This window comes from Actinoplanes sp. L3-i22, assembly GCF_019704555.1.
Classification (GTDB): Bacteria; Actinomycetota; Actinomycetes; order Mycobacteriales; family Micromonosporaceae; genus Actinoplanes.
On the sequence record NZ_AP024745.1, the window covers coordinates 5,776,380 to 5,831,645 of the forward strand.

Below are 55,266 nucleotides of genomic sequence, written 5' to 3' on the forward strand. Positions count from 1 at the left end.
TACGACGTGGATGCCCTGGTCAAGCTCCTGCACGAGGACGCGGTCCAGTCGATGCCGCCGATCGCCGCGTGGCTGCGTGGCGCGGTCGAGATCGGCCGGTTCTTCACCGGGCCGGGCGCCGAGTGCCGCGACTCCCGGCTGGTCCCGATCACCGGGAACGGGATGCCCGGGCACGCGCACTACCGGCGCGCCGGGGACCGCTGGACGGCCTGGTCGATCCAGTTGCTCGAGATCCGCGGCGACCGGATCGCCGGGCTGCACAACTTCCTCGACACGCGACTTTTCGCGACTTTCGGGCTGCCGACCGTCTACTCCGCGCCCGCGCGCACGGGAACGGGCCATCTTCCGGGCCGAGGCCGGTGACCAGGACGGGTTCGGGTTTCGGGCGCTGAAGGCCTGGACCGGGGAAACCGAACCGCCGGATCGGACCGCGAGTGAGGGCGGCAGCGGCGCCTACCGCGGCACGCTGACGCTGGAATTCGACGCTCAACGCGAGGCGGACGGGGCCGGCTGCTCGCGGGCGTGTTCGACGGCGGCGACGGTCGCCGCGTCGACCGCGCCGGTCGGCTCGACGCCCAGGGAGCTCTGGAACGCCTTCAGGGCCGCGGTCAGCTCGTCGGTCCAGGCGCCGTCGACCGGGCCGGACCAGAAACCGGCCAGCTTCAGGGTCTGCTGCACGGCCGCGGTGGACGCGATCGCCGCACCGCCCTTGGCCTGCAGGTCGGCCCGCAGCGCCGCGTCCGTGGCCTTGTCCACGGTTCCGGTCTGCGAAAGACCATGCGCTTTTTGTACGGCCTGAACCGCGGCCACCGTAGACGGCCCGTACACCCCGTCGACCTCGTTCTCGTAGTATCCGGCCTCAGCGAGGGACTTCTGCACCGCCAGGGTGTAGTCACGTGCCTGCCGGTGCTGGTCCTCGCTCACACAGCCGGCGTCGGCCAGCAGCCGCAGCCACGACATCTCCAGGGCGACGGCGGCCGCGTTGAACCGCTCCGAGGCCTGCCGCAGCGGCGTCTGATCGGTGACACCCTGCTGGGCGGCCGCGAAGTCGGCGTCGGCCTGCTTCACCCGGCTCACCGTGGTGGCCGGGACCAGAGGACTCGCCGACGTCGTCACCGACGGCGACACGGATGCTTTGACCTGGGCGGCGGCCAGCTCCTTCTCGGCCTCGGCGAGTGCCTCCCGCGCCGACGTGATGCCGTCCGCGGCGGCCAGCACGTCGTCGCGCGGGCCGGCCAGTTCCGCGCCGGCCGCCTTCACGTCACCCACCGTCGGCGCGGTCGCGGTGATCAGATCGCCGTAGCGGTCCAGTGCGGTGACATAGGACGCGCCGCTACCGCAGAACGCCTGCACCTGGGCGGCCAGGTCGGCCTGCGCCTCGGCGACCGCCTCCTGCTTCTTGGTCAGCCGTTGCTCGCCGCAGCCGGCCACCACGAGCGCCACCACGATCAGCGGCACGAACCGCCGGATCCGCATCTCAGCGGCGCCGGCGCAGCACGATGATGCCCGCGACGACCAGCAGGATCGGCAGGAACAGTCCCCACAGCAGCCATCCGTTCATGCCTCGCACCGTCCCAAGAATCCGGCCGGGGCAGATCCTCCCCACCGGGTGAGATCGCGGAGCCGACGAGCGCCGGGTCGAGGTGGCCCGGGTCCTGATCGTCACGCGTCCAGGCTCGGGCCACCTCGGCGGCCCGCTTTCGGTGGGTGCTCGCCGGGCGCGCGACTATGTCCGTACGCCAATCTGAATTTGATCTTCTGTTTGGTTCTTCGCCCGGACGGCGACTTTTCGCGACTTTCGGGCTGCCGACCGTCTACTCCGCGCCCGCCCGTTCGTCACAGGGGTATGACGACGAACCAGAATCTTCCGGAGATCGTGTCCCGCGACGAGTGGAACACCGCCCGCAAAGCCCTGCTGACCAGTGAGAAGGAGGCGCTCCGGGCCAAGGACGCACTGAACACCCGGCGCCGGCAATTGCCGATGGTGCGGGTCGACAAGGGGTACGTCTTCGACGGGCCGGACGGCCCGCGGACCCTGCTCGACCTGTTCGACGGCCGGCGGCAGCTGATCGTGCAGCACTTCATGTTCTCCCCGGACTGGGCGGACGGCTGTGGCAGCTGCACGGCGTCGATCGACGAGCTCAACGACGGGCTGCTGCGGCATCTCGGGGCGCGCGAGACGTCGTACGCGATCGTCGGCCGCGCCCCGATCGCCAAGCTGGAGAAGTACCGGGCGAAGCGCGGCTGGTCGATCCCGCTGTACTCGTCGTTCGGCAGCGACTTCAACTACGACTTCCACGTCACGATCGACGAGTCGGTGGCGCCGGTCGAGTTCAACTACCGCGGCCCGGACGAACTGCGCGCCGCGGGCATGGAGTGGCTGCTGGACACCGCGAGCCAGCCGATGGAGCAGCCGGGGATGAGCTGCTTCCTGCGGGTGGGCGACGAGGTCTTCCACACGTATTCGACGTTCGCCCGGGGCACCGAGCAGAGCGGCGGCTCGTACGGCCTGCTGGACATGACGGCGCTGGGCCGCCAGGAGGACTGGGAGGAGCCGAAGGGCCGCTCGGACGTCGCCCGCGGCGCCGTCCCCAGCTTCGACTGACCTCCGCCCGTACGGGATGAATTGGCCCTTTGGTGGGAAGTTTCCCAGTGTTAACGCGCCGGTCGGCGGCAAAACTTGATCGGTTCCAGATTAGGGGTCTAAGGTCTTCCGGGTGACGTCCGACTTCGAGGCACAGCTGCGGGCGGTCTCGTTGCGGGTGACACGGCCACGAGTGGCGGTGCTCACCGCGCTGCGGGACCACCCGCACGTCGACACCGACACGGTGATCGCGCTGGTGCGCGCCGATCAACCGATGGTCTCCCACCAGGCGGTTTACGATGTGCTGCGTGCGCTCACCGACACCGGTCTGGTGCGACGCATCCAGCCCGCCGGCGCGACCGCCCGGTACGAGATGCGGGTGCGGGACAACCATCACCATGTCGTGTGCCGTTCCTGCGGCGCGATCGCCGACGTCGACTGTGCGGTCGGACATGCCCCCTGTCTCACCGCCGCGGACGATCACGGGTTCGTGATCGACGAGGCGGAGGTCGTCTATTGGGGCACCTGCCCCGAGTGCCTGACCCGTTCGGAAGGAACCAGATGAGCGACATCAACGACCCGAAGGCCGGCGGCTGTCCGGTCGCCCATGACTCGGCGACCGCCTCCGGCAGCGAGAGCGAGAACCCGGCGATTCCCGCGCCGAGCGTGAAGTCCGATCCGCGGCAGCGGACCAACCGCGACTGGTGGCCGAACAGCCTCGACCTCACGGTGCTGCACTCCCACTCGGCCAAGGGCAACCCCCTCGGTCCGGACTTCGACTACGCCAAGGAGTTCGCCAAGCTCGACGTCGAAGCCCTCAAGGCGGACATCGTCTCGGTCCTGACCACCTCCCAGGACTGGTGGCCGGCCGACTTCGGCCACTACGGCGGTCTGATGATCCGCCTCAGCTGGCACGCCGCCGGCACGTACCGTCTGCAGGACGGCCGTGGCGGCGCGGGTGACGGCGGGCAGCGGTTCGCCCCGCTCAACAGCTGGCCGGACAACGCGAACCTGGACAAAGCGCGCCGCCTGCTCTGGCCGGTCAAGGCCAAGTACGGGCAGCGGGTCTCCTGGGCCGACCTGCTGGTGCTGGCCGGCAACGTCGCCCTGGAGTCGATGGGCTTCAAAACGTTCGGCTTCGGCTTCGGCCGCGTCGACACCTGGGAGCCCGAGGAGATCCCGTGGGGCACCGAGGACACCTGGCTGGCCGGCCGGTACGCGACCGAGAGCACGATGTCCGAGGGCGTCGGCGCCACCGAGATGGGCCTGATCTACGTCAACCCGGAGGGCCCGGGCGGCAACGCGAACCCGGCCGCCGCGGCGCACTTCATCCGTGAGACGTTCGCCCGGATGGCGATGAACGACGAGGAGACCGTCGCCCTCATCGCCGGTGGCCACACGTTCGGCAAGACGCACGGCGCCGGTGTCGCCGACGGCCACGTCGGCCCCGAGCCGGAGGGCGCGCCGATCGAGGCGCAGGGCCTCGGCTGGCTGAGCACCCATGCCTCGGGCAGCGGCAAGGACGCGATCACCTCCGGCCTCGAGGTCACCTGGACCGACAAGCCGACCGAGTGGAGCAACCGCTTCTTCGAGATCCTCTTCGGCTACGAGTGGGAGCTGACCACCAGCCCCGGCGGCGCCAAGCAGTGGGTCGCGAAGACCACCGACGAGATCATTCCGGACGCGTACGACTCGTCGAAGAAGCACCGTCCGACGATGCTGACCACCGACCTGTCGCTGCGCGTCGACCCGGCGTACGAGGCGATCTCCCGCCGCTTCCTGGCCAACCCGGACGAGTTCGCGCTGGCGTTCGCCAAGGCCTGGTACAAGCTGCTGCACCGCGACATGGGCCCGGTCGTGCGCTTCCTCGGCCCGTGGGTCCCCGAGGCCCAGCTGTGGCAGGACCCGGTCCCGGCCGCCGAGGGCGCCCTGGTCGGCGACGCGGACGTGGCCGCGCTCAAGGCCAAGGTCCTCGACTCCGGCCTGAGCGTCAGCGAGCTGACCGCGCTCGCCTGGGCGTCCGCCGCCACGTTCCGGTCCACCGACAAGCGCGGTGGCGCTAACGGCGCCCGGATCCGCCTGGAGCCGCAGCGCAGCTGGGAGGTCAACCAGCCGATCCTGCCCGCCCTCGCCAAGATCGAGAGTATCCAGCAGGAGTTCAACGCGGCCGGCGGCGCGCAGATCTCGGTCGCCGACCTGATCGTCCTGGCCGGCACCGCCGCCGTCGAGAAGGCCGCGAAGGACGCCGGGGTCGAGGTGTCCGTGCCGTTCCACCCGGGCCGCACCGACGCCACCCAGGAGCAGACCGACGTCGAGGCGTTCGCGTTCCTGGAGCCGCGCGCCGACGGTTTCCGCAACTACCTGCGCCCCGGCGAGAAGATCCAGCCGGAGATCCTGCTGGTCGACCGGGCCTACCAGCTGGGCCTGACCGCGCCGCAGCTGACCGCCCTGCTCGGCGGCCTGCGCAGCCTCGGCGCGAACTTCGGCGGCAGCGCCCACGGCGTGCTGACCGACAAGGTCGGCGTGCTCACCAACGACTTCTTCGCCAACCTGCTGTCCCCGGGCACCAAGTGGAAGGCGTCGGAGAAGGAGGAGCACGTCTACGAGATCCAGGACGCGGCCACCGGCGACGTCAAGTGGACCGCGACCGCGGTCGACCTGATCGTCGGCTCGAACTCGCAGCTGCGCGCCCTCGCCGAGGTCTACGCCAGCTCGGACGCCAAGGAGAAGTTCGTCAAGGACTTCGCCGCCGCGTGGGTCAAGGTCATGGACAACGACCGCTTCGACCTGGTCTGAGTTCGCGGTGAAAGAGCCCGGCCGATCGCGGCCGGGCTCTTTCCGTTCAGGTGTCGAGCTTCGTCCGCTCAGGCGTCGAGCGACAGGAGCACGCCCGCGACGGTGAAGAGGAGGCCGAGCCCGGTGGCCCAGCCGCCGGAGTAGGCCGCCGCCGCCGGAAGGGTGGCTGTCGTCGGCTGGAACTGCAGCACCTCCCGGATCTTCCGTGTGGGTGCCGGGAACCGGATGGTCAGATGGGCCAGGAGCAGCAGGGCCGCCGCGCTCGCGACGGCGAACAGGCTGAGCACGACGATGTGTCCGGTGTGGTCGAAACTGCTGTCGTATCCGTTGTTGAACGCTCCGGGGCTGAAGACCGGCAACACCGGAAGTCCGATGACGAATCCGGAGATCAGCAGCCAGGTCCGCGCGGCGATCGGCTTGCGGGTGGTCACCACCTTGCCGAGGACCAGCAGCCCGAGACCGGCGCCCGTCGCGACCAGGTTGCGGGGGATCGGCTCCGGAATCAGCATCGCCGCCGCCTGGCCGAGCAGGAAACCACCGATGAACAGGTACGTCGCGATGGGGCGTGGCATGTCCTCGGCCGGCTCCCGGGCGATCACCGCCAGCCAGCCGAGCAGCACCGGTCCGAGTATGAGGGCGGGGAGAGCGAGAACCGAGGCCACGCCCAGCAGGACGAGACCACCGGCGGCCGGGTCGAGCACGAGCAGCCAGGTGAGGAAGGCGGCCAGTCCCAGCCCCACGAGCACGGTCCGGTTGCTCGGACCGGGTGCTCGGGCCGGTGACGGCGCGACCACCGAGGGACCGCGGGTGGGCAGCGGCCCGGCGCCGACGTTCGTGGACGCGTTGCGGCGGATCGAGCGCAGCCACGCCAGGGCCTCCGCCCGCGCCTCCGGATCCGCCGCGAAGATCGGGGCGACCACGTCCTCCGGCACCCCGATCTCGGCCGCCAGCACCTTCGCCGGCTCGTCTTCGGGCTGGCGCCCGGTCAGCAGGAACACGGCCAGGCAGCCAAAGGCGTACCGATCCGAGGCCAGGCTGTACCGGCCCTCCGCGATCACCTCGGGGGCGATGTACCCGCTGGTGCCCATCGGCACCGGCGCCGCGTGGGCCCGCAGGCGCGACAGCCCGAAATCGATCAGAACCGCCTGGCCATCGCCGTTGATCATCACGTTCGCGGGGGAGAGGTCACCGTGGATCACCTGGCGCCGTGACGGGGTGGCCCGGCCGCTGTGCAGGTGGTCCAGGATCTCGGCGATCTGGGTCAGCGTGCGGAACGCCTCCTTGCTCCCGGTCGGCTGCCAGTCGTGCAGATCGTCGCCGTCGATCCAGTTCATCACCAGGTAGAGCGTTTCGCCGGCCGGATCCGGCCGGTCGCCCGGGTGCGGCGCGGCGCCGACGAAGGCGGCGTGCACGCCGATCACCCCGGGATGCCGGATGTGCCGCAACAGGTCGGCCTGCTCGAGCCAGCGGTCCTTCCACTCGACGACGCCCTGTTCCGGTCGCAACATCTTGATGGCGACGTACTCGTGTCCGTCGTCGATCAGGTGGTCGGCCTTCCAGACGGTGGCCTCGCCGCCTCCGCCGACCTGGTGCAGCAGCCGGTACTTGTCCGGTGCGTCGACCGGTCCGACGTAGAGCCCGCCGCCGGCCATCAGAACCGCTCCCGGATTCGCGCGCCGAGCATCCGCGCCTGCTGGACCTGGTCGCCGCTGAGCGGGCTGCGGTGCGCGGCCGCGTTCGCCAGCCGGTTCAGGCGGCGGGCGTCGTCCCGGCACTCGGCGCTCGCCCAGCCGACGGTGCACGCGTCGTGCCCGAGCAGGGCCAGGCAGAGCCGGTAGTCGCGCAGCGTGGCCCGGCGGTCCCGGCGGACCGCCTCCGGCCATTCTTCCCCGTACGTCTCGACGAGCCGGGCCTGCAGGTGCGGGCCGACATGCCGGGCGGTCGCCTCGGCGATCCGCACCACCTCGTCATGCAGCGGGTGCGTGGTGGTGGAGAAGACCGTCGGGCCGACCAGGTCGGACGGCACCCGGGTGGTGCGCCGGACCGGATCCGCCGAGCCGGCCGGCAGCGGCCGCAGGTCGGCGGCGGTGACCCGGCCCAGGGCGATCAGCCACTCGACGACCAGCCGGCGCGGATCGGTCTCGGCGAGCTCGGGCAGCACCCCCGCGCGGCCGAGAACCCGCCGGAGCCGGCCGATCTCGTCGACGACCTTGGACTCGGGCAGCCCGAGCGCGACGGCGGCGTCCCGGTACGGCCGGGGTCGCGGCTCGTACGACGCCCAGTCCCGCAGATAGCCCGCACCGAGCGCCGCCACGATCGTTCGCCGCTCGTCGGTGAGCGGCGGCACCGCGCCCGGCCAGGCCGGCGCCGCTCCGGCAGCCGCGGTCAGGCGCAGCTCCAGCGTGTGCACAGTGTCCTCACCGAGGACGTGCACGGTCATCGCCTCGCCGGTCAGCGGCCACGCGACCGGCTCGGCGGGCGGGATCGTCGGCGGCAGCGGCCGGACCGCCCCCTCGCCGTCGAGCAGGTGCAGCGTCTGTTTGCGGCTGAGGTTCAGCAGCCGCCACGAGCCGTGCGGGCCGGGGCCGAACTCGCCGGCCCGCCGGCTCAGCACCAGGTCATCAGGATCCAGGCAGATCTCGCACGCCTCGTCGCGCCCGAAGGTCGCGGTCTGCTGTCGCCGCAATGTGGTCTCTCTCCCCAGGTACGAGACCGTCAGAGCGCTCACCCATGACCCTTCCCACGATGGAATCCCAGCGTGCGTACTCGGTCGCGCGCCGTCAACGCACGATCGGCTCCAATGTGGTTGCTGTCCCGCTGAGGGTGACAACCGTCCGCGGCGCGGGACGGGCGGATCGGCCGTTTGCCCGGCGAGCCGGAGCCGGGTCGGCCAGGCTGGTAGGCGTGACCGAGCTGCTCGTCGTGATCGTGACCGCCCTGGCCGTGATCGCCGCCGCGACCCTGGTCGGGCCGCGGCTGGGGATCGCCTCGCCGCTCGTGCTCGTGGCGATCGGGGTCGGCGCGAGCTTCCTGCCGGTGTTCGGGTCGGCGCACATCGAGCCCGAGTGGGTCCTCGAGGGCGTCCTGCCGCCGCTGCTGTACTCGTCGGCGGTGGCGATGCCGTCGATGAACTTCCGCCGCGAGTTCGGCGCGATCGGCGGCCTGTCGGTGCTGCTCGTGGTGGCCAGCGCGCTGGTGCTCGGGGCGTTCTTCATGCTGGTCGTGCCGGGGATCGGGTTCGCCTGGGGCGTCGCGCTGGGGGCGATCGTCAGCCCGACCGACGCGGTGGCCACCTCGATCATCAAGCAGATGGCGGTGTCCAAGCGGGTGGTCGCGCTGCTCGACGGCGAGAGCCTGCTCAACGACGCGTCCGCGCTGGTGATGCTGCGGACCGCGATCGTGGCGACGGCGGCGACGTTCTCGTTCTGGGGCGCGGCCGGCACGTTCGGGTACTCGGTCGTGGTCGCGATGGTCATCGGCTGGGCGGTGGGCCGGTTCAACCTGATGATCCGGCGGTCGGTGACGGACGCGACGGTCAACACCGTCATCTCGTTCACCGTGCCGTTCGTCGCCGCCGTGCCGGCCACCCTGCTCCACGCGTCCGGGCTGGTCGCGGCGGTGGTCGCGGGCATCGTCACGGGCCGCCGGGCGCCGCGGGTGCTGTCCGCGCGCAACCGCCTGTCCGACTCGCAGAACTGGCGCACGGTCGAGCTGGTCCTGGAGGGCGCGGTGTTCCTGACCATGGGCGTGCAGGTCAAGTCGGTCGTGACGCACGTGCGCGACGACCACGGCGGGCTCGGCACGGCCGTGCTGATCGCGGCCGGCGCCCTGCTCCTGACCGTCCTGGTCCGGGCCGCGTACGTCGGCCCGCTGCTCGGGGTCCTCGCCTGGCGGTCCCGGATCAGCCTCAGCCATCACCCCCGGATCCTGGAGTTCCGGGAGAAGCTGAGCACCCCGGAGGGCAAGCGGGAGACGCTCGACCGGATGAGCACCCGCGGGCACCAGGTGTCCGAGACCGACCTGGAACGGTTCCACTTGCGGGTGGTGCGCGGGATCGCCACCACCGAGTACTTCCTGCGGGAGCCGCTCGGGCCGCGCGAGGGTGCGGTGGTGGTGTGGGCCGGGATGCGCGGCGCGGTGACCGTCGCCGCGGCGCAGACCCTGCCGGAGGACACCCCGCAGCGGTCGGTGCTGGTGCTGATCGCGTTCGCGGTGGCGACGATGTCGCTGCTGGTGCAGGGCGGCACGATCGGGCCGCTGCTGCGCCTGCTCACGCCGAAGGCCGGCGAGGACGAGTCCGGCGGCGAGCGGACCAGGATCTTCGAGCTGATGCGCGCCGCGACCGAGGCGATCCCGGCGCCGCCGAAGCCCGCCGGCGTCCCGACGCCACAGGACCGGATCGTGGTGCGGGACCACCGGCTCGCCGTCCTCGCGGCGCAACGGTCGGCGCTGCTCGACGCCCGGGACAACGGCACGTTCGACGCGGAGGTGCTGGAGAAGGCGCTCGCCGACCTGGACGCGTCACAGATTGCCATCGAGATGCGCGGATAGATTTCCGTACGCCTCGCGACTGAGCCGGATCAGATCGTCCAGCTGCGCCGGGGGATCGTCGCGCCACCAGGCCAGCCAGACCGGGATGGCCGGGGCCTGGCGCAGCACCCGGTAGGCGACGCCGGGCCGCGGGTTCTGGTTCGCGGTCGCCTCCGAGGTGACCCCGACGGCCTGGTTCGCGGCGATCAGCGTCAGCCACTCGTCGACGCCGGTGGTGCGCCGGACCGCCGCCGGGCGCGGCCCCGGATCCCACAGGTCGAGCGTGGTCGTGCCGGTCCGCGCGTCGATCGCGACGGTGTAGCGGGACAGGTCGCCGATCCGCAGCGAGCGCCGCCGGGCGAGCGGGTTCTCGGTGGAGACGACCGCGTAGCGGGCCTCGGTCCCGATCCGCGCCGACGCGAACCGGGGATCGTCCATCGGCTTGCGGATCACCGCGACGTCGGCGGCGCCCTCACTCAGGCCGGCCGTCACGCTGTTGGTCTGCACGAACACCAGCGGAATCGCGGGCTGGACGCCGGCCCAGGCCCGCTGCAGCCGCCGGGTGTGCTTGCCCAGCGCGGCCCACGCGTAGCCGATCCGCAGCTCGGTGCGCGACTGCTCGGCGATCCGGTGCAGGTGGGCGATCTCGTCGAGCACGCGCCGGGCGCCGGCCAGCACCTGGGCGCCGGTTCCGGTGAGGCTCACGTGGCGGGTGGTGCGCTGCAGGAGACGTACGCCGAGAATTTCTTCGCAGGCCGCGACCGAGCGGGAAACCGCGGCCTGGGAGGTGTTCATCTCGGTCGCCGCGTCGGTGAACGTGCCCGCGTCGACGACCGCGACCAGCGCCCGCAGGTGACGCAACTGCAGATCCATACGCCCAGCGTATAAGTCCGGTGCGGCGGTTATTTCCCTCGGCACCCTCCGGCGCGGTCTGATTCCGGACATGACGGTGCGAGAGCTCAAGGGCGGGCTGGCGACCATGATGGCCGGCGCCGCCAGCAACCAGATCGGCGCGGCCGTCGGGGCGCACGCGTTCGGCGTGATCGGCCCGGCCGGGGTGGTCGCGGTCCGGCAGGTCGTCGCGGCCGCGGTGCTGCTGCCGGTGGCCCGCCCGCCGCTGCACCGGTTCCGCTGGCCGCAGTGGTGGCCGACGATCCTTCTCGGTCTGGTCTTCGCGGTGATGAACCTGAGCCTGTACACCGCGGTGGATCGGGTCGGGCTCGGGCTCGCGGTCACCCTGGAGTTCCTCGGGCCGCTCGGGGTGGCCCTGGCCGGCTCGCGGACCAGGAAAGACCTGCTCTGCGCGGTGGGCGCCGGGATCGGCGTCTACGTGCTGGTGATGCCGCACGGTGACAGCGACTGGTTCGGGATCGGCTCGGGCGTGCTCGCCGGGGGCTGCTGGGCCGCGTACATCCTGCTCAACCGCCTGCTCGGGCAGCGCCTGCCGGGCCTGCAGGCGCCCGCCGCGGCCACCACCGTCTCGGTGCTGCTGTACCTGCCGGTTCTCGTCTGGCTGATCACTTCCGGACGGATGACCGGTGGGGCGTTGCTGTTCGCGGTCGGCGCCGGGGTGTTCAGCTCGGTCATCCCGTACGCCGCGGATCTGATCGCTCTTCGACGGGTCCCGGCCCGGTACTTCGGCGTCGTGATGAGCATCCACCCGGTCTTCGCCGCGCTGGCCGGCCTGGTCCTGCTCGGCGAGGCGCTGCGCGCGCACGAGTGGCTCGGCATCCTGATCGTCGTCGCCGTCAACGTCCTGGGCGCCACGAACCGGGCGCCGGGCAAACCCCGATCAAACCCATCGATCAAACCCGCAGCGCTTTCCCGTACGGCATGAGTCCCGCTACGTTTGCTCCGGTAGAACGCTCTTAACCGGTTGAGCATGGGGGCCCGCGATGGAGAGCATCACGAAGAACCGGCAGAGCCTGACGGTGCTGCGCGCGATGGTCGAGCGGGCCTACGGCGCGGGCGAGGTGCCCGACGGCGACGACTGGTGTGCCGAACTCGGCCACGGATGGTTCAACGTGGCGTACCGGATGACGCTGAGATCGGGCCGTGCCGTGGTCCTCAAGATCGCGCCGCCGCCGGATGTCGAGGTGATGACGTATGAGCAGGGTGCGATGGCGACCGAGCTGGCCGCGCTGCACCTGATCCGGTCGCGGACCGGGGTGCCGGTGCCGGACGTCGACTTCGCCGATCAGAGCCACGAGCTGTGCGACGCGGACTGGTTCTTCATGGCCTACATTGACGGTGACAACCTCGGCCTGCTCCGCGATCAGCATTCGCCGGCCGAGCGGGCGGAGTTCAACGAGGCGCTCGGCGCGCTGAACCGCGAGCTCAACAGCGTCGTCGGCCCGCACTTCGGCCCGCTCGCCGGGCCGGGCTTCCCGACCTGGCGGGCCGCGTTCACCACCATGATCGAGGGCGTGCTGCGCGACGGCGAACGCCGCTCGGTCGACCTGGGCCGGCCGTACGCTGCGGTCCGCGCGGTCATCGACGCGCACGCGGGGTCGCTCGACGAGGTGACCGAGCCGCGGTTCGTCGAGTGGGACATGTGGGACAACAACGTCATGGTCCGCGACGGGAAGATCGCCGCGATCATCGACCACGAGCGGGCCTTCTACGGCGACCCGCTGATCGAGGCCGGATTCACCGGCAGCGAGGTGCCCGCCTACGGCGACTCGTCCGCATTCATCCGCGGCTACGGCCACGGCCCGTCCACCCCGGACGAACACACCCGCCGCCGCCTGTACTGCCTCTACCTGGTCCTGATCATGACCATCGAAACCGCCTACCGAAACTTCCCCGGCACGGAAAACTACGACTGGGCCCGCACCCGCCTCGACGAAACAATGTCCCTGTTCAGCCACCCCTGACACACCCCGCGCGCCTTCGCGCCCCGCGCGCCTTCGCGCCCCGCGCGCCTTCGCGCCCCGCGCGCCTTCGCGCCCCGCGCGCCTTCGCGCCCCGCGCGCCTTCGCGCCCCGCGCGCCTTCGCGCCCCGCGCGCCTTCGCGCCCCGCGCGCCTTCGCGCCCCGCGCGCCTTCGCGCCCCGCGCGCCTTCGCGCCCCGCGCGCCTTCGCGCCCCGCGCGCCTTCGCGCCCCGCGCGCTGTCCGCGCTGCTGTGCGGTCCGGGCGTTTTGGTCTGGTGGGGACGGCCGGGATTGGCTGCGCCTGTGGGGTGTGCTGATCACGTACCGGTAGGTTGCGGGTTGTGATCGTTGCTCGTTCGCTTTTGCTGTTTGTGCTCGCCGCGCTGGCCGAGATCGGCGGTGCCTGGCTGATCTGGCAGGGCTGGCGGGAGAACCGTGGGCTGTGGTGGATCGCCGCCGGCGTGGTGGCCCTGGGCGCCTACGGCTTCGTGGCGACGCTGCAACCGGACGCGAATTTCGGGCGGATCCTGGCCGCCTACGGCGGGGTCTTCGTGGCCGGCTCCCTCGCCTGGGGCATGGTCGTCGACAAGTTTCGCCCGGACCGGTGGGACCTCATCGGCGCCGCGATCTGCCTGGTCGGCGTCACCGTGATCATGTACGCCCCGCGCGCCACCTCCTGATCAGCTCACCTCCCGCCGCTGCCGCCGTTCAGGGTTCCGCCCGCTTGGCCTCCCGACAGGGATGTCCGGCGCGGCGCCTGTTGTGGGTTCCTCCCGTCTGACCTGCTCACCCCTTGGCTGAGATGGTGGGCGGTGTGGGTCTTTTGATCGGCTCACCTCCCGGCCGGGACGGCCGGAGTGGCGGCGGCGGGCTGTTCCGTTTATCTCCCGGCCGGGACGGCCGCAGTGGCGGCGGCGGGCTGTTCCGTTGCGTGACCGGTGTCGCCGGCCAGCTTGGCGATCAGGGGGAGCAGGACCGGCCACTGGACCACGCGCATCGCGAGGGCGTTCAGCTGGATGCCCAGGCGGCCGCGCGGCGCGATCATGCTCACCCGGCCGGGGAGCAGCTTCTGAGCGGCGGTCACCCGCGGGCGCATGGCCTGCTCGAAGTCGGCGAGCGCGGCGGCCCGGGACCGATCGTCGGTGAGGACCGACCCGTCGCCGAGCGTCTCGGCCAGCACGGCCGCGCCGCGCAGGCCCAGCGCGGTGCCGAGGCCACTCAGCGGGCTCGCACACCAGGCGGCGTCACCGAGCAGCACCACCCGGCCGTCGGACCACGCCGGCATGTGGATCTGGTCGTAGGTGTCGAGGGCGAAGTCCGGCGCGGAGCGAGCGGCGTCGAGGAACTCGCGGGTGCGCCAGCCGACCCCGGCGAACTCCTGGTCGAGCAGGGCGAACCGCGCCGCACGATCGCCGCGCGGCGGGAGCTCGTCGGCCGCGAAGGTCAGGCCGACCTCCTGCTCGCCGGGGTGACCGGGCCGGGCCGAGACCGAGCGGCGGCCCGGCGCGTTGTGCACCAGCGCCCACCCGTCCAGCGACGGGGTGGCCGGCCCCTCGGCCAGGGTGAACCAGGCGTGCGCGAGGCCGAGCGGACGCCGGAACCGCTCCTCCGGCCCGAACCGCAGTGCCCGCACGTGCGAGTGGGCACCGTCCGCCCCGACCACCAGGTCGAACGTCGCGACGTCGCCGGAGCGGAACCGCACCGAGACACCCGCCGCCGTGTCGCGCAGCTCGTCGACGGTGTCGCCGAACCGGTGCCGGACCCCGGCGTCGGCGGCGGCCTCGTGCAGCAGCCGGGCCAGGTCGGTGCGGAGCAACTCCTCCTTCGAGATGAACCCCTGGCCGCCGAACGCCTCGACGGGCATCGCCGCGAGGCGCCGCTCCCGCTCGTCGATCCAGGCGATGCCGCGCTGCGGGACGAGGACGCCGAGGGTGGCGTCGAGCAGGCCGAGCCGCTCGATCACCTCCCGGGAGTCACCGCGCAGGTCGACCGTCTGGCCGCCGGTGCGCAGGGCGGGCGCGATCTCGACGACGGTGACCGACCAGCCGGCCCGGCCGAGCAGAACGGCGAGCGTGTCACCGGCGATGCCGGCTCCGGTGATGAGGACCTCGGGCATGACGACTCCTAGCTCGCTAAGGCCAAGCTCACTAACGCAATGAAACTTGCATGAGGAACCGTACATCTAATGCAGTTGAAGTTGCAATAGGATGTGGGGCATGCCTGAACACTCCGGCGGCGCCCGGCCCGGCGGGCGCACCGCCCGCACCCGCGAAGTCGTTCATCAAGCCGCCCGTGACCTGCTCGCCGACCCGGGGACCGAGGTCACGATGGCGGCGATCGCGGCCCGGTCGGGGGTGCATCCGACGACGCTCTACCGGCGGTGGGGGTCGGTGGAGTCGATCGTGCTCGACCTCGCGGTGGAGCGGGTCAACGAGGAGTCGCCGGTGCCCGCCACCGGCGACCTGCGCGCCGACCTCACGGCCTACGTGCACCGCCTGCTCACCGGGCTGCAGCTGCACGGCACGAGCGTGCTGCTGCAGGCCCTCATCGGGGCGGCCGCGCAGGCTCGTGAGGTCGCCGACGTCGCGGACATCGTGGAGCCACGCATCCTTCAGTTCGCGGCGATGCTCGAGGCGGCCGGCGTCACCCGGATCGACGGTCTGCGGCTGGTCGAGCTGGTGCTCGCCCCGGCCTACCTGTGGGCCCAACTCGGCATGCCGCTGGATCCCGACGAGAGCACCGAGCGGATCGTCGACACGGTGATGTCGGTGGTGCGCGGGCCCGCCTGATTTTTCCGGCGAGCGTGTCAACAATCGACGGCAGTGGAGGCGTTTCTCAGGCGTGACGTTCGAAGAGTTCGTATCCAGCCGCCTCGGCAACCTGGTGCGGTACGCGACCGTGGTCACCTGGGATCCGCACTTGGCCGAGGACATCACGCAGAACGTCCTGGTCCGGGCGCAGGCCCGCTGGGCGCGGATCAGCCGGATGGACGCGCCGGAGCTCTACCTGAAGCGCATGGTGGTCAACGAGTTCCTGTCCTGGCGGCGGCGCCGGTCCGCGCAGTCGATCCCGGTCACCGCGGAGACCCTGGACGGGTTCCTGCCGGCCGCGCCCGACCGGAACGCGGAACACGACGACCGGGACGCGATGCTGCGGCTGATCGCCGCCCTGCCGCCCCGGCAGCGAGCGGTGATCGCGTTGCGCTTCTACGAGGATCTGGGTGTCGAGCAGATCGCCGAGATGCTCGGCTGTCGAGCGGTCACTGTTCGTACCCATCTGATGCGCGCGCTGGCGAACCTTCAGAGTGCCTTGCCGCCCGCGCTCGTGAGCACCGGGGAGCAGTCGTGACCAGGAACATCGAGGATCTCATCCGGAGCGCGCAGGAGCTCCAGGCCGATCGGGCGGTCTCCACCGACCGGATCCGCGCGGCCCTGCCGAGTCGAGTCGATTCGGTACGCCGTCGTCGCCGGTTCAGCATGCTCGGCGCGACGGTCGCCACCGCGGTCGTCGCGGCGGCCGTGACCATACCGGCCGTGGCACTGCGCGGCGCGGGCCCGGCACCCACCACGCCCCCCGTGGCCAGCACCCCGTCACCCGCCGTGAACGGTCAGGTCGCGTTGCCCGAGCAGGCCCCGCTGGCATACCGGCCGGCCTGGGTCCCGGCCGGGTTCGCCGAACGCATCCGGCAGAACGACGTCGTCGAGCCCGGCGACGACCTCGGCCCGACCCTGGTCCGGGTCTGGAAGAAGCAGGTCGGCGCCGGTGATCCGTGGAGCGGCGCCGCCATCGAGCTCTACGTGCGCACCGCGACCGCCGACCCGGCGCGGGCCATGGACACCAGCGGCCAGCAGGTCGACGTCAACGGCGCCCGCGGCTACTACTCCGCGTCCCACGGTGACGGGAAGTCCTCAGTGAGCTGGTCACCCGGTGGGCACACCGCCCTGATGGTCACCACCAGCCACGTCGAGGTCAGCCGGGCGGACCTGCTGCGGATCGCCCGTTCGGTGCGGCCCGACCCGGCGGACAGCACGATCCCGGTCCGGCTGCGCTGGCTGCCCACCGGCTTCACGGCGATCGACGCCACGGTCAGCGGTCCGTCGGTGGCCCGGTGGCGGGCCGAGATCAGCGCCGTCCGGCGTGCGGTGGTGACCGATCCGGCGAAGATCGGTAAGGACAAGCGCGGCGCGGCTCCGTCGCAGGGCGTGGTGATGGACACCGGCACGGTGTCGGTCGTGGTCGGCAGCTCCACCGACGCTCCGCCCGGCGGCGTGACCCTCACCGTCGGCGATCGCCCGGCCCGGCACCCGGTCCTCGCCGAAGCCACCAATCAGGGCCTGATTTACCTGGTGGTCGACCTCGGCCAAGGCCGCCTGATGACGCTGATCGGCCAGGGCGACGGTCTCACCCTCAACGACTTGACGAAGATCGCCTCCCGGGCCGAGATCGTCCCGGCCGCCGCGGAGTGGCTGGGATCCTGAGCGGGGACACGGTTCTTTCGGCCATTTCGATGGCCGAAAGAACCGTCGGCGTGGATGTCCACGTCGGATAGGTTTTCGGCCATGGAACAACAGTGGGTGGGCCCGGCGATCGCCTTTCTCGGCGCGCTCACCGGCGCCCTGCTCGCCGGTCTCACCGCCGCGTGGGTCAACCGGGCAAAGATGAATGCCGACGTCCAGGCTCGGTGGGACGCCGCACTCCTCGACCGCAGCAGCGAGATGGTCGAGGCGGCGCGCAGCCTCCGGCACCACGCCGAGCGGTTCCGGGGGAGCGGCGATCAGGAGGCCACCGGCCGGGCGATCGACGCGGCCCACTCCAAGCTGCGGGTCTGCACCGAGCAGCTGCGCCTGGTCGGCACCCGCCGGGTCCAGCTCGCGGCCCGTGAGGTGGTGCTGCACGCGTGGTCGGTCCGCGCGTCCGGCGTCGACGGCACCGATCCCCGTGCGGCGGATTTCGGCCGGCCGCCGATCGAGCGGTTCAACGACGCGCTGCAGGAGTTCTACCGGTCGGTCCGGGCGCAGCTGCGGGCGCCGGACGCCGAGGACGTCATCCACGACGACGAGATTCATCTGGCATCGGGATCCCGGCCATGACGGGAATCGGGAAGCGGCAGGCTGACGACGTGGACGTCGAGGAGATAACCGCCGAGACGGTACGACCGGTGGCCCGTGCCGTGCTCGGCCAGCGCTGGACCGACCTGGCCTTCCTGCACTGGGCCGTCGAGCCGGAGCGGGTCGCGCCGCTGCTGCCGGCCGGCACGGTCCCGGACACGATCGACGGCGTCACCTATGCCGGGGTGATCGGCTTCCGGATGGAGCGGTTCGGCTTCCTGGGCGGGCCGGGGGTGCCGTACCTGGGCACGTTCTGCGAGACGAACGTGCGGCTCTACAGCGTCGACGCCCAGGGCCGGCGCGCCGTGGTGTTCCGGTCTCTGGAGGCCGAGCGGCTGATCCCGGTGCTTGCCGCCCGGGTGAGCCTGCAGTTGCCGTACATGTGGGCCAGGATGCGCCTGACCCGGCAGGGCGACGAGCTGTCCTACGTCTCGCGGCGCCGCTGGCCGGGCCCGCGGACCGCCACCAACCGCATGCGGATCCGGGTCGGTGACCCGATCGCCGAGCCGACCCCGCTGGAGCACTTTCTGACCGCGCGCTGGGGCCTGCACACCCGGGCCTGGGGCCGCACCCGCCACCTGGCCAACGACCATCCGCGCTGGCCCCTGCACCGGGCCGACCTGCTCGATCTCGACGACTCGCTGCTGGCGGCGGCCGGCCTGCCCGGCATCGGCACGCCGCCAGACAGCGTCCTCTACTCACCGGGGGTTCCGGTGATCTTCGGCCCGTTTCACAACTCCATAAGGGAAACCGCGTAGCCCCGATAGATGCCCGGGATGCGGGTCGTGACCACGGCGTTCATCTGGATCGCCTCGTAGGCGACCTGGGCCGCCATCTGTTCCGCCATCAGAGGGGTGTGCAGCGGATTGCGTTCCAGCCGCGGCGCGGCCAAATCGCCGACGTAGGCCGCGGTCCGTGGTGACAGGTCCAGGTCACGTAGACCCGGAAGGCCCAGCACGTGATCCCACAGGGCCAGGTTCATCTGCACAGCGGCCTGCGCTTCCAGCACGGCGAGAGCGGGAACCACGACGGTGGTCTGACCGAAATGAGCGCGATCGATCAACTTCATGACCTCCGGGTGGCCCTGGGTGAGCTCGACAAGAGCGCTCGCATCCAGGACGCGGACGGCGTTTGTCGCGGTCATGCGGCCTCGGCATTCCGGCGGGCGATCAATGCGGCGAGTTCGCGGTCGGCGCGCTCCATCTTCTCGTTGAAGCGGGCCTCGTCGTCTTCGGTCCACGGGGCGAGTGGAGGTAGGCCCAGCTTTTCGGCCAGGACCTCGGAGGGTCGTCGTGAGGGGTAGTCGTGCGTCATCCCCCGACGGTATCCGGGTTGGTGTCCGAGCGTCAGTACCCGATTTGTCGATGTCCGTTCGGCTGTACCCGGACGGGGGAGTAAAGATGTAAAACCATGGGCCGATCACGTACCAACCCCGCGCCGACCGCACCGGTCACCGCCCGCGGGCGCCGGACCAGGGACGGGCTGCTGGCGGCCGGGCGGGAGCTGCTGGAGACGCGAGGCTGGCCCGGGTTCACGCCGGAGCTGGTGGCGCAGGCGGCCGGGGTGTCCTACGGGACGTTCTACACGTACTTCGAGTCCAAGGATGACCTGCTCCACACGATCGTCCGGGCGGTCGCGGACGAGATGTTCACCGAGAGCCTGGTGGGGCCGGAGACCGCCGACGATCCGTACGTCCGGATTCTGGAATCCAATCGCGGCTACCTCCGAGCCTGGCGCAACGCGTCGCGGGTCCTGCGGCTGGTCGAGCAGGGTGCCGATCAGGACGACACGCTGCGGAGACTGCTGCTCGAGGTGCGGGAGCTCTACGTGCAGCGCGGCGCCGAGGGGCTGCGGCGCCTGCAGGAGGCGGGGCTGGCCGATGCCGACCTCGACCCGCGGCTGACCGCGATCGTGCTGGGCGCGATGGTCGAGCAGATGGCGCACGTCATCTACTCGCTGCGCGAGCCGCTCGACGAGGACGACGTGGTCAACCACATGTCGAAGCTGTGGGCTGCGGCGATCGGCCTCCGCGCGCGTCCTTGACAATTTTGTCAGATTGCCTACGGTGACCTCTGACCGGCGAGCAACAAAGACCATCAGCACGGCTGGTCGGGCGCGCGGGCGCGGGGCAGGGCGGGGCGGGCACGGCGCCGGCTGGGCGGGCGCGCGGACGCGGGGCAGGGCAAGCACGGCGCCGGCTGGGCGTGGGGCGAGGCGCGGCGGGCGCGGGTCCGGTGGGCGAGGAGTGCGGTGAGAGCGGGAGGTGCGATGCGAACGATCCGGGTCGGCAATTGCTCCGGCTTCTACGGCGATCGGCTCTCCGCGATGCGCGAGATGCTCGAGGGCGGGCCGCTCGACTACCTGACCGGCGACTACCTGGCCGAGCTGACCATGCTCATCCTCGGCCGGGACCGCCGGAAGGACCCGGAGCTGGGGTATGCCAAGACGTTCCTGCGCCAGCTCACCGACTGCCTCGATCTCATCAAATCACGAAATGTCCGGATCGTGACGAACGCCGGCGGGCTCAACCCGTCCGCGCTGGCCGAGGCCGTCGCCGCGCTCGACCCGGACCTCGCGGTCGCCCACGTCGAGGGCGACGCGATCGACTGGCCGGGCGCGCTCACCGCCAACGCCTACCTCGGCGCGTTCGGGATCGCCGAGGCCCTCCGCGCCGGCGCGCAGATCGTGATCACCGGCCGGGTCACCGACGCCTCGCTCACCCTCGGCCCGGCGATCGCCGAATTCGGCTGGACCCGCGACGACCTCGACGAACTGGCCGCCGGAATCGCCGCCGGGCACATTCTGGAATGCGGCGCGCAGGCCACCGGCGGTAATTTCAGCGGCTTCACCACGATCGACACCACCCGCCCGCTCGGCTTTCCGATCGCGGAGATCAGCGCCGACGGAACGGTCGTCATCACCAAGCATCCGAGCACCGGCGGTGCGGTCACGGTCGACACGGTCACCGCCCAGCTCGTCTACGAGATCGACGCCCCGCGATACCTCAATCCGGACGTCACCACCCGCCTCGACACGGTCCAGCTTCATCAAAAAGACAAAGACCAGGTCAAATTATTCGGCGTACGCGGTGAGCACCCGCCCGCCACCACAAAGATCGGCATCAATCGCCTGGGCGGCCACCGCAACACGGTCACGTTCGTCCTCACCGGACTCGACATCGAGCAGAAGGCGGCGTGGACCCGGCAGCAGCTCGAAGCCGCCCTGCCGACGCGCCCCGCCGAGCTGACCTGGGACCTGGTCCGCACCGACCGCACCGACCCGGCCACCGAGTCCGAGGCGTCCGCCCTGCTGCTCTGCCACGTCAAGGACCAGGATCCGCGGGTGGTCGGCCGCGCGTTCAGCAGCGCCGCAGTCGAACTGGCCCTCGCCTCCTACCCGGGCTTCCACGTGACCGCGCCGCCCGCCGACGCCACCCCGTTCGGGGTCTTCGAGGCGGCCTACCTGCCGCAGTCCGAGGTCCCGCACGTCGTGGTGCTGCCCGGCGGCGCCCGCATCGACATTCCACCCCCACCCACAGCGTCCGCGCCCCCACCTGACGTCCCCACCCCCGGGACGGCAGCGCGCGGCGACAACCCGGCTGGTCCTCAGGGGTCCCTCCCACCCCCGGAAACGCCCCTGGCGACCAGCCGGGACCTGCCGCCCGGCACCGCCGACCGCACGGATTCCCCGAGCCCAGCCCTGACCACCAGCCAAAGCGCGCAAGCTGGTGCCGGCGGTCGTGCGGGGCGTTCGGACGGAGCCGCGAGTGCCAGCCGGGACCTGTCGGCTGGTGCCGGCGGTGGTGTGGGGCGTTCGGATGGAGCCGTGAGTGCCAGCCGGGACCTGTCGGCTGGTGCTGGCGGTGGTGTGGGGCGTTCGGATGGAGCCGTGAGTGCCAGCCGGGACCTGCCGCCCGGCGCCGGCGATCATGCGTCGGGGTCGGGGTCGGGGTCGGGGTCGGGGCCGGGGCTGGGGTTGGCTGGGAGTGGCGGGTGGGAGCGGGTGGCGCTGGGGCGGCTCGTGCACGCGCGGTCCGGGGACAAGGGCGGCGCGGCCAACATCGGCGTGTGGATCCCGGCCGGGCATCCGCGGCGACAGGACGCCTACGACTGGCTGGCCGGTTGGCTCGACGCGGACCGGGTGCGGAAACTTCTGCCCGAGGCCGCGGACCTGCCCGTCACCGTGTACCCGCTGCCGAATCTGGCCGCCCTGAACATCGTCATCGACGGCCTGCTCGGTGCCGGGGTCGCCGCGTCCACCCGTTCCGATCCGCAGGCCAAGGCCGTCGGTGAGTGGCTGCGCGCCCGGAACGCCGACATCCCGACGGAGCTGCTGACATGAGCCCCGCAATTCGGACCGCGACCCTTCGCGACGGAGCTGCTGACATGAGCCTCGCCAATCGGACAGCGACCATCCCGACGGAGCTGCTGACATGAGCCTGCCGACGACGTACGAGCAAAATCGGACAGCGATGCTGGAGCGGGTCGCGGACCTGGACCACCAGCATGCCGCCGCCCTCGCCGGCGGCGGGGCCAAGAGCGTCGAGCGCCACCGCAAGCGCGGCAAACTGACCGCCCGCGAGCGGATCGAGCTGCTGCTCGACGACGACTCGCCGTTCCTGGAGCTCAGCACGCTGGCCGGGTGGGGCACCGACTTCGCCGTCGGCGGCTCGGTGGTGACCGGGCTCGGCGTCGTCGAGGGCGTCGAATGCATGATCATCGCGAACGATCCGACCGTGCGCGGCGGCGCCAGCAACCCGGTCACCCTGAAGAAGAGTTTCCGCGCCGCGCAGATCGCCGCCGAGAATCGCCTGCCCACCATCAACCTGGTCGAGTCGGGCGGCGCGGACCTGCCGACCCAGAAGGACATCTTCATCCCGGGCGGCCAGCACTTCCGCGGGATCACCGAGGCCAGCGCGGACCGGCGCCCGACGATCGCCCTGGTCTTCGGCAACTCGACGGCCGGCGGCGCCTACGTGCCCGGAATGAGCGACTACGTGGTGATGGTCGCCGGCGGCGCGAAGGTGTTCCTCGGCGGCCCGCCGCTGGTCAAGATGGCGACCGGTGAGGAGTCCGACGACGAGTCGCTGGGCGGCGCGGAGATGCACGCGCGGACGTCGGGACTCGCCGACTACCTCGCCGTCGACGAGGCAGACGCGATCAGGATCGGACGCCAGATCGTCCGTAGGCTCAACTGGCGCAAGCTCGGCCCGCCCCCGAGCCGGTCCTATGACGAACCGTCCCTGGATCCGGAGGAGCTGCTCGGGATCGTCCCGACCGACCTGAAGGTCCCGTTCGACCCGCGGGACGTGATCGGCCGGATCGCCGACGGCAGTGGGTTCGACGAGTTCAAGCCGCTCTACGGGACCAGCCTGGTGACCGGCTGGGCGCGGCTGCACGGCTACCCGATCGGGATTCTCGCGAACGCGCAGGGCGTGCTGTTCAGCGCCGAGGCGCAGAAGGCCGCGCAGTTCATCCAGCTCGCGAACCAGGCCGACACGCCGCTGCTGTTCCTGCACAACACCACCGGCTACATGGTCGGCAAGGAGTACGAGCAGGGCGGGATCATCAAGCACGGCGCCCAGATGATCAACGCGGTGTCGAACTCGAAGGTGCCGCACCTGTCGGTGGTGATGGGCGCGTCCTACGGCGCCGGGAACTACGGGATGAGCGGCCGCGCCTACGACCCGCGGTTCATGTTCAGCTGGGTCGGCGCGAAGTCCGCGGTGATGGGTCCGGCGCAGCTGGCCGGCGTGGTGTCCATCGTGTCCCGGCAGGCCGCGGCGGCCACCGGCCGGCCCTTCGACGAGGAGGCCGACCGGCGGACCCGGGGGGCGATCGAGGCGCAGATCGAGCGGGAGTCGCTCGCCTACTTCACCTCGGGCATGCTCTACGACGACGGGGTGATCGACCCGCGCGACACCCGCACCGTGCTCGGCATCTGCCTGTCCGTCGTTCACAACGCGCCGGTCCAGGGCGCCCGCGGCTACGGAGTGTTCCGGCTGTGATGATCCGCAAGCTGCTGGTCGCGAACCGGGGCGAGATCGCCCGCCGGATCTTCCGCACCTGCCGTTCCCTGGGCATCGAGACCGTGGCGGTCTTTGAGGAAAAGACCGATTTGCACGTACGGGAGGCCGACGCCGCCGTCGCGATCGGCTCCTTCCTGGCCGCTGACGAGATCATCGAGGCCGCCCGCCGGTCCGGCGCCGGCGCGGTCCACCCCGGCTACGGGTTCCTGTCGGAGAACGCCCCGTTCGCCCGCGCCGTCGAGGCCGCCGGGCTGATCTGGATCGGCCCCGCGCCGGACGCGATCGAGGCGATGGGCGACAAGATCCGGGCGAAGAAGCTGGTCGCCGCGGCCGGCGTGCCGGTGCTCGACGGGGCGGAGACGTTCCCGCTGCTGATCAAGGCCGCGGCCGGTGGTGGCGGCCGGGGCATGCGGGTCGTCACCGAGCCCGGGACGCTGCGGTCCGAACTCGCGGCCGCGTCCGCCGAGGCGCAGTCGGCGTTCGGCGACGGGACCGTGTTCACCGAGCCGTACCTGCCGACCGCCCGGCACGTCGAGGTGCAGGTGCTCGGGGACGAGCACGGGCGGCTCTGGGTGCTCGGCGACCGGGACTGCTCGGTCCAGCGCCGGCACCAGAAGATCATCGAGGAGGCGCCGGCCCCGCTGCTCGCCACGGAGACGCGCGAAGCGCTGCACCGGCACGCCCGGGCGGCCGCCGAGGCGGTCGACTACCGGGGCGCCGGGACCGTCGAGTTCCTCGTCGAGGGCGACCGGATCTTCTTCCTGGAGATGAACACCCGGCTCCAGGTCGAGCACCCGGTCACCGAGGCGGTGACCGGTCTTGATCTGGTCGCCTGGCAGCTCGCGATCGCCGAGGGCCGGGAACTCCCCGCGGAGCCGCCGGCGCTGACCGGGCACGCGATCGAGGTCCGGCTCTACGCCGAGGACCCGGCCGCGGGATTCGCGCCGCAGACCGGGCGGCTGCGCGCGTTCGACTTCGAGGTGCCCGGCGTCCGGGTCGACTCCGGGGTCGAGGCCGGCAGCACGGTCGGTGTCCGCTACGACGCCATGCTTTCCAAAATTGTTTCGTACGGCGAGGACCGCGCGTCCGCGATCCGGCTGCTCGCCGACGCGCTGCGCCGTGGCCGGCTCCACGGGCTCACCACCAACCTCGCGCTGCTGCGGGCGATCCTCGCCGACGACGACTTCGTGGCCGGCCGGGTCGACACCGCGCTCCTCGACCGCAGACTCGCCGCGTGGACGAGCGCGGGGGAGGACCACGCGGTCCGCAAGGCGGCGCTCGCCGCGGCGGCGGGATCGGCGGTCCGGACCGCGACGTCCGCGGGTGTGCAGGGGCGGATCCCGGTGGCCTGGCGCAACGTGCCCAGCCAGGAGCGGGTGCGGTCGTTCCGGTACGGCGCCGAGCGGCTCGACGTGACCTACGCGGCCCGGGGCGGGCGGATCACGTCGTCCTGGCTGCCGGGCGTGTCGGTCGAGTCGGTCGACGGCGACCAGGTCGTGCTCGACGATCACGGGGTGCGCGAGACGTTCCGGGTGACCGTGGTCGACGGCGGTGCGGACGTGCACGGGCCGGCCGGGGCGTTCGACCTCCACGCCGTGCCGAAGTTCACCGATCCGGCCGAGAATCTCGCGCCCGGATCGCTGCTCGCCTCCATGCCGGGGCTCGTCGTCGCCCTGCACGTGGCCGAAGGCGATCAGGTCGCCGCGGGTGCGCCGATCGTCGTCCTGGAGGCGATGAAGATGCAGCAGACGCTGACCGCGCCGGCCGACGGGGTGGTCGCCTCGCTCTCGGTCGTGGTCGGCAAGCAGGTCGCCGCCGGCGAGGTCCTGGCCGTCATCGCCGCCGCGCCCGCCGATGCCGCCGCCGCGCCGGCCGATGCCGCCGCCGCGCCGGCCGATGCCGCCGCCGCGCCGGCCGATGCCGCCACCGCTGGGGCCGCGGACGCCATCGCCGGGCCCGCCGGCTCGGAAACTGCCTGAACCACCGCCGCTGGGGAGCTGAGATGACCGCATTCGTCGAGTCCGAGGAACGCCGGGAGCTGCGCGAGGCCGTCGCCCGGCTGGGCGCCAAGTACGGCGAGGAGTACTTCTACGCCGCCGCCCGCGACGGCCGCAAGACCACCGAGCTGTGGCAGGAGGCCGCCGCGCTCGGCTACCTCGGCGTGTCCATCCCGGAACAGTACGGCGGTGGCGGCGGCGAGATCGGCGACCTGGCCGCCGTCCTGGAGGAACTGGCCACCGCCGGCTGTCCGCTGCTGCTCATGGTGGTGTCGCCCGCGATCGTCGGCACGGTCATCGCCCAGTTCGGCAGCGCCGAGCAGAAGGAGCGCTGGCTGCCGGGCCTGGCCACCGGCACGGCCACCTACGTCTTCGGGATCACCGAACCGGACGCCGGCTCGAACACCCACCAGATCGCCACGCAGGCCCGGCGGGACGGCGACGAGTGGGTACTGAGCGGGTCGAAGACGTACATCAGCGGGGTTGATGAAGCTTCTGAGGTTTTGATCGTCGCCCGGGTCGGCAAGCGCCCGTCGCTGTTCATGGTGCCGACCGACGCCCCCGGCTTCACCTATCGCAAGATCGAGATGGGGCTGGTCGCGCCGGAGGACCAGTTCACCCTGTTCCTGGACGACGTGCGGCTGCCCGCCGACGCCCTGATCGGCAGCGAGGAGGCCGGTTTCGATCAGCTGTTCGCCGGCCTCAACCCGGAGCGGATCATGGCCGCGTCGTCGGCGACCGGGATGGCCCGCTGGGCACTGCGCAAGGCGGTCGGGTACGCCGGCGAGCGCGCGGTGTGGGGCGTGCCGATCGGCGCCCACCAGGCGATCAGTCACCCGCTCGCGAAGCTGTACGTGGAGATCGAGGCGGCCCGGCTGCTCACCCAGAAGGCCGCCGCGTTGCACGCCGCCGGGGAGCTGAAGTCGGCGGGCGAGGCGGCGAACATGGCCAAGTACGCGGCCGGCGAAGCGGTGTGCGCGGCGGTCGACCAGGCCATCCAGACCCACGGTGGAAACGGCCTCGCGCTTGAGTACGGGCTGGTCCAGGCCCTGGCCACGTCACGGCTGACGCGGATGGCGCCGGTCAGCCGGGAGATGGCGCTGAACTTCGTGGCGCAGTACTCGCTGGGGCTGCCGCGGTCGTACTGAATAATCTCCGCCGTGATCGACGAGGAACTGATCAGCCGGGCCATCGCGGACGACGACGACGCGATGGAGGAGTTGACCGAGATCGCCGACTCCGAGCCGGAGCGGCTCGTGCCGTACCTCGGACGGCTGCTCGACGCGGACGTGCTGTGGCCGGCGACGATGTACCGCTACGCGCCCGCGGACGTGGTCGAGCGGATCATCGCGCTGGTCGACGGCGACGGGGTGACCGGCGCGCGGCTCCTCGCCCTGGCCAACAGCCGGCATCAGCTCGCGTTCGAGGCGATGCGCCGGTGGATCGACCAGCCGCCGGCCGGGATGGACACGCTGCACGTCGGCATGCGGGAGTACGCCGAGGAGGGCGGCTGGACGATCGACCCGGACGGCAGCCGGCGTGACCTGTGCGGGGACGCCGCCTTCGAATGGCATCTCCGGGAGGCGCCGGAGCCGCTGTTCAACCCGGCGTGCCCGTGGTGCGCCTCACCGCTGTGGACCGCGGCCGACCTCGACGGCGCCGAGCCGGGCCTGGCGCACGTCGGCTGGACCGGCCGTCTGCGGTTCCGGACCTGCCACTTCTGCTCCTGCTACACGACGCTGTTCAGCGAGGTCACGCCGGACGGCGGCAGCACGTGGTGGGCCGGGAACGTGCGCCCGGACTACCTCGGCGCGGCCCAGCCGGAGGAACCGCCGACCAAGCTGCCCTCGCCCGGGCCGGCCCGGGGGAACCCGTTCCAGGCGAGCGCCTGGAGCGCGGGCGGGTCGACGCTGGGCGGCCATCCGCAGTGGATCCAGGACGCCGAGCACCCGGGCTGCCCCGGCTGCGGCCGGACCATGGACTACGTGGGCCTGCTCGGCGGCGCGGACTTCGACGAGTATGGCGAGGGCGCCTACTACCTGCACGTCCACTCGGCGTGCGGCTTCGCCGCGGTCACCTACCAGCAGTCCTGAGACGCCATCGCGCTCGGCACGATCATCCGGCGGCGGGGCCGTGGTTGGCGTACTCCCAGAGGCGGTTGTAGTTGACGTCGTTCAGGTCGCGGTTGTCGTCGACGCGGGCCTGGAACGGGCGGGCCGTCGTCGCGGCCGGGGACCACGGGTTGATCGTGTCGAAGCCGGCGCCCAGGTAGCTGTCGCGGATCACCAGCTGACCGTTCGGGGTGATGCCGGGTAGGTAGCCGGTGGCGCTCGCGCCCTGATCCCAGGCCCGGCCGAGATGGCCGGTCGGCGCCGCCTGATAACCGGCGTCGGCGACGATTCGGGAATGGGTGACCAGGAAGCCGTACGGGAAAATGGGGTTGGTGTTGGGGGCGAAGATGACGCCGCCGGAATTCTTGCGGGAGGAGACCAGGCGGAATTCGCAATGGTCGAAGACCGCGGCGGCGCGGCCGAAGACGAAATCCGTGTCGCCCTCGATGTAGGAATGCTGGACGGCGACCCGCGCGATGCTGTTCACGTCGTCGGCATTCGCCAGGAACGTGTCCTGCCGGCCGATCAGGCGCATGTCCGCCAGCTGGGTGCGGTCGGCGTCGGTGCGCAGCGCCAGCGCCTGGTGCGTGCCGCGGTCCACCGTGTCCAGCAGGGTGTTCGTGATCGTCAGGCCCTTGAGCTGCAGGTCCGTGCTCTGCGCCCAGACCACTGTCGCGCACAGCGCGGCGGTCGCGGTGGTCTTCGTGGCGCAGGACTGGAACATCGGCCAGGCCGGATCGCCCTCGGCGTAGCGGTTGCCGGCGTTCACCTGAGCCGCCCATTGGGCCGGGGTGATCGTCGCGTCCAGGGTGAACTCGATATTCACGGTGTTCGCCGGGCCGTCGCCGTAAATGGTCAGCGGCGGCGTTCCGGACGGGATGAAAACCGTTCCGGTGTACGTGCCGGGCCGCACCGCGATCGAGAGGCGACGGGTGCCGCCGGAACGGTAGGCGGCATTGACCGCCTCCTGGACGGAAGTGAATCCGTGGGCGCCGCCGACGACGAGATCCGCGCGGCGCGGCGTGCGGATCGGCCCCGGTCGCCAGGGGTCGGCGATCGGGCTGGCGTACGGGCCGGACGATCCGAGATAGTGCGCGGCGGTGAACGGCGCGGCCTCGGCCGGGGACAGGATCGGCCGGGCCGGCGTGCCCGGCGCGGTGAGCAGGGCGGACAGCAGCAACAGAACCGTCTTCATCGCTTCTCCTCAGCGGGAATGCGCTTTCCTGCAGCACCCTATCGTCGAAGTGCGTCGATGTCTGCAGTGAGCCGGCGATGACCGGGACGGAGCTGATCCGCGCGCCGTGGTGCCGGCCTTACTGCTCCAGTCGTAGGAGCGGTTACCACCGCAGCCGGACGCCGCGCCGTCGTCCCGCCCGTACCGTGGAGATCATGCGGGCGTGGCGGGCGAACTGGGTGGTGGCGGTCGTTGCCGGGCTGCTGTCCGCCGGCGGCGCGGTGAGCGGCCTGGGCCGGCACCGGATCCCGCTCGAGATCGATCTGCTCTCCGCGGCCGGGATGACGCTCGCGATCGGGCTCAGCCCGCTCGCGCCGCTGGCCGTCCTGCTGGTCGTGACCGGCGCCGCCGTCGCCTACCAGGCGGCCGGCTGGGACACCCCGTTGCTGATCCTCGCGATGGTGGCGGCGCTGTACCACCTGACGCTGCGCTACAGCCGCCGCGTCTCCTGGACCGCGGCGCTGCTCTGCGGAACGTTCTGGTGGGCGACCTCGGCATTCCGGGCGCCGGAGCAGCTGTGGACGCTGCCCGCGCTGAGCTCGTTCGCGTGGGCCGGGCTCGCCGTGGCCTACGCGGAATCGGTCCGCAACCGGCGCGCCTACGTCGCCGAGGTCGAGGACCGCGCGCGGCGGGCCGAGCAGAGCCGGGAGGACGAGGTGCGCCGGCGGGTCGCCGAGGAGCGGCTGCGGATCGCCCGGGAACTGCACGACGTCGTGGCACACCACATGGCGGTGATCAACGTGCAGGCCGGCGCGGCCGTTTTTGCCCTCTCCCGGCAGCCGGCCGCAGCCGAGCCGCCGCTCAACCACATCCGGCGCGCGTCCGGGATCGTGCTCAAGGAGCTGGCGGCGATCGTCGGCCTGCTGCGGCAGCCCGGCGACAACGAGCCGCATCAGCCGCAGCCCGGGCTCGACCGGCTGCCGGAGCTGCTCGAGTCGTTCACCGCGGCCGGGGCGACGATCGAGTTCGCGCAGGTGGGGGACGTGCGGCCGCTGCCGGCGGCGGGGAATCTGGCCGCCTACCGGATCACCCAGGAGGCGTTGACGAACGCCCGCAAGCACGGCGACGGCGGGCCGATCCGGGTGCGTTTCAGCTATCAGCGGGACCGGCTCCAGCTGGAGATCAGCAACGGAGCCGGGCCGTCCCGTACCCAGGAATCGGGTTACGGGTTGATCGGCATGCGGGAGCGCGCGGCCGCTGCCGGGGGCGCCGTGGATGCTGCCAAGACCGAAAAAGACCAGTTTTGCGTACGGGTGAGCCTGCCGGCCCCCTGGCAACCCGAGGAGTGAGCGTTGAGCATCCGCGTCCTGCTGGCCGACGATCAGAAACTGATCCGCGCCGGCTTTCGGCTGATCATCGACCTGGCCGACGGCATGGAGGTGATCGGCGAGGCATCCGACGGCGGCGAGGCGGTCGAGCTGGCGCGCGCCGAGCGCGCCGACGTGGTGCTGATGGACATCCGGATGCCGGGCGTCGACGGGGTCGAGGCGACCCGCCGGATCACCGCGGATCCGCAGCTCACCGGCGTTCGGGTGGTGGTGCTGACCACCTTCGACGCGGACCAGAACGTGCTTGCCGCGCTGCGGGCCGGCGCCTCCGGTTTCCTCAGCAAGGACGTCGAGCCGGAGGAGCTGCTGCGCGCGATCCGGGTGGTCACCGCCGGCGAGGCGCTGCTGACTCCGCGCGCGACCAAGGGGCTGATCGACCGCTTCCTGTCGCCCGATGATCAGCCGCTGGTGGCTCCGCCCGAGCTGTCCTTGCTCACCGAGCGTGAGCTCGAAGTGGTGCGGCTGGTGACGCTCGGGCGGTCGAACGAGGAGATCGCCGCGCAGCTGACGTTGTCACCGCTGACCGCGAAGACGCACGTGCACCGGGCGATGACCAAGCTCGGCGTCCGGGAGCGGGCGCAACTCGTGGTGATCGGCTACCAGAGCGGCCTGGTCCGCCCGGGGGAGCGGGCGTAGCCGGGGGAGTCGTGGCTCGCGCTCAGTTGCTTTTGTCCACCTCGGGGCGGTCGTAACCGCGGAGCACCACCGTGAAGTCATGAGCCTTGACCAAGAACGTAATCCCGGCCGGCAAACCTGGGAAGTGCCGACCTGATCGAAATAAAAATGCATTGCTCCTGGTCAATTCCTTGATCGTCGTTTCCGGCCTTGTCCACATCGTCCGTTTGTCCTACGGTCGGCCGTGGCTGAACTAACTGGAGGAACGATGACCGAAACGGTTCCCGCCTACCCGTTCGCTCACCCCGCGGCTCTCGAACCGTCCCCGGAATGGGAGCAATTACGCAGCGAGTGCCCGGTTTCCCGGATTCGGATGGTCAGCGGCGACGAGGCCCTGCTGCTCACCCGATACAACGACGTCCGCGAGCTGCTCGCCGACCCCCGCTTCACGCACAGCCTGGTCGAGGCGGACGCGGCGAAGATCTCCGCCGCCGACGACGGCGGCGTCTTCAACCGCGAAGAGTCCACGATCACCGCCAGCCCGAATCACATGCGCTGGCGCCGGATGATGAACAAATCCTTCACCGTGAAACGCGTCAACGCGATGCGGCCACGGATCGAGGAGATCGCGCACCAGCTGATCGACGATCTGATCGACGGCGGGCAGCCCGGCGATCTGCAGTCGACGCTCGGCTTTCCGCTGCCGGTCTTCGTGATCTGTGAACTGCTCGGCGTCGACCCCGGATATCGCGACAAGTTCTCGTTCTGGTCCGACGCGCTGCTCAATCTGACCAAATACGATCAGGCCGAGGTGACCCGGGCGGCGGCCGAGTTCGAGGAGTTCATGGTCCAGCACGTGGCGGACAAGCGGGCCAAGCCCGGCGACGACCTGCTCAGCGAACTGGCCGCGGTGGTCGACAGCCAGGACGGCCGGATGTCCGAGACCGAGCTGGTGATCACGGCGCAGGGGCTGCTGGTCGCCGGGCACGAGACGACCGCGAACATGATCGGCAAGATGGTCGCGATGCTGCTCGCCGACCGGTCCGGGCGCTGGGAGCGGATCGTCGCCGATCGCGGGCTGATCAACTCGACGGTCGAGGAGGTGCTGCGGTTCGACGCCAACCCCGGGTTCGGGCTGCCGCGCTACATCTCCGAGGACATCGAGGTGGCCGGGTGCCCGATCAAGGCCGGCACCACGGTGATCGTCAACATGGCGTCCGCGAACCGGGACGAGAACGCCTACGAGGACGCCGGGGAGATGCGGCTCGATCGGGCGCCGAACCCGCACCTGACCTTCGGGGCCGGGCCGCACTCGTGCCTCGGGCAGGCGCTCGCCCGTACCGAATTGCAGGTCGCTCTGTCGGTTTTGCTCGATCGCCTGCCCACGCTGGAGCTCGCGGTGCCCGCGGCGGAGTTGCATCGGCGCACCGGGCTGATCGTCGGTGGGCTCGAGGAGGTTCCGGTCCGGTGGTAGCGCGGATCGAATTCGACGAGCCCAAGTGCATCGCGGCTGGTCAGTGCGTGATGACCGCGCCGGAGGTGTTCGATCAGCGCGATGAGGACGGGGTTGCGATCGTCCTGGAGCCGGAGCCGTCGGCCGAGCATCTGGACGCGGTCCGGGATGCGGTGGCGATCTGTCCGGCCGCGGCGCTGCTGCTGGTCGAGAGGTGACGTGGTAGCCGGACGTTCCTGGCGGCGGTCGCCGGGAACGTCCGTCCACCTTGTTCGAACGTGCGCGGTGGGGCTATGGTTGCGCGTCTGGGCACCGTTTTCCCGGGCTGATTGTGCATTCTGGCCGACCGTCCTTTGTCGGTCCGATTTGTATTCCACAACGGTCTGGGTGGTGGCGGGTTGATGCCATTTCGGGCGGGGCGTGTCGTGGCGTTCTGGGTGACCATTTATGTGACGCTAACTGCTTTTCTGGGATCGGTGCCCGGATAGAGGTTCGTTAACGTTTCATTTCGATAACATGAATTACATCTATCGCCTTCGTCTACTTAAGGTTTCGTCCAACGCTCCGTCAGGTTGCGAAACATCAATGGCGAAGGGAATCTCCGTGGGGAAGAAGCAGTCCGCCGCCCCGGTCGACGAGGTCGTAGCAGTCGAGGAAGCCGTCGTGGTGGTGGAGGAGGCCGTCGAGGTTGCTCCGCCTGAGAAGGTGAAGAAGGACAAGAAGGCCAAGAAGGCCGCTGCGGCCGAGGAGGCCGCGGTGGTTGAGGCCGCCGAGGAAGCGCCGGCCGAGGAGGATGTGGCTGAGGAGCCGGTCGCCGAAGAGGCTCCGGCCGAGGAGCCCGCCGCCGAGGAGCCCGCGGCTGAGGAGCCCGCTGCCGAGGAGGCTGCGGCTGAAGAGGCTCCGGCTGAGGAGGCTGTCGAGGCTCCGGCAAAGGTGAAGAAGTCCAAGAAGGCCAAGAAGGCGGCCAAGGCGGAGAAGGCCGCGGCAGCGGAGGAAGCGCCGGCGGAAGAAGCCCCTGCGGAAACTGCCGTCGCCGAGGAAGAGGCTCCGGCCGAGGAGGCTGCTGAGGAGCCGGCTGCTGAGGAGCCGGCTGCTGAGGAGCCGGCCGCCGAGGAGCCGGCCGCCGAGGAAGCGCCGGCCGAAGAGGCGGAAGCTCCGGTCGAGGAAGCTCCGAAGAAGGCCAAGAAGAGCAAGAAGAAGTGATCCCCCCGGTCGCCGCGCCACCCCGCGCGGCGACCGAATTTCCGTGATGGCACTAACCCGTGAGGTGTGAAGATCCTCCGACCGGCTACCAAGTACCTATGAAGCGCACGACGATTCTCCTGATGATGGCCACGCCGCTCCTGTTCGCCGCCGGATGCAGTGCGAACTCCCCGACCGCGGCATCCCCGACCTCGTCGGCGCCCGCAAAGACGCAGAGCCCCACGACCTCACCCGCCGAGCCCACCACCGGCGAGACGACGACCTCCCCGGCGACCGGCTCGGGCGGCGGCAAGCCGGCGTCGACGCGCTGCCACACCACCGACCTGAAGCTCACGGTCGGCGAGGGCGACGGCGCGGCGGGCACCGCCTACCAGCCACTGATCTTCACCAACACCTCGGATCACACCTGCACGATGTACGGCTACCCCGGCGTCTCCTGGGTGACCGGCGAGAACGGATCCCAGGTCAACGACCCGTTCGCCCGCAGCGACCAGCGCAAGAAGGAAACCGTCACGCTGAAGCCGGGCGCCACCGCGAACGCCGTCCTGCAGTCCACCAACCCGGGCTTCTTCGACAAGGACAAGTGCAAGCCGGTGTCCGTCCGCGGCCTGCGCGTCTACCCGCCGGACGAGACCGCGTCGATCTTCCTGAGCCTGCCCGGCGAGGCCTGCTCGATCAAGGGCGTCGGCGTCGGCAAGATCTGGGCGATCGCCGCCGGCACCAAGATCTGACCGAGGCGGCCCCGCCCGCCGCTCAGCGGACGATTCGCGCGACCAGACCGTTCGCCGCCACGGACTCGATCGACGGGCGGGGCTGCGACGCCTCGTCCGCCCACCAGCGGGCCACCGACTGGACCCCCGGCTCGACCAGCTCCACATCGGGGCGATCGAACAGCGCGCGGAACTCCGCGCCGGTGCGGTCCCGCCACTGGCGTTCCATCACCTTGCGCAGCGCCGCGATCTGCTCGGCCGGCATGTGTTCCGGCGTGGCCTGCGAGGCCACCACGACACTCCCGGCCGGGATCGCGTCGAGCAGCGTGTTCAGGATCCGCGCCGGGTCGTCGTCGTCCCGGATGAAGTGCAGCACCGAGATCAGCAACAGGCCGACCGGCTCGTGCAGGTCGAGCGTGTTCTTCACTTCCTGGTCGGCGAGGATCTGCCGGGGATCACGCAGATCGGCCTCGATGTACGTGGTCCGCCCGGCCGGCGTGCCGGTCAGCAGCGCCCGGGCGTGCACGAGCACCAGCGGGTCGTTGTCCACATAGACGACCCGCGCCGACGGATCTGCCCCTTGGGCGATCTCGTGCGTGTTCGGCGAGGTCGGGATGCCGGTGCCGATGTCCAGGAACTGCCGGATCCCCTGGCCGGCCATGTACCGCACCGCGCGATGCATGAAGGCCCGGTTCTCCATCGCGCTCAGCCGCGCCGTCGGGTGCCGCTTCTCGATCTCGTGCGCGGACTGCCGGTCGGCCTCGAAGTTGTCCTTGCCGCCGAGCAGGTAGTCGTAACGCCGGGCCGGGTGCGCGACCGAAGTGTCGATCCTGGACTGATCAGTCACGAATAGTTCCCTTCCGCACCGGCCAAGCGATTCACGGAGATCGTAACGTTCACGTCCGGAAAATGTGGGGCACGGCCGGCGCCGGTGGGGGAGACTCGTCGGCATGATCACTGAGGTGCGCAGCGTCGCCGACCTGGTTGCCCTGACCGCTTCTGGTCAGACGGTCAAATACCTCTTCTTCTGGGGACACACCCCGTCCCGGGACGGCGAGGTGAGCGCCTCGTGCCTGAGCCAGTGGTCGCCCGAGGGCTTCACCGTCGACGGCGACCGGTTCGCGACGGCCGAGCACTACATGATGTGGCGCAAGGCCGTCCTGTTCGGCGACACGGCCTCCGCCGGGCGCATTCTCGCAGCCGGGCACCCGCGCGAGGCGAAGACGCTGGGCGGCCGGGTGACGCCGTTCGACCAGCAGACCTGGAACGAGAACCGCTTCGCGATCGTCGCCGAGGGCAACTTCCAAAAATTCCAGCAAAACCCGGATTTGCGTACGTATTTGGCCGCCACCCATGACCGCGTCCTCGTCGAAGCCAGCCCGATGGACCGCGTCTGGGGTATCGGCCTGACCCGTGAAGACCCCCGGGCGTCCGATCCGGATCAGTGGCGCGGCCTCAACCTGCTCGGCTTCGCGCTGATGGAAGCCCGGGCCCGCCTGGCGGCCGGTGCATAGCCGGTTCTCGTCGGCGGGCTGCGGCGCGAGTGGAAAACCGGTGGCGGGTGGCGTGGCGGGGGCTGAAGACTCCGGGCGATGGGAGCTTTGGATGCGCACGCGGCACGGGTGGCCGGCGGGGCGACGATTCAGTTCCGGCCGAGCGGTTCGTCGATGGTGCCGCTGATCCGGAGCCGGCAACAGGTCACCGTGGCGCCGGTCGACCCGGCGCGGCTCGAGGTCGGGGACATCGTGCTGGTACGGGTGGCCGGGACGACGTACCTTCATCTGGTTTCCGCCTTGAACAAGGACGCCGAGCGGGTGCAGATCAGCAACAACCGCGGCCGGGTCAACGGGTGGACCAGCTACGGGCGGGTATTCGGCATCTGCGTCAGCGTCGACGGCGTGCCGCGCCCGCGTGCCGCCGTCAAGATCAGAGCGGTGGAGGCCGAGTGAGCGTCGCGTTGTCCGGTGTGGAAGCGGTGAACGTCGCGGAGTCGCCGGAACGGGCGGCCCGGGCGCTGCCGGCCGAGTACGCCGAGGAGGCGGACGGCCGGCTGTACTCGCGCGCCGGCTTCCGGGAGATCTGCGCCTACCACTACCGGTCCGCGTGACGGGTCAGGTCTGGCGGTGGGTGAGCAGGGCCAGCAGGAGTGCGGCCCGGTCCGGGGCCGAGTCGAGGTCGAGGCCGGTCAGGCCGGCCACCCGGTTCATCCGGTGGTGCAGGGTGTGCCGGTGAACCCCGAGCGTGCGTGACGCCGTCTCCCAGACGCCGTTGTGGTGCAGGAAGACCTCCAGCGAACGCCGCAGCTCCGGATGCTGGTCCAAGGGGGCGAGCAGGTCCTCGGCCAGATGCGCGGCCGCCGGGGTGGCCAGCAACGTGGTGAGGCGCTGGTCGCCGTAGCGGCCCACCCGCTGACGCCGGGCCTTCGCCGTGGCCGCCGCGTCGGTGGCCGCTCGCAGGGCCGCGGGCAGGCCGGCCGCCGCGGTGGTGCCGCTGATCCCGACGGTCACGTCCAACCTGGTCAGCGCGGTCACGGCGGCCTCCTCGTCGGCGGCGCGGATCAGCACGGCGACGCCCTCGTCGCGGGCGGCGAGCAGGTACGGCAGCTCGTCGAGGCACTGGGCCAGTTGCGGTGCGGGCGCGGGTGCCGGCGCGTAGAGCAGCACCAGCCGGTCGGCCGGGGCGAAGCCGAAGTAGCGCAGTGGCCGGTGCGCCGCCTGACTGTCCAGGTCACCGTCGAGGAGGATGCCGAGCACCGCCTCGCGCAGCACCCGGTGCGCCGACACCAGCTCACGCGGACGTTCCAGTTCGAGCGAGAGCAGCGACACCGCGTGGGTCAGCAGCATCTGGTCGGTGTGGGCGAGCGCGTGCGTGGTCGCGACGACCAGCAGGCCCTGCCGGGCGCCGCCGACCCCGAGCGACTGCACCATCAGGTGGGCGTCGCCGTCGGTGACGCTCAGACCCGTCGGGGCGGTGGACCGCGCCCCGGCGCCGAGTTCGGTCATCGCCCGGGCGAGCAGTGCGACGCCGTCGCCGGGCGCGGCCGCCAGGACCAGGTGGTGGGCGTCGCTGACCACGACCGAGGCGGTCAGGGCGGACGCCAGGTGCCGGACGATGCCGGTCACGCCGGCGTTCAGCGCGTACCGGGCCATCCGGTGCTGGTGTTCGAGGGTGCGGCGGACGGCCGCGCCGGCGCGCTCGGCATGCCGGTCCGCGACCGCCTGGGTGATCGCCAGGAACGGGGTGGGCAGCGGCACCTCGAGCAGCACCAGGCCCCGCTCGGCGCAGGCGGCGGTCACCGCGCCCGGCACGCGCTGGTGTCCGAGACCGATCCCGAACCCGATGCCGGCGACCGAGGCCTCGGCGAGCCGATCGACGTACGCCCGCTGCCCGGCGACCGTCCGCGGCAGCCGCAGCCCGGTGGTGAGCACGAGCTCCCCGCCCTCCAGCCACGGCACCGGGTCGGCGAGCTCCACCGAGTGCGCCCAGCGGATCGGCGTGGCCGGGTCGCCGGCGAGCAGCCGCAGCGCGAGGCCGGGTATTTCGAGGAGATCAGTGGCGGTTACCGGCATGTCACCTCTCCGGGCCAGGCGGTACCAGGCGGGCCGGCCAGGACAGAACGTCGAATCGCGCACCGGCAGATTCGACGTTTTCGCGGGTCCGGGTGACGGCCGGGCGAACATAGCATGGCTGCACTTCAGCGGGGTTGTGGCCCGCTTCCGGAGTCCTCTCATCGATCCAGGAGGCACCCCCATATGGCCGGAACCGATTCGATTGTCGAGAGCACCGGTGACGACGCCGCCGCTCTCGCCGCCCTGGGATACACCTCCGAGTACCGGCGCGACATGAGTCTCTGGGGCAACTTCGCCCTGGGCTTCACCTACCTCTCGCCGGTGGTCGGCGTCTATTCGCTGTTCACCTTCGCCCTCGGCACCGGCGGTCCGCCGATGATCTGGAGCCTGGTCATCACCGGCATCGGCCAGCTGCTGGTCTCGATGGTGTTCGGTGAGGTCGTCTCGCAGTTCCCGGTCTCCGGCGGCATCTATCCGTGGGCGCGGCGGCTCTGGGGCCGCCGGTGGGCGTGGATGGCCGGCTGGGTCTACATGCTCGCGCTGCTGGCCACGATCGCCTCGGTGAGCTACGGCGCGGGACCGTTCGTCGCGCTGATGCTCGGCTTCACCCCGTCCACGACCAGCACGGTGATCTGCGCGCTCGCGGTCATCCTGATCGCCACGCTGCTCAACCTGGGCGGCACGAAACTCCTGACCCGGGCCGCGATCTTCGGCTTCGCGGCCGAGCTGGCCGGTGCGGTGGTGGTCGGCCTCTGGCTGCTCACCACGCACCGGCAGCACGGGCTGGGCGCGCTGTTCCACACCTTCGGCGCGGGCGGCACCGGCTCGTACACCTCGGCGTTCCTGGCCTCCACACTGATCGGGCTCTACCTCTATTACGGCTTCGAGGCCTGCGGTGACGTGGCCGAGGAGGTCGAGGATCCGAGCCGGCAGATTCCCAAGTCGATGCGGCGGACGATCTACGTGGGTGGCGCGGCGTCGATGTTCGTGGCGCTCGGCCTGGTCCTCGCGGTGCCCGACTTCGGCGCGGTGATCAGCGGGGCGGACGCCGATCCGGTCACCACCGTGCTGCAGGACGCGTTCGGCAGTGTGGGCACCCGGATCGTCTTCGGCGTCGTGCTGATCTCGTTCCTGTCCTGCGCGCTCAGCCTGCAGGCGGCCGGCAGCCGGCTGATGCAGTCGTACGCCCGGGACAAGATGATCTTCGGGTCGACGTATCTGGCCCGGTTCTCGCAGGCCCGGCACGTGCCGCCGTACGCGCTCGCGGTCGCCGCCGTGGTCCCCGCGGTGATCATCCTGCTCTCGACGGTGTCGGCGAGCGCGCTCACCCGGATCGTCTCGTTCGCGGCGGTCGGCATCTACATCGGCTTCCAGATGATCGTGCTGGCGGCCCTGCGGGCGCGGCTCAAGGGCTGGCAGCCGAGCGGCAGGTTCTCGCTCGGCGTCTGGGGCCTGCCGGTGAACGTCGCCGCGCTGGTCTACGGCGTGCTGGCCGCGATCAACATGGCCTGGCCGCGCACCCCCGACGCCGCCTGGTACGACAACTATCTGGTCATTCTCTCGGCCGGGCTGGTCATCGTGGTCGGCCTGGTCTACCTGTTCACCGCCAAGCCGCACGACCGGAGCGACGCCCCGGCCGGCGACGCCATTCCCGCGAAGTAGCCCTCGCGGTTCATCGGGCGTACCCGGTGCGCCCGATGAACCGGCCCGGCACCACCATCGAGGAGGCCCTCATGCAGAACGTCGTCGCCGGATGATCAGCCAGGAACGGGTTCTCCGCACCCCGATCCCCGGCCCCCGTTCGCGCGAGCTGCACGCCCGCCGCGAGGCCGAGGTCCCGCGCGGCTTCGGGGTCACCCTGCCGATCTTCGTGGACCGGGCCGAGGGCGCCGTGCTCGTCGACGTGGACGGCAATCAGCTCGTCGACCTCGGCTCCGGCATCGCCGTCACCAGCGTCGGCGCAAGCGACCCGCGGGTGGTCGAGCGGGTGCGCGAGCAGGCCGGCCGGTTCACCCACACCTGCTTCATGGTGACCGAGTACGCCGGCTTCGTGGACGTGGCCGCCGCGCTCAACCGGCTCACCCCGGGCGACCATCCGAAGCGGACCGCGCTCTTCTCCACCGGCGCCGAGGCGGTCGAGAACGCCGTCAAGATCGCCCGCAGTCACACCGGCCGGCCCGCCGTGGTCGTCTTCGACCACGCCTACCACGGGCGTACCTCGCTGACCATGGCGATGACGGCGAAGCACCTGCCGTACAAGGAATCGTTCGGTCCGTTGTCGCCGGAGGTCCACCGGGTGCCGACCGCCGACCCGTTCCGCGGCCCGTTCTTCACCGCGGAGGCGGCGTTCGCCCGCTTCGCCGACGTGGTGCGCACCCAGATCGGCGCCGGCCGGGTCGCGGCGGTGGTCGCCGAGCCGGTGTTGGGCGAGGGCGGCTTCGTCGTCCCGGCCGAGGGGTTCCTGCCGCGGGTGGCCGAGTTCTGCGCCGAGCATGGCATCGTCTTCGTGGCCGACGAGGTGCAGACCGGCCTGGCCCGGACCGGGAGGATGTTCGCCAGCGAGCACGAGGGCCTCGTGCCCGACCTGGTGTGCACGGCGAAAGCGCTGGCCGGCGGCCTGCCGCTGGCCGCGGTGACCGGCCGCGCCGAGATCATGGACGCGGTCCACCCGGGTGGGCTCGGCGGCACGTACGCCGGCAATCCGGTGGCCTGCGCGGCGGCCCTGGGCGCGCTGCAGACGATCGAGGAGCAGGACCTGGCGGGCCGGGCGGCGCGGATCGAGCGCCGGGTGCTGCCCCGGTTGCGCGCCCTCGCGGCCGGGGTGCCCGCGATCGGTGACGTCCGGGGCCGCGGCGCCATGCTGGCCGTCGAGTTCGTCGTGCCCGGCACCACCGAGCCGGCCCCGGAGGTGGCGGCCGCGGTCGCCCGGCACTGCCATGCGCACGGGGTGCTGGTGCTGGTCTGCGGCACCTACGGCAACGTGATCCGGCTGCTCCCGCCGCTGGTGATCGATGTCGACCTGCTCGACGATGCCCTCGGCGTACTCGACGAGGGCATCCGGAAGGTGGCGGCGTGAGCACCGCACGGTCCTTCGACCCGCGCACCGGAACGTCCGTGCCGGCACCGGCGGAGTCGACGGCCGCCGAGGTCGACGCGGCCGTCGACGGTGCGCCCGACCTGTCCGGGATCTCGCCCGAGACCCGGGCGGGCTGGCTGGAGGCGATCGCCGACGCGCTGTCCGGCGAAGTCGACCGGCTGGCCGCGCTGGCCGACGAGGAGGTCGCGCTCGGCCTGCCGCGGCTCACCGGGGAGGCCGGGCGGGCCGCGGGCGCGCTGCGCTTCTACGCCGAGGTGACCCGGGACGGATCGTGGCTCGACGCGACGATCGACCGCGGGCAGCCGGAGCTGCGCCGGGTCCGGGTGCCGCTCGGGCCGGTCGCGGTCTTCGGGGCGAGCAACTTCCCGTTCGGGTTCGGCGTGCTCGGCCACGACACGGCGACCGCGCTCGCGGCCGGCTGCCCGGTGGTGATCAAGGCGCACCCGGCCCATCCGCGGCTCTCGGCGGCGCTCGCCGCGCTCGCCCGGGACGCCCTGGCCGCGGCGGGCGCGCCGAGCGGCGCGCTCACCCTGGTGCACGGGTACGCCGCGGGCGGCCGGCTGGTGAGCCACCCGGGCATCGCGGCCGTGGCCTTCACCGGATCGCAGCGTGGCGGGCTGGCCCTGTGGCGGCAGGCCGCCGAACGCGACCGGGTCATCCCGGTCTTCGCCGAGATGGGCACGGTCAACACCGCGGTGGTGACGCCGGCCGGCGCCGCGTCCCGGGCCGGCCGGATCGCGACCGGGTTCGCCGGATCGTTCACGCTGGGGATGGGGCAGTTCTGCACCAAGCCCGGGCTGCTGCTCGTCCCGGCGGGGACCGGGCTGCCGGACCGGGTGGCCGAGGCGCTCACCGCGGCGCCGCCACGCGGGTGGCTGCTCACCGAACAGATCGCGGCCGCCTACGAGACGGGCGTCCGGGAGCTGCGGGACGCCGGGGCACGGGTCCTGGCGCGGACGCCCGCGGAAACCACCGGCTGGGGAGCCGAACCGGCCGTCCTGAGCGTCACCGCGGAGCAGCTGCGGACCGGGCCGGCGCTGCTGGCGGAGTGCTTCGGCCCGGTCGCGCTGGTCGCGGAGTACCGGGACGCCGCGGAGCTGCACGCCGTGCTGGCCACCCTGCCGGGAAGCCTGGCCACCGCGGTGCAGAGCGGGGGACCGGACGATCCCGACCTCGGCCCGCTGGTCACGGCCCTGGCCCGGCACTGCGGCCGGGTGATCGTCGACGGCTGGCCGACCGGGGTGGCGGTCGGGTGGGGACAGCAGCACGGCGGACCGTGGCCGGCGACCACCTCGCCGGCCCACACCTCGGTCGGGGCGGCCGCGGTGCAGCGCTTCCTGCGCCCGGTGGCTTACCAGGACGTGCCGGCGTCGGCGCTGCCCACGGCCCTGCGCGACGACAACCCGTGGGGCGTTCCGCAGCGCGTGGTGGCACGCTGACCGGCCCGCGCGCCGGGCTCGTGCCGGCCGGGAGCGGACACGCGGCTGGATCTTTACCCGGCAGGCGGCTCGCGTGGGTCCTTTTGAACCGCGACCACCCTCGGACGTCGCCCTGGAGGGCTTCGCGTTCTGGGCGCCCCGCGCCCTGCGAAGCCCGGAAGGGTCCCCGCGGGAGCGACGATCAGTTATTGGCCGCAGCCGAGGCAATAAAGATCTTGAAGTTGACTCAGTGATCGGTGCGGCCGTGGGTGACCGCGTCGACGAGCTCGGTGGTGATCGCGCGCGGGAGGCAGGCGATCTGCTCGTCGAGGCCCAGCTCAGGGCCGTGCTCGACGGCCATCCCGACGATCACGTCCTCCGGGCCGACGCCGATCGTGACGTGCGGGGATTCGCCGTCGAAGTACCAGAGGCGGCTTCGGTCCCGGACCGGGCGGTCGGCCTCGCGGCTCCAGCCCGGTCCGATCGCGGCGATCAGGCTGCCCGGTTCGGTGCCGAGGAAGAACGCGAGCTCGTCCTCGTCCTCCTCGAAGTTCTCCGCGAGGCCGATCAGCAGTGTCCGCAAATGATCGTAGGGCGCCTGATCCGGGAGATCCTCGGCGTGATGCAGCGGCAGGAACTCGAGCAGCGCGAGCAGTTCGGTCCTGGAGAGTGGGCGGCCGGGCTCGATCACGGTTTCAGCTCAGCACGGCCGGCCCGGTCTTACGCCGGAATGCGGAAACCGGCGAGCGTCGCGCCCCAGCGCCGGGCCCGCTCGGCCTCGCCGGGAACCAGCGGCCCGGACACCGACTCGACGCGGAAACTCTCCGCCTCGGCGATCTGCCGGCCACCCAGCCCGCGCAGTCGGCGCAGTGCCTTGCGGGCCGCCGACCCGGTCGGCAGGAACGTGGTGTTCATCCGGGTGTCAAAAGCGGTCACGGCCAACCCGGCCAGCTGCGGCGCGCGGTCCAGGAACTCACGGATCCCGGCGGCCTGGGCGCCGTCCCGGACCGCGCCCTGCCGGACCGCGTCGGCGCGGGTGGCCGGGCTGCTCATCCCGAACGCGTGCGTCGGCCCGCCGAGAACCAGCAGGTCGACGCCGTCCAACGGGGGCATCTCGCGGACGTCGGCCAGGACCACGTCGCCGTGCCCGGCCAGGCCGGCGGCGATCAGCTCGGCCACTTTCGCGCTGTTGCCGAACATCGACTCGTACACGACAAGGGTTCGCATGTCTCTGATCCTCCGGCGATTCCGGACACGCGGGCAGAGCCGGGCGGGCCGTCCCCGGCGGGACCTGTGGCCCTGTGCGGCGGTGACCAGAGGAACCAGGGTTGAGGTACGACCTTGGGAGGGGATTGCGGTGCGGACCTGGACCGTGGGTGACGTGATGACGAAAGCGGTCGTCTCGGTGGCGGAGACGGCCACCTACCGGGACGTCGTCGACCTGATCATCGAGCGGCGGTGCAGCGCCGTCCCGGTGGTGGACGACGAGCTGCGGGTGCTCGGGGTGATCTCGGAGACCGACCTGCTGCGGAAGATCGAGTACGCCGGCGAGGAGGAACCGCGGATCTTCGAGCGCCGGGCCCGGCGGGGTGAGCGGGCCAAGGCGACCGCGCGGACCGCGGCGGGCCTGATGAGCGGCCCGCCGATCGTGGCGATGACCGGCACGACCGTGGCGGCGGCCGCCCGGCGGATGGACGCCGAGCAGGTCAAGCGGCTGCCGGTGGTCGACGACTTCGGCCGGCTGGTCGGGATCGTGTCGCGGGGGGACCTGCTCCGGACGTACCTGCGGCCGGACGACGACATCCAGCTGGACGTGGAGACCGGGGTGCTGCGGGCGTTCCTGGTCGACGACACCGCGAGCGTGACCGTCTCGGTGCGGGAGGGCGTGGTGACCCTGGCCGGGCGGGTGGGGCGGTACACGTCCGCGGAACTTGTGGAAAGGCTGTCGCGTCAGGTGGCCGGGGTGGTCGAGGTGCGGTCCGGGTTGACGTACGACGTCGACGACCGTGAGCCGGTCGTCGGTCCGGTCCCGTTCTTCTGAGCGCCTATAGTTGCCGCCGTGCTTGATCAAATACGGCGGTACGTCATCGGCGGCGCGCTGCTGGCCGGTGTGCTCACGGCGGCCGGATGCTCGCCCGGTTCCTCGCCCGCCGCGGCGCAACCGGCGGCGACCGCCTCGCCCGCGCTCTCGCCTTCGCCTTCGCCGGATGTCGCCGGGGCGCTGGCCCGGCTCGGCACCGAGTCCGCCCGGTTCACGCTGGTCTTCGATGCGAAGGACGCAAAGGAGCGGGCGGCGGGGATCATCGATTCTGCTTCCGGTAGCTGGGAGATGACCGGAAACGGCTATGTCGTCCGGCGGATCGGCGCGGATGTCTACGTGAAGCTGACCGCCGAGCCGGTGCACAGCGTGTATCCCGGCCAGTACGCGTCCGACCTGGGGAAATGGGTGCACGTCGCGGCGCCGGCCGACGGTGTGGCGTTCGACCGGGACTTCCCGTGGGCGCCGGCCCGCACCGCGTCGGCCACGCAGCTCGACACCGCCGGCCGGGTCAGCCGGGTCACGTCGCCGGACCTGGTGGTCAGCTACTCGGACTACGGGACCGCGGTGCGGGTCGTCGCCCCGCCCGCCGACCAGACGATCGAGGATCACCTGTTCACGCTCGCGAATCTCGGCGCGATCTTCTGACGGACGACAAAAGGCCCCGCCGGCAGCGGGGCCTTCCATCAGAAGCCGAAGTCCTGGGTGTAGTACGGGGCGCCGCTCTGCGAGTAGACCGCGCCCACGCCGACCGTCTTCGAGCGGCAGTTCAGGATGTTCTCCCGGTGGCCCGGGCTGCGCATCCACGCGTCGACGACGTCCTCGGCGCTGCGGTAGCCCCAGGCGATGTTCTCCGCCGACGGGCGGGCGTAGCCGGCCGCCTTGGAGCGGGTGATGAAGTTCGACCCGCCGCGGCCGGTGTGCGAGAACTCGCCGGTCCGGCCCATCCACGCGCTGTGGCCGCGGGCGGCGGTGGTGAGCTGGTCGTTCGGGGTCAGGGCGGCGCAGCCGTGGTCGACGCGCTCGAGGTTGGTCAGGCGGATGATGTCGGCCTGCAGGGTCTGCTCGGCGGCCTTGGTCTTCACCGGCGCGGCTTCGGCCGGGGACGCGGTCATCATGACGCCGGCGGCGGCCGGGACGATGAGGGCGGCCAGGGCGAAACGGCGGAGGAGAGAGCGCAAGAGGTCGACCCTTTCGATTGGTGGCCCCCGGCGTGTTCGCCGGTTGCACCATTCCCTTCGTCGGGCTCCCGGCTCCGGTGATCGCAGACCGGTGGCGCTCCGGTCGCCATCCGGTTGCCGGGATACGTTGGGGTCATGCGTGACGTCTACGAGCGGCTGCTGACCGCCTGGAACGAGCGGGACGCGTCCGCGTTCGCCGAGCTCTTCGCGCCGGACGGGCTCATGATCGGCTTCGACGGCAGCCAGGTGCCGGGCACCGGGATCGAGGCGCACCTGGCGCCGATCTTCACCGATCATCCGACCGCGCGGTATGTCGCCAAGGTCAAGTCGGTCCGCCCGATCGGGGATGACGCGGTGCTGCTGCACGCCATCGCGGGGATGGTCGCGCCCGGCCGGCACGATCTGACGCCCGCGGTGAACGCGGTGCAGACGCTGGTAGTGGAGCGCCGCGGGGACGGGTGGGCGATCGTGCTGTTCCAGAACACGCCCGCGAAGTACCACAGCCGGCCGGATCTGGCGGCGGTCCATCAGAGCGAGCTGCTGCCCGCTCTGATGGACGGGGCCACCGTGATCTGACGTGCGGGTGGCTGCCCGGGAGCGCGTGGGCGACGCTCCCGGGCAACCGGCTCCTACGGGCCGCTGACCAGGTTGGTGACCTGGTGGCCGCTGTTCGCCGCGGCGCCCGTGTTGTTGATGACGTGGCTGATCGTGCCGGTGCCGCCCAGGGACACCGTGACCATGTCGTGGAACTTGACGCCGCTGTTCACCGGGGTCTCGAAGGCCCGCGCGTTCACCACCGCCGGGTTCACGTTGAAGTACGCGTAGCTGCCCAGGCCCCACGCCTCGTGACTGGTGACCGAGTCGGCGACCTTGTACGCCGCCCAGCCCTGCGTCGAGCCGTTCATGTACGCGGCCTGGTTCGGCGGGTCGTACGGCATCTCGTTCTGGTAGAAGTACGTCTTGCCGCCGTTGCCGTTCCAGATGGTCTGGTACTGCTGGTAGTGCTCGACGAAGAGACCGTAGAACGTGACGTTGTTGCCGTTCACGATCAGGCCGTTGCGGGCGGTGTTGACGGTCCAGCCGACCGTGCCGCTGTTGCCGTGGTCGGCGCGCCAGATCCAGGCGTGGTCGCCGATCACGTTGTTGCTGTTGATCTCGACGCTGACGGTGGCCTTGCCGGCGACCGCGCCGCCGATCCGGACGAAGACGTCGGAGAGCACGGTCGGGTTCGCGGCGTGCGACGCCGCCGAGCCGGCCGGGCCGACCTGCAGCAGGATGTTCGAGTTGGTGGTGCCGGCGTCGAGGAGCAGGCCGGCGACGCGGACGCCGTCGACGTCCGCGACGTGGATCGCGTCGACGCCGCCGTCCGGGATGAACGTGGCCAGGCCCAGACCGAGGATCACGGTGCTCGCCCGGGTCACGTTCAGCGTCTGGTTCAGGTGGTAGACGCCCGGCGTGACCAGCAGGTTCTTCCCGGCCGCCAGGGCCGCGTTGATGGTCGCCGAGGTGTCACCGGACTTGACCACGTAGAAGCTGCTGATCGGCAGCGACGAGCCGGCCGGCGTGCCGTTCGCCCAGGTGGTGCCGGCGGCGTTGGTGCGCAGGGCGGGGACGAAGACCTGGTACGCGCCGGTGCCGTCGACGTACAGATAAGGCTTTTCGGCGATGGTCGGCGACGAGCCGACCGTGGTGTACGGCGGAGTCGGGAAGCTCTGCGCCGGCGCGCCGGTCGAGCCGACGAACACCTGGTTCCAGTTCGAGCCGTTCCAGCTGCCCATCGCCGTGTTGCGGGTCAGGAACTGCTGCTGGCTGCCGGACTGGATCTGACCGTCGACCTTGGAGTCGGCGATGAACCCGCCGGAGGACCAGCCGCCGTCGGACAGCGCGAGATTTCCGCGGACGTGCATGCGCCGGTACGGGGCCGCCTGCGAGACCGCCCAGCGGTCGAGGCCGTCGCCCGGCGTGACCGAGAGGCCCTCGGCCGAGCGCCAGAAGTTCTGCGTGGCGTTCTGCGAGCCGTCCGGCCACCAGTCGGCCTCGACGTGCACGTGACCGTTGATGTTCACCTGGTCGGGGGTCAGCCCGAGGCCGGCGACCTGGGTGAAGAAGCCGACGTTCACGTCGTTCGAGTAGCTGCCCGGCTTGAACAGCAGCGCGTAGCGCGCGTTGCCGAACTGGTTGCTGACCTGCGAGTTGAAGACCGAGGTCAGCTTGCTCTGGATCGTCGAGGAGGACATCGACGGGTCGAAGACGGTGACGTTCGGGCCGAGGTCCGGGTTGTTCGGGTTGGTCGGCACGGTCGTCGGCGGGCTGGTCGGCGTGGTCGGCGTTCCGGAGAACGTCCACTTCTGATTGGCGCCGCCACCGCAGTCCCACAGCTGCAGCTTGGCGCCGTCAGCCAGGTTGTTGTCCTTGATGTCGAGGCACTTGTTGGCCGCGACGTTGACCAGGTCCTTGGTCGACGCGTTGTAGCTCCACTTCTGGGTGGCCACGGTGTCGAAGCAGTCCCACAGGTGGATCACGGCGCCGTTGGTGGTCGCGTTGTTCGCCACGTCGAGGCACTTGCCGAGCCCCTGGACCTGGCCGTTGTCGGCGAGCGTCCAGTTCTGGTTCGGCCCGGAGGCGCAGGTCCACATCTGTGGCTGGTTGCCGTTGGCGGTGCTGCCGTTGGTGACGTCGAGGCACTTGCCGTTCGCGCTGCTGACGATGGTTCCGCTGCTGGCGGCGAGCGCCTCGGTCACTCCGGCGACGCCGAGACCGGCCACGACCAGGGTGATGGTTCCGGCGGCGAGCCACCGGGGACGCCGCCATGCGCGGCGATGCTGGGATTCGGACATCGGGTGCCCTTCATGGGGGAAAAGGGGGAGACGGGCACAGCATTTCCCGATGTCATCAATCTCTCAAGGTTCTTTAAGGTTTCTTTAACGGTTCCGCAACACGTCAATTTGTTACATCGGGCGCAGGCGGCTCCACCTGCGGAAGGGCGACTACGCGTGGTGACCGTGCGCCGCGCTGGGTGATCGACTCGGGGGCCACCGCACCGTCCTGGGCCGGGGTCAGCAGCCGGCGCAGGGACAGCGCCAGCACCGAGGCCACCAGGCAGCCGCCCAGGGTGAGCGCGACCCAGGTCATCGCGTGTCCGGCGCCGATCAGCGGGCCGGCCGTGATCGGGCCGATCACCGAGCTGATCCCGAAGTTGACCGAGTGCGCCGAGTTGTAGCGGCCCCGCAGGCGATCCGGCGCCAGGGCGTTGATCAGGGCGGGCTGGACCGGTTGCATCAGCGTCTCGCCGAAGCCGAAGACCGCCGAACAGGAGATCACCAGCAGCGAGGCGAGCAGCGGGATCCGGTCGCCGACCAGGCCACCCGCGCCCAGGACCAGCCAGGACAGGGCAAAGACCACACCGACCAGAGCGAGCGTACGGCTTCGGCTCCGGCCCTCCAGGCGGCGGATCACGACCAGTTGCGCACCCACGATCATCACCGTGTTGGCGGCCAGCGCCCAGGCCACGACTCGTGGCGTCACGTCGGCGGTGCGGACCGCGAATGCCGGGAAACCGACCTCGATCTGCCCGTACCCGCAGGTCGTCAGCACCAGGCCGAAGAGCAGCACGCGCCGGAAAGCCCGATCGCGGAAGACCTCGCGATAGCCGCCGTCCGCGGCCCGGGAGGGGCCGGGCGCGGTCAGCCGGCGGCCGACCGCGGGCATCGAGAGGAGCAGCGCGAGCGGGACCAGGAAGGTCAGGCCGTCCAGCACGTAGACCGCCTGGAACGTGCCCGGGCGGTGCACGTCGACGACCAGCCCGGCGATCACCCCGCCGAGCCCGATCCCCAGGTTGAGCAGGGCGAACTGCAGGCCGAACACCCGCTGGCGCTCGTGCTCGGTGGTCAGCGAGGCGAGCATCGTCGCGTTCGAGGCCCAGCTGGACGCCATCCCGGCGGCGGCGATGGTGAGCGCGAGAAGGATCAGGGTGGGTGTGTCCGCCCACGCGATCAGCACCGAGCCGACCGCCTGCCCGCACAGGCTGACCAGCGCGACCGGCCGCGCGCCGAACCGGTCCATCAGCGTCCCGCCGACCGGGGCGAGGACCATCAGGACCGCGCCGAACCAGCCGATCGCCAGGCCCGCGGCCGCGTCGGACAGGCCGCGGATGTCGGTCAGATAGATGAACAGGAACGGCAGCGTCAGGCCCCGCCCGATCGACGAGAGCAGCACACCGGCCAGCAGCCGGCGGGCCTCGGGGCGTGCCGGGAGGCTGTCGCGAATCATGCCCGGATTGTGCCCGGCACGTCCCGGTTGCGCATGACACCGGGGATTTCCCCGGCGCGAGCCCGGCCCGTTCCTCGGCAGTCTGCTGTGGTCAGGGACCCACGCGGGGACCGGCGCGAGGTGGGGGTGGGTCGGACATGCGACAGGCCGAGGACCTGAGCACGGTCGTGCGCGACGCGCGGGCCGGCGACGAGCTGGCGTGGATCAGCCTCGTCGAGACCTACGGTCCCCGGCTGCGCGGGATCGCCCGCCGCTTCCGCATTCCGCCGGACCAGGTGGGGGACCTGCTCCAGGCGACCTGGCTGCAACTGTTCAACGGGATCGATCGGTTGCAGTGCCCGGAAGCGGTCGGGGCGTGGCTGGCCGTGACCATGCGGCGGTTCTGTCTGCACGCGGTCGCCGGCCGGGACCGGGAGTGCCCGGTGACCGGCCTGGACGAATGGCTCGCCCAGCCGGGCGAGGCGCCGGAGGCGGGCCTGCTGCGCGCGGAACAGGCGGCGAGTGTCCGCCGCGCGCTCGCCCGCCTCCCGGAGCGCCAGCGGCGGCTGCTCTGGCAGATGGCGACCGACCCGGACGCGCGGTATGCCGAGCTCAGCGTGCGTCTGGACATGCCGGTCGGCGCGATCGGCCCGACCCGGGCGCGGGCCCTGGGCCGGCTGCGGCGCCTGCTCGTCGACGAGGAGCGGGCGACGCTGCGGGCCTGATCCTTTGCGGTCAGACCAGCCCGTGAACGAGGGCCGCGAACGCCGCCGGGTCGCGCAGGTGCGGGAACGGGCCGCCGGCCGCGTGCGCCTTCGGCGACGCGCCGACCGGCACTCCGGACCACTCCCGGTACGCCGTGGTCAGGGTCGGATCATTGCGCCGTACGGCGAACTGCCGGTAAGCCTCGGGAATCACCGACGGGTTCACGTCCGCGCCGTCGTCCAGTGTGATCACGTGCTGCACCGTGTAGCGCTCCGCGAACGCCCGCGCCACCAGCGCCGACTCGCCGTGCGCGACAAGCACCGGCGCCCGGTGCAGGTCCAGGCTCCGCACCAGCACCGCGAGATCCTGCTCCAGCTCGGTGACGTCCTCGCGGGCCGCCGAGTCGCCGTGCCCGGGCAGGTCGACCGCGATCGCGGCACAGTTGCCGTCCAGCTCGGCGGCGACCGGCCACCACATCGTGCGGTCGTAGAACAGTCCGTGCAGCAGCAGCACCGGGCGCCCGAAACGTCCCCAGCGGTCGTAGACGATCCGGTTGCGCGGCGTGCCGTAGGCGTGGGTGGTCCGGCGTGGCGGTTGCGGCAGCATGTTTTACGTCATTCCAGGCGCTCGGGGGACAAAACCACCGGATAAACGACCGTTGGGGGGCAACCGGTTACGCTGCCGCGGTGCCTCTTGGACTCACCCCGATGCGACCCCGTGACCCCGCCGAGCCCGGACGCACCGCGACCCCGCTGGAGCTCTTCTTCGACCTGGTGTTCGTGGTCGCGGTCAGCATCGCGGCGGTGCAACTGCACCACGCATTGACCGAGGGACACGTGGGGCACGGCGTGATCTCGTACGCCCTGGTCTTTTTCGGTATCTGGTGGGCCTGGATGAACTTCACCTGGTTCGCCACGTCCTACGGCGCCGACGACTGGCTCTACCGGGTTCTCACGTTCCTGCAGATGGGCGGCGTGCTCGTGCTGGCCGCCGGAATCGAGCCGGCGTTCACCGAGAATCACTGGATCGTGGTCACGATCGGTTACGTCGTGATGCGGATCGCGATGGTCGCGCAGTGGCTGCGGGCGTCCCGCGCGCCCGGCGCCAACCGCCGGACCGCCCAGCGCTACGCCGCCGGCATCGCGATCGTCCAGGTCGGCTGGATCCTCAAGCTGTTCCTCCCCGCGCACCTGCAGCCCTACCTGCACGGCGTCCTGATCGCCGCCGAGCTGTCCGTCCCGCTGATCGCCGAGCGCACCGGGCTCACCCCCTGGCACCCGCACCACATCACCGAGCGGTACGGCCTGTTCACCCTGATCGTGCTCGGCGAGAGCCTGCTCGCCTCGGCCAACGCGATCATCGAGGCGCTGCACGACCACGAGGCGCTCGCCCCGCTGGTGTCCATCTCGGTCATGACGCTGGTGGTCAGCGGCGCCCTGTGGTGGATCTACTTCTGGCCGCCGCACCACACCGCGATACGCGGCTTCGCCGAGTCGATCCGGTACGGCTACGTGCACTACTTCGTGTTCGCCGCGGCCGCCGCGTTCTCCGCCGGGATCGAGGTCCAGATCGACGTGCTGACCGGGCACAGCGCGCTGAGCGCGGTGGCGGCGTCGTTCACGGTGACGGTCCCGGTCGCGATCTTCGTGCTCGGGATCTGGTTCATCGCCCTGCGCGAGAACGCCGACCGCGTGGTGAACGTGGTCGTCCCGGCCGGCGCGGTGCTGGTCCTGCTCGACCCGATCACCCCGATCCCGGTCCTGCTCACCGCGATCATCCTGGTCCTGATCGTGGTCACGCTGGTCCTGCACCCGCCGCTGCGCCAGTCCGCGGACGCCGCCGAGGAGCTCACCGGCACCGCGTAGCCGGTTCACCGACGCCACAGGCCCGGCCGGCGGGTGCCGGGCCGGGCCTGTTCAGCGGGGACTACTCGGCCGGGATCTCGCCGGTGGCGATGATGGTGGCTCGGGCCAGGGTCTGGGTGTGCATGGTGAAGCCGAGGACGGCCGGGGTGGCGTCCGGGCCGACGCCGATCTTGTCGGTGCTCAGGGCGTGGACCGTGATGAAGTAGCGGTGCTGTCCGTGGCCGGCCGGCGGGGCCGCGCCGATGAAGCGGGCCGCGCCCGCGTCGTTGCGCAGCTGGTAGGCACCGGACGGCAGGCCGGAGCCGGTGTCGTCGCCGGCGCCCGCGGGCAGCGAGGTGACGTCGGCCGGGAGGTCGGCGACGGCCCAGTGCCAGAAGCCGGACTGGGTCGGGGCGTCCGGGTCGTAGACCGTCACGGCGTAGCTCTTCGTGCCCTCGGGCGCGCCGGACCAGGACAGCTGCGGCGAGACGTCCTCCCCGCCGGGGACGCCGAAAGCGCCCGAGTACTGCGCCTTGCTCCAGGCCGCGCCGTCGGCGACCGTGCTGCTGGTGACCGTGAAGGTCGCCGTCTCGGGATGACGGGCGAACGGGTCGTTCATGGGGAATCCCTTCCAACAACGAGCGAACGAGATCGACCATAGCACCGAAAATCGATTATCTGCCAAATGGTCTACGATGCTGCTCATGGTCGAGGCGAAGCAGATGCTCTCGGAACGGGTCTACACCACGCTCCGCGAGAAGATCCTGTGCGGTGACTTTCCGCCCGGCGCCGCGCTCAAACCGCAGGAGCTCGCCGGCGCGCACGGGGTGAGCCTCGCCGTGGTGCGCGAGGCGCTGACCCGCCTGGTCGGGGACGGGCTCGCCGACCGGCTGACCAACCGCGGGTTCGCCGTGCCGACGCCGTCCGACCAGCGCTGGCAGGACCTCGCCGAGGCGCGCGCGACCTTCGAGCCGGCGGTGCTGCGGCTGTCGATCGAGCGCGGGGACCTGGACTGGGAGAGCCGGGTGCGGGCCGCCCACCATCGGCTGGCGCGGACCCCGGCGTACGAAAAAAGTGCCTGGAGCACCGCCCACCGCGAGTTTCATCGGGCTCTGCTGGACGGCTGCGGCAACGCGATCATGTTGGAGACTTTCGACCGGTTGTGGATCGCGAGCGAGCTGGTCCGGGTGTGGTCGACCGACCGCGGGCCGGTGCGCGACCATCTCGGCGAGCATCTGCGGCTGGAGGAGGCGGCGCTGGCCCGGGATGCCGGCGCGGCGGCGGATCTGCTGTCCCGGCACGTGTCGCTGACCGCCGCCGGCCTGCTCGCATGACCGGGCCGGATCCCACATGACCGGCCGGGTCGTCGCATGACCGGGCCGGATCTCGGATGACGGGGCCGGATAGAGTGCCCGGTGTGCGAGCGGTGGTGACGGGGGCGGCGGGATTCATCGGCAGCCACCTCGTCGAGGCGCTGGTCGCAGCCGGGCACGAGGTGCTGGCGGTCGATGCCCCCGAGCGCAACCCGGCACCGGCGGCGGTGGCGGAGAACCGGGCCGCGCTCGCCCGCGCCGGCGTCCCGCTGACCGAATGTGATCTGGTGACCGACGACCTCGCCGGGATCGCCGACGCCGACGTCGTGCTGCACCTGGCCGGGCGGCCCGGGGTCCGCGGCTCGTGGGGCACGGGCGAGGCGGACACCCTCCGGGACAACGTCACCGCGACCGAGCGGCTGCTCACGGCCTGTGCCGCGGCGCGGCCCCGCGTCATCCTGGCTTCCAGCTCTTCGGTGTACGGCGAAACCTCGCGCCCGTCCGTCGAGGGCGACGGGCTGGACCCGCGCAGTCCGTACGCCCGCTCGAAGGCCGAGGCGGAACGGCTCGCGCGGGAGGCCGCCGCGCACGGACTGCCGGTCGTCGTGCTGCGCTACTTCTCGGTCTACGGGCCCCGGCAGCGCCCGGACATGGCGTTCCACCGCTTCATCGAGGCCGCGCTGAACGGGTCGCCGGCCCCGCTCTACGGCGACGGCGGTCAGCGCCGCTCGTTCACGTTCGTCGGGGACGTGGTCGACGCGACGATCCGGGCCGCCCGGACGCCGCTGCCGCCCGGCACCGTCCTGAACGTCGGACACCCGGTGAGCACCGGCCTGCACGACGCTCTGGAGCGGATCGGCGCGCTGCTCGGCACGGCCGCGCCGACCGTGCCGAAGGACGCCGCGCCCGGCGACGTGGCCCGCACCTGGGCCGGCCCCGGACGGACCGCGGAGCTGCTCGGCTGGACCGCCCGGACCGGCCTGGACGACGGGCTGGCCGGACAGATCGCCTGGCATCGGGAGCGTGCTCGTGTCTGACGGCCATCGCGCGGCGTACGTCGCGTTCGACCGGTTCCCGTCCGCGAAGGGCTCCGCGGTGCACATCCGGCACATGGCCGCCGAGCTGTTCGACCGCTACGGCGGCGGCCTGCTGTGCGTGCTCGGTGGCGGTGAGCTGCCCGCCTACCAGCGCGAGGGCGGCGTGGAGATCGTCCGGTTCACCGGCGTGGTGCCGAACCTGCTGGACCGGGCCGAGGCGTTCACCCGGTGGGTGGCCGAACAGCT

General features: G+C 71.4%; 55 protein-coding genes and 1 pseudogene (2 of these 56 running past the window's edge). 39 read left to right on the forward strand and 17 right to left on the reverse strand.

The annotated features are described in order from the left end of the window. On the forward strand, positions 1-363 hold the final stretch of the coding sequence (locus L3i22_RS25715) for a sigma-70 family RNA polymerase sigma factor (protein WP_221329507.1). The gene continues 594 nt to the left of window position 1, outside the view; 363 of the gene's 957 nt are visible here — the last part of the coding sequence; the start codon falls outside the window, past its left edge; its stop codon occupies positions 361-363. A 123-nt stretch (positions 364-486) separates the two neighbouring features. Here the strand turns inward: L3i22_RS25715 and L3i22_RS25720 are convergent, their stop codons facing one another. Next, complete coding sequence (locus L3i22_RS25720; protein WP_221329508.1) at positions 487-1,476, reverse strand: peptidoglycan-binding protein; 990 nt, start codon at positions 1,474-1,476, stop codon at positions 487-489. Positions 1,477-1,846: 370 nt separating this feature from the next. On the opposite strand from L3i22_RS25720, the gene L3i22_RS25725 reads away from it, so the two are divergent. The 3 genes from L3i22_RS25725 (at position 1,847) to katG (ending at position 5,380) form a co-directional block, all read left to right on the forward strand. Next, positions 1,847-2,605 (forward strand): DUF899 domain-containing protein, encoded by a 759-nt coding sequence (locus tag L3i22_RS25725; protein ID WP_221329509.1) that lies wholly within the window; start codon positions 1,847-1,849, stop codon positions 2,603-2,605. Positions 2,606-2,717: 112 nt separating this feature from the next. Continuing rightward, the gene (locus tag L3i22_RS25730) at positions 2,718-3,149 is read left to right on the forward strand and encodes a Fur family transcriptional regulator (protein ID WP_221329510.1); all 432 of its coding nucleotides are present in this window, start codon (positions 2,718-2,720) and stop codon (positions 3,147-3,149) included. Continuing rightward, a complete protein-coding gene (gene katG, locus L3i22_RS25735; RefSeq protein ID WP_221329511.1) occupies positions 3,146-5,380 on the forward strand; it encodes a catalase/peroxidase HPI in 2,235 nt (744 codons plus the stop codon). Before L3i22_RS25730 ends, katG begins: the two co-directional genes overlap by 4 nt. 68 nt (positions 5,381-5,448) lie before the next feature. Here the strand turns inward: katG and L3i22_RS25740 are convergent, their stop codons facing one another. Both L3i22_RS25740 and L3i22_RS25745 read right to left on the reverse strand, forming a co-directional pair. Further along, complete coding sequence (locus tag L3i22_RS25740; protein WP_221329512.1) at positions 5,449-7,032, reverse strand: serine/threonine-protein kinase; 1,584 nt, start codon at positions 7,030-7,032, stop codon at positions 5,449-5,451. Continuing rightward, positions 7,032-8,108: a hypothetical protein gene (locus L3i22_RS25745; RefSeq protein ID WP_221329513.1), complete on the reverse strand. Its 1,077-nt coding sequence runs from the start codon at positions 8,106-8,108 to the stop codon at positions 7,032-7,034. The genes L3i22_RS25740 and L3i22_RS25745 overlap by 1 nt, the downstream gene beginning before the upstream one ends. A gap of 176 nt (positions 8,109-8,284) precedes the next feature. Here L3i22_RS25745 and L3i22_RS25750 point away from each other — a divergent pair, with 176 nt between their 5' ends. Further along, a complete protein-coding gene (locus L3i22_RS25750; protein WP_221329514.1) occupies positions 8,285-9,931 on the forward strand; it encodes a sodium:proton antiporter in 1,647 nt (548 codons plus the stop codon). Here the strand turns inward: L3i22_RS25750 and L3i22_RS25755 are convergent. Beyond that, positions 9,902-10,783 (reverse strand): LysR family transcriptional regulator, encoded by an 882-nt coding sequence (locus tag L3i22_RS25755; protein ID WP_221329515.1) that lies wholly within the window; start codon positions 10,781-10,783, stop codon positions 9,902-9,904. The genes L3i22_RS25750 and L3i22_RS25755 overlap by 30 nt on opposite strands. A 70-nt stretch (positions 10,784-10,853) precedes the next feature. Here L3i22_RS25755 and L3i22_RS25760 point away from each other — a divergent pair, with 70 nt between their 5' ends. From L3i22_RS25760 to L3i22_RS25770, 3 genes are all read left to right on the forward strand, one after another. Further along, positions 10,854-11,747, forward strand: a complete 894-nt coding sequence (locus L3i22_RS25760; RefSeq protein ID WP_221329516.1) for a DMT family transporter — start codon at positions 10,854-10,856, stop codon at positions 11,745-11,747. A gap of 58 nt (positions 11,748-11,805) precedes the next feature. Next, positions 11,806-12,786, forward strand: a complete 981-nt coding sequence (locus tag L3i22_RS25765) for a phosphotransferase family protein (RefSeq protein ID WP_221329517.1) — start codon at positions 11,806-11,808, stop codon at positions 12,784-12,786. A gap of 338 nt (positions 12,787-13,124) precedes the next feature. Further along, a complete protein-coding gene (locus L3i22_RS25770) occupies positions 13,125-13,463 on the forward strand; it encodes a YnfA family protein (protein ID WP_221329518.1) in 339 nt (112 codons plus the stop codon). Between the two features lie 200 nt (positions 13,464-13,663). On the opposite strand, the gene L3i22_RS25775 is transcribed toward L3i22_RS25770, so the two are convergent. Then, complete coding sequence (locus tag L3i22_RS25775) at positions 13,664-14,899, reverse strand: FAD-dependent monooxygenase (protein WP_221329519.1); 1,236 nt, start codon at positions 14,897-14,899, stop codon at positions 13,664-13,666. A 100-nt stretch (positions 14,900-14,999) separates the two neighbouring features. On the opposite strand from L3i22_RS25775, the gene L3i22_RS25780 reads away from it, so the two are divergent. The 5 genes from L3i22_RS25780 to L3i22_RS25800 all read left to right on the forward strand — a co-directional run bounded on the left by L3i22_RS25780 (position 15,000) and on the right by L3i22_RS25800 (position 18,649). Beyond that, on the forward strand, positions 15,000-15,572 hold the full coding sequence (locus L3i22_RS25780) for a TetR/AcrR family transcriptional regulator (RefSeq protein WP_255658593.1): 573 nt from the start codon (positions 15,000-15,002) through the stop codon (positions 15,570-15,572). Between the two features lie 52 nt (positions 15,573-15,624). Further along, positions 15,625-16,131 carry a SigE family RNA polymerase sigma factor gene (locus tag L3i22_RS25785; RefSeq protein WP_221329521.1) on the forward strand — a complete coding sequence of 169 codons (507 nt, stop codon included), beginning with the start codon at positions 15,625-15,627 and terminating at the stop codon, positions 16,129-16,131. Next, positions 16,128-17,261 carry a hypothetical protein gene (locus L3i22_RS25790; protein WP_221329522.1) on the forward strand — a complete coding sequence of 378 codons (1,134 nt, stop codon included), beginning with the start codon at positions 16,128-16,130 and terminating at the stop codon, positions 17,259-17,261. The genes L3i22_RS25785 and L3i22_RS25790 overlap by 4 nt, the downstream gene beginning before the upstream one ends. A gap of 81 nt (positions 17,262-17,342) precedes the next feature. Further along, complete coding sequence (locus tag L3i22_RS25795; RefSeq protein WP_221329523.1) at positions 17,343-17,873, forward strand: hypothetical protein; 531 nt, start codon at positions 17,343-17,345, stop codon at positions 17,871-17,873. Continuing rightward, on the forward strand, positions 17,870-18,649 hold the full coding sequence (locus L3i22_RS25800; RefSeq protein WP_370644507.1) for a YqjF family protein: 780 nt from the start codon (positions 17,870-17,872) through the stop codon (positions 18,647-18,649). The genes L3i22_RS25795 and L3i22_RS25800 overlap by 4 nt, the downstream gene beginning before the upstream one ends. Here L3i22_RS25800 and L3i22_RS25805 read toward each other — a convergent pair. Both L3i22_RS25805 and L3i22_RS25810 read right to left on the reverse strand, forming a co-directional pair. Continuing rightward, a complete protein-coding gene (locus L3i22_RS25805; protein WP_221329524.1) occupies positions 18,622-19,035 on the reverse strand; it encodes a hypothetical protein in 414 nt (137 codons plus the stop codon). The two genes, L3i22_RS25800 and L3i22_RS25805, sit on opposite strands and share 28 nt — an antisense overlap. Then, positions 19,032-19,205, reverse strand: a complete 174-nt coding sequence (locus tag L3i22_RS25810; RefSeq protein ID WP_221329525.1) for a hypothetical protein — start codon at positions 19,203-19,205, stop codon at positions 19,032-19,034. The genes L3i22_RS25805 and L3i22_RS25810 overlap by 4 nt, the downstream gene beginning before the upstream one ends. Positions 19,206-19,301: 96 nt before the next feature. Between L3i22_RS25810 and L3i22_RS25815 the strand changes: the two genes are divergently transcribed. The 6 genes and pseudogenes from L3i22_RS25815 to L3i22_RS25840 all read left to right on the forward strand — a co-directional run bounded on the left by L3i22_RS25815 (position 19,302) and on the right by L3i22_RS25840 (position 28,009). Beyond that, positions 19,302-19,934 carry a TetR/AcrR family transcriptional regulator gene (locus tag L3i22_RS25815; protein WP_221329526.1) on the forward strand — a complete coding sequence of 211 codons (633 nt, stop codon included), beginning with the start codon at positions 19,302-19,304 and terminating at the stop codon, positions 19,932-19,934. A 225-nt stretch (positions 19,935-20,159) separates the two neighbouring features. Beyond that, positions 20,160-21,491: pseudogene (locus L3i22_RS54640) on the forward strand (acyclic terpene utilization AtuA family protein); the annotation flags it as partial. A gap of 832 nt (positions 21,492-22,323) precedes the next feature. Then, entirely contained in the window at positions 22,324-23,898 is a 1,575-nt protein-coding gene (locus L3i22_RS25825; protein ID WP_221329527.1) for an acyl-CoA carboxylase subunit beta, read from the forward strand. Further along, positions 23,898-25,898 (forward strand): biotin carboxylase N-terminal domain-containing protein, encoded by a 2,001-nt coding sequence (locus tag L3i22_RS25830; protein ID WP_221330153.1) that lies wholly within the window; start codon positions 23,898-23,900, stop codon positions 25,896-25,898. Before L3i22_RS25825 ends, L3i22_RS25830 begins: the two co-directional genes overlap by 1 nt. Before the next feature lie 23 nt (positions 25,899-25,921). Beyond that, positions 25,922-27,064 carry an acyl-CoA dehydrogenase family protein gene (locus tag L3i22_RS25835; protein ID WP_221329528.1) on the forward strand — a complete coding sequence of 381 codons (1,143 nt, stop codon included), beginning with the start codon at positions 25,922-25,924 and terminating at the stop codon, positions 27,062-27,064. A 12-nt stretch (positions 27,065-27,076) separates the two neighbouring features. Then, positions 27,077-28,009 (forward strand): hypothetical protein, encoded by a 933-nt coding sequence (locus L3i22_RS25840; protein ID WP_255658597.1) that lies wholly within the window; start codon positions 27,077-27,079, stop codon positions 28,007-28,009. A gap of 22 nt (positions 28,010-28,031) precedes the next feature. Here the strand turns inward: L3i22_RS25840 and L3i22_RS25845 are convergent, their stop codons facing one another. Further along, positions 28,032-29,222 carry a putative acyl-CoA thioester hydrolase gene (locus L3i22_RS25845; RefSeq protein ID WP_221329529.1) on the reverse strand — a complete coding sequence of 397 codons (1,191 nt, stop codon included), beginning with the start codon at positions 29,220-29,222 and terminating at the stop codon, positions 28,032-28,034. 194 nt (positions 29,223-29,416) lie between these two features. Here L3i22_RS25845 and L3i22_RS25850 point away from each other — a divergent pair, with 194 nt between their 5' ends. The 6 genes from L3i22_RS25850 (at position 29,417) to L3i22_RS25875 (ending at position 34,591) form a co-directional block, all read left to right on the forward strand. Continuing rightward, complete coding sequence (locus tag L3i22_RS25850; protein ID WP_221329530.1) at positions 29,417-30,550, forward strand: sensor histidine kinase; 1,134 nt, start codon at positions 29,417-29,419, stop codon at positions 30,548-30,550. Positions 30,551-30,553: 3 nt separating this feature from the next. Further along, positions 30,554-31,225 carry a response regulator transcription factor gene (locus L3i22_RS25855; RefSeq protein ID WP_221329531.1) on the forward strand — a complete coding sequence of 224 codons (672 nt, stop codon included), beginning with the start codon at positions 30,554-30,556 and terminating at the stop codon, positions 31,223-31,225. A gap of 247 nt (positions 31,226-31,472) precedes the next feature. Next, the gene (locus L3i22_RS25860) at positions 31,473-32,678 is read left to right on the forward strand and encodes a cytochrome P450 (RefSeq protein ID WP_221329532.1); all 1,206 of its coding nucleotides are present in this window, start codon (positions 31,473-31,475) and stop codon (positions 32,676-32,678) included. Continuing rightward, complete coding sequence (locus L3i22_RS25865) at positions 32,672-32,875, forward strand: ferredoxin (RefSeq protein WP_221329533.1); 204 nt, start codon at positions 32,672-32,674, stop codon at positions 32,873-32,875. The genes L3i22_RS25860 and L3i22_RS25865 overlap by 7 nt, the downstream gene beginning before the upstream one ends. A 385-nt stretch (positions 32,876-33,260) precedes the next feature. Continuing rightward, a complete protein-coding gene (locus L3i22_RS25870; protein WP_221329534.1) occupies positions 33,261-33,860 on the forward strand; it encodes a hypothetical protein in 600 nt (199 codons plus the stop codon). A 98-nt stretch (positions 33,861-33,958) separates the two neighbouring features. Beyond that, entirely contained in the window at positions 33,959-34,591 is a 633-nt protein-coding gene (locus L3i22_RS25875; RefSeq protein ID WP_221329535.1) for a DUF4232 domain-containing protein, read from the forward strand. 22 nt (positions 34,592-34,613) lie between these two features. On the opposite strand, the gene L3i22_RS25880 is transcribed toward L3i22_RS25875, so the two are convergent. Further along, on the reverse strand, positions 34,614-35,417 hold the full coding sequence (locus L3i22_RS25880) for an SAM-dependent methyltransferase (RefSeq protein WP_255658598.1): 804 nt from the start codon (positions 35,415-35,417) through the stop codon (positions 34,614-34,616). A 103-nt stretch (positions 35,418-35,520) separates the two neighbouring features. Here L3i22_RS25880 and L3i22_RS25885 point away from each other — a divergent pair, with 103 nt between their 5' ends. The 3 genes from L3i22_RS25885 to L3i22_RS25895 all read left to right on the forward strand — a co-directional run bounded on the left by L3i22_RS25885 (position 35,521) and on the right by L3i22_RS25895 (position 36,677). Continuing rightward, on the forward strand, positions 35,521-36,084 hold the full coding sequence (locus L3i22_RS25885) for an NADAR family protein (RefSeq protein ID WP_221329537.1): 564 nt from the start codon (positions 35,521-35,523) through the stop codon (positions 36,082-36,084). 78 nt (positions 36,085-36,162) lie between these two features. Next, the gene (locus L3i22_RS25890) at positions 36,163-36,519 is read left to right on the forward strand and encodes a hypothetical protein (RefSeq protein WP_221329538.1); all 357 of its coding nucleotides are present in this window, start codon (positions 36,163-36,165) and stop codon (positions 36,517-36,519) included. Continuing rightward, positions 36,516-36,677 (forward strand): hypothetical protein, encoded by a 162-nt coding sequence (locus L3i22_RS25895; protein WP_221329539.1) that lies wholly within the window; start codon positions 36,516-36,518, stop codon positions 36,675-36,677. The genes L3i22_RS25890 and L3i22_RS25895 overlap by 4 nt, the downstream gene beginning before the upstream one ends. A 4-nt stretch (positions 36,678-36,681) precedes the next feature. Here L3i22_RS25895 and L3i22_RS25900 read toward each other — a convergent pair whose 3' ends face one another. Continuing rightward, positions 36,682-38,139: a PucR family transcriptional regulator gene (locus L3i22_RS25900; RefSeq protein WP_221329540.1), complete on the reverse strand. Its 1,458-nt coding sequence runs from the start codon at positions 38,137-38,139 to the stop codon at positions 36,682-36,684. A 183-nt stretch (positions 38,140-38,322) separates the two neighbouring features. Here L3i22_RS25900 and L3i22_RS25905 point away from each other — a divergent pair, with 183 nt between their 5' ends. The 3 genes from L3i22_RS25905 (at position 38,323) to L3i22_RS25915 (ending at position 42,675) form a co-directional block, all read left to right on the forward strand. Next, positions 38,323-39,801, forward strand: a complete 1,479-nt coding sequence (locus L3i22_RS25905) for an APC family permease (protein ID WP_221329541.1) — start codon at positions 38,323-38,325, stop codon at positions 39,799-39,801. Positions 39,802-39,892: 91 nt separating this feature from the next. Continuing rightward, on the forward strand, positions 39,893-41,215 hold the full coding sequence (gabT, locus tag L3i22_RS25910) for a 4-aminobutyrate--2-oxoglutarate transaminase (RefSeq protein ID WP_221329542.1): 1,323 nt from the start codon (positions 39,893-39,895) through the stop codon (positions 41,213-41,215). Then, entirely contained in the window at positions 41,212-42,675 is a 1,464-nt protein-coding gene (locus L3i22_RS25915; protein WP_221329543.1) for an aldehyde dehydrogenase family protein, read from the forward strand. The genes gabT and L3i22_RS25915 overlap by 4 nt, the downstream gene beginning before the upstream one ends. 226 nt (positions 42,676-42,901) lie before the next feature. Here the strand turns inward: L3i22_RS25915 and L3i22_RS25920 are convergent, their stop codons facing one another. Both L3i22_RS25920 and L3i22_RS25925 read right to left on the reverse strand, forming a co-directional pair. After that, positions 42,902-43,345, reverse strand: coding sequence for a hypothetical protein (locus L3i22_RS25920; protein WP_221329544.1), 444 nt, complete (start codon positions 43,343-43,345; stop codon positions 42,902-42,904). 29 nt (positions 43,346-43,374) lie between these two features. Then, the gene (locus tag L3i22_RS25925) at positions 43,375-43,881 is read right to left on the reverse strand and encodes a flavodoxin (RefSeq protein ID WP_221329545.1); all 507 of its coding nucleotides are present in this window, start codon (positions 43,879-43,881) and stop codon (positions 43,375-43,377) included. 130 nt (positions 43,882-44,011) lie between these two features. Here L3i22_RS25925 and L3i22_RS25930 point away from each other — a divergent pair, with 130 nt between their 5' ends. Further along, a complete protein-coding gene (locus tag L3i22_RS25930; protein ID WP_221329546.1) occupies positions 44,012-44,695 on the forward strand; it encodes a CBS domain-containing protein in 684 nt (227 codons plus the stop codon). 18 nt (positions 44,696-44,713) lie between these two features. Further along, positions 44,714-45,340 carry a hypothetical protein gene (locus L3i22_RS25935; RefSeq protein ID WP_221329547.1) on the forward strand — a complete coding sequence of 209 codons (627 nt, stop codon included), beginning with the start codon at positions 44,714-44,716 and terminating at the stop codon, positions 45,338-45,340. A gap of 38 nt (positions 45,341-45,378) precedes the next feature. Here L3i22_RS25935 and L3i22_RS25940 read toward each other — a convergent pair whose 3' ends face one another. Further along, complete coding sequence (locus L3i22_RS25940) at positions 45,379-45,873, reverse strand: CAP domain-containing protein (protein ID WP_255658599.1); 495 nt, start codon at positions 45,871-45,873, stop codon at positions 45,379-45,381. A 135-nt stretch (positions 45,874-46,008) separates the two neighbouring features. Here L3i22_RS25940 and L3i22_RS25945 point away from each other — a divergent pair, with 135 nt between their 5' ends. Continuing rightward, positions 46,009-46,449, forward strand: a complete 441-nt coding sequence (locus L3i22_RS25945) for an SgcJ/EcaC family oxidoreductase (RefSeq protein WP_221329548.1) — start codon at positions 46,009-46,011, stop codon at positions 46,447-46,449. 53 nt (positions 46,450-46,502) lie between these two features. Here L3i22_RS25945 and L3i22_RS25950 read toward each other — a convergent pair whose 3' ends face one another. Both L3i22_RS25950 and L3i22_RS25955 read right to left on the reverse strand, forming a co-directional pair. Next, on the reverse strand, positions 46,503-48,710 hold the full coding sequence (locus L3i22_RS25950; protein ID WP_221329549.1) for an RICIN domain-containing protein: 2,208 nt from the start codon (positions 48,708-48,710) through the stop codon (positions 46,503-46,505). 103 nt (positions 48,711-48,813) lie between these two features. Continuing rightward, the gene (locus tag L3i22_RS25955; protein ID WP_221329550.1) at positions 48,814-50,142 is read right to left on the reverse strand and encodes an MFS transporter; all 1,329 of its coding nucleotides are present in this window, start codon (positions 50,140-50,142) and stop codon (positions 48,814-48,816) included. 137 nt (positions 50,143-50,279) lie between these two features. Between L3i22_RS25955 and L3i22_RS25960 the strand changes: the two genes are divergently transcribed. Further along, positions 50,280-50,846: an RNA polymerase sigma factor gene (locus L3i22_RS25960; protein ID WP_221329551.1), complete on the forward strand. Its 567-nt coding sequence runs from the start codon at positions 50,280-50,282 to the stop codon at positions 50,844-50,846. A 10-nt stretch (positions 50,847-50,856) separates the two neighbouring features. Here L3i22_RS25960 and L3i22_RS25965 read toward each other — a convergent pair whose 3' ends face one another. After that, a complete protein-coding gene (locus tag L3i22_RS25965) occupies positions 50,857-51,432 on the reverse strand; it encodes an alpha/beta fold hydrolase (protein ID WP_221329552.1) in 576 nt (191 codons plus the stop codon). A gap of 101 nt (positions 51,433-51,533) precedes the next feature. Between L3i22_RS25965 and L3i22_RS25970 the strand changes: the two genes are divergently transcribed. After that, entirely contained in the window at positions 51,534-52,691 is a 1,158-nt protein-coding gene (locus tag L3i22_RS25970) for a low temperature requirement protein A (protein WP_221329553.1), read from the forward strand. A 61-nt stretch (positions 52,692-52,752) separates the two neighbouring features. Here L3i22_RS25970 and L3i22_RS25975 read toward each other — a convergent pair whose 3' ends face one another. After that, positions 52,753-53,289 carry a YbhB/YbcL family Raf kinase inhibitor-like protein gene (locus tag L3i22_RS25975; RefSeq protein ID WP_221329554.1) on the reverse strand — a complete coding sequence of 179 codons (537 nt, stop codon included), beginning with the start codon at positions 53,287-53,289 and terminating at the stop codon, positions 52,753-52,755. Positions 53,290-53,374: 85 nt separating this feature from the next. Here L3i22_RS25975 and L3i22_RS25980 point away from each other — a divergent pair, with 85 nt between their 5' ends. The 3 genes from L3i22_RS25980 to L3i22_RS25990 form a co-directional block, all read left to right on the forward strand. Continuing rightward, on the forward strand, positions 53,375-54,004 hold the full coding sequence (locus L3i22_RS25980; protein ID WP_221329555.1) for a GntR family transcriptional regulator: 630 nt from the start codon (positions 53,375-53,377) through the stop codon (positions 54,002-54,004). Positions 54,005-54,087: 83 nt separating this feature from the next. Next, on the forward strand, positions 54,088-55,020 hold the full coding sequence (locus L3i22_RS25985; protein ID WP_221329556.1) for an NAD(P)-dependent oxidoreductase: 933 nt from the start codon (positions 54,088-54,090) through the stop codon (positions 55,018-55,020). Further along, a protein-coding gene (locus tag L3i22_RS25990) for a glycosyltransferase (RefSeq protein ID WP_255658602.1) crosses the window boundary here: on the forward strand, positions 55,013-55,266 show its 5' end (the start). The gene runs 880 nt beyond the window's last position; only the first 254 of its 1,134 coding nucleotides appear in the window; the start codon lies at positions 55,013-55,015; its stop codon lies beyond the right edge, outside the window. Before L3i22_RS25985 ends, L3i22_RS25990 begins: the two co-directional genes overlap by 8 nt.

What these genes read in the sequence shown, in the direction of transcription:
- L3i22_RS25850 (WP_221329530.1), top strand. Translation starts at nt 29,417, where the DNA reads ATGCGGGCGTGGCGGGCGAACTGGGTGGTGGCGGTCGTTGCCGGGCTG.
- L3i22_RS25845 (WP_221329529.1), bottom strand. Translation starts at nt 29,222, where the DNA reads ATGAAGACGGTTCTGTTGCTGCTGTCCGCCCTGCTCACCGCGCCGGGC.
- L3i22_RS25805 (WP_221329524.1), bottom strand. Translation starts at nt 19,035, where the DNA reads ATGACCGCGACAAACGCCGTCCGCGTCCTGGATGCGAGCGCTCTTGTC.
- L3i22_RS25925 (WP_221329545.1), bottom strand. Translation starts at nt 43,881, where the DNA reads ATGCGAACCCTTGTCGTGTACGAGTCGATGTTCGGCAACAGCGCGAAA.
- L3i22_RS25860 (WP_221329532.1), top strand. Translation starts at nt 31,473, where the DNA reads ATGACCGAAACGGTTCCCGCCTACCCGTTCGCTCACCCCGCGGCTCTC.
- gabT (WP_221329542.1), top strand. Translation starts at nt 39,893, where the DNA reads ATGATCAGCCAGGAACGGGTTCTCCGCACCCCGATCCCCGGCCCCCGT.
- L3i22_RS25875 (WP_221329535.1), top strand. Translation starts at nt 33,959, where the DNA reads ATGAAGCGCACGACGATTCTCCTGATGATGGCCACGCCGCTCCTGTTC.
- L3i22_RS25795 (WP_221329523.1), top strand. Translation starts at nt 17,343, where the DNA reads ATGGAACAACAGTGGGTGGGCCCGGCGATCGCCTTTCTCGGCGCGCTC.
- L3i22_RS25975 (WP_221329554.1), bottom strand. Translation starts at nt 53,289, where the DNA reads ATGAACGACCCGTTCGCCCGTCATCCCGAGACGGCGACCTTCACGGTC.
- katG (WP_221329511.1), top strand. Translation starts at nt 3,146, where the DNA reads ATGAGCGACATCAACGACCCGAAGGCCGGCGGCTGTCCGGTCGCCCAT.
- L3i22_RS25720 (WP_221329508.1), bottom strand. Translation starts at nt 1,476, where the DNA reads ATGCGGATCCGGCGGTTCGTGCCGCTGATCGTGGTGGCGCTCGTGGTG.
- L3i22_RS25965 (WP_221329552.1), bottom strand. Translation starts at nt 51,432, where the DNA reads ATGCTGCCGCAACCGCCACGCCGGACCACCCACGCCTACGGCACGCCG.
- L3i22_RS25970 (WP_221329553.1), top strand. Translation starts at nt 51,534, where the DNA reads ATGCGACCCCGTGACCCCGCCGAGCCCGGACGCACCGCGACCCCGCTG.
- L3i22_RS25830 (WP_221330153.1), top strand. Translation starts at nt 23,898, where the DNA reads ATGATCCGCAAGCTGCTGGTCGCGAACCGGGGCGAGATCGCCCGCCGG.
- L3i22_RS25950 (WP_221329549.1), bottom strand. Translation starts at nt 48,710, where the DNA reads ATGTCCGAATCCCAGCATCGCCGCGCATGGCGGCGTCCCCGGTGGCTC.
- L3i22_RS25835 (WP_221329528.1), top strand. Translation starts at nt 25,922, where the DNA reads ATGACCGCATTCGTCGAGTCCGAGGAACGCCGGGAGCTGCGCGAGGCC.
- L3i22_RS25945 (WP_221329548.1), top strand. Translation starts at nt 46,009, where the DNA reads ATGCGTGACGTCTACGAGCGGCTGCTGACCGCCTGGAACGAGCGGGAC.
- L3i22_RS25725 (WP_221329509.1), top strand. Translation starts at nt 1,847, where the DNA reads ATGACGACGAACCAGAATCTTCCGGAGATCGTGTCCCGCGACGAGTGG.
- L3i22_RS25755 (WP_221329515.1), bottom strand. Translation starts at nt 10,783, where the DNA reads ATGGATCTGCAGTTGCGTCACCTGCGGGCGCTGGTCGCGGTCGTCGAC.
- L3i22_RS25905 (WP_221329541.1), top strand. Translation starts at nt 38,323, where the DNA reads ATGGCCGGAACCGATTCGATTGTCGAGAGCACCGGTGACGACGCCGCC.
- L3i22_RS25815 (WP_221329526.1), top strand. Translation starts at nt 19,302, where the DNA reads ATGGGCCGATCACGTACCAACCCCGCGCCGACCGCACCGGTCACCGCC.
- L3i22_RS25960 (WP_221329551.1), top strand. Translation starts at nt 50,280, where the DNA reads ATGCGACAGGCCGAGGACCTGAGCACGGTCGTGCGCGACGCGCGGGCC.
- L3i22_RS25760 (WP_221329516.1), top strand. Translation starts at nt 10,854, where the DNA reads ATGACGGTGCGAGAGCTCAAGGGCGGGCTGGCGACCATGATGGCCGGC.
- L3i22_RS25955 (WP_221329550.1), bottom strand. Translation starts at nt 50,142, where the DNA reads ATGATTCGCGACAGCCTCCCGGCACGCCCCGAGGCCCGCCGGCTGCTG.
- L3i22_RS25780 (WP_255658593.1), top strand. Translation starts at nt 15,000, where the DNA reads ATGCCTGAACACTCCGGCGGCGCCCGGCCCGGCGGGCGCACCGCCCGC.
- L3i22_RS25885 (WP_221329537.1), top strand. Translation starts at nt 35,521, where the DNA reads ATGATCACTGAGGTGCGCAGCGTCGCCGACCTGGTTGCCCTGACCGCT.
- L3i22_RS25980 (WP_221329555.1), top strand. Translation starts at nt 53,375, where the DNA reads ATGGTCGAGGCGAAGCAGATGCTCTCGGAACGGGTCTACACCACGCTC.
- L3i22_RS25810 (WP_221329525.1), bottom strand. Translation starts at nt 19,205, where the DNA reads ATGACGCACGACTACCCCTCACGACGACCCTCCGAGGTCCTGGCCGAA.
- L3i22_RS25900 (WP_221329540.1), bottom strand. Translation starts at nt 38,139, where the DNA reads ATGCCGGTAACCGCCACTGATCTCCTCGAAATACCCGGCCTCGCGCTG.
- L3i22_RS25825 (WP_221329527.1), top strand. Translation starts at nt 22,324, where the DNA reads ATGAGCCTGCCGACGACGTACGAGCAAAATCGGACAGCGATGCTGGAG.
- L3i22_RS25890 (WP_221329538.1), top strand. Translation starts at nt 36,163, where the DNA reads ATGGGAGCTTTGGATGCGCACGCGGCACGGGTGGCCGGCGGGGCGACG.
- L3i22_RS25800 (WP_370644507.1), top strand. Translation starts at nt 17,870, where the DNA reads ATGACGGGAATCGGGAAGCGGCAGGCTGACGACGTGGACGTCGAGGAG.
- L3i22_RS25775 (WP_221329519.1), bottom strand. Translation starts at nt 14,899, where the DNA reads ATGCCCGAGGTCCTCATCACCGGAGCCGGCATCGCCGGTGACACGCTC.
- L3i22_RS25765 (WP_221329517.1), top strand. Translation starts at nt 11,806, where the DNA reads ATGGAGAGCATCACGAAGAACCGGCAGAGCCTGACGGTGCTGCGCGCG.
- L3i22_RS25740 (WP_221329512.1), bottom strand. Translation starts at nt 7,032, where the DNA reads ATGGCCGGCGGCGGGCTCTACGTCGGACCGGTCGACGCACCGGACAAG.